Origin of the sequence: Parabacteroides caeci, from assembly GCF_023656795.1 — a bacterium.
In the GTDB taxonomy this organism is placed as follows: Bacteria; Bacteroidota; Bacteroidia; order Bacteroidales; family Tannerellaceae; genus Parabacteroides; species Parabacteroides segnis.
This window is the reverse complement of sequence record NZ_JAMOKT010000004.1, coordinates 57672-115342: the sequence shown is the minus strand read 5'-3', so window position 1 is coordinate 115342 and position 57671 is coordinate 57672. Positions and strand designations below refer to the sequence as shown.

Sequence of the window (57671 nt, the reverse complement as noted above, 5' to 3'; positions counted from 1 at the left end):
TATGCGCTCGACTATGATTTCCACCAGTACAGCAGCCTTTCATCGGGTGACAGCCGGGTAAAATTCAGGGATTCGCATAAGTTGCGGCTGGGGTTCGATTATTCGCCCAACGGTTATTCGTCTTCGAGTTTCTGGAAACGCAGTTCATATAAGGCCGGGGTAAACCTGTCGACTCCTTACTTGCAGATCAACGGGCAAAAAGGTTACACCTACCGCTTCAGTGCCGGAATGGGACTTCCGGTAACGAACGGACGGATCAACGTAGCCCTTTACTACGACAAGACTCAACTAAATAATGATGTATACGGACAGAGCACTTTCGGGATGACAGTTTCGTATACGCTGAGCGAGTTGTTTTATAAGTTGAAACTGTAATCGGGAGCCTTCTATTTCGAAGATGTCCCGCTCTCCAGAATGCTAACAATGGAGAATAAAGTAAAGCAGATGCTACCCAAGCCGGCTAAAACTCTGGCCGGAACAAAATAGTAAGCATGTGCGGAACCCAGTTCGAACAGGAAGGCGGACAGGAACAAACAAGTCAATGCCGTAAATATAGGTATCAACGGAATACGGTTTGATAATTTGAATTCGTGCCGCCATATTTTGGATAGCAGGATCACTTTGCTGGAAATGCTATAGCATACCAGTCCCAGTCCGATCATGATATAGCCTGTTGTACCGTTTGCCGGATTGATGGTAGCCAGGATCAGGATAATTCCCCATACAACACAAATACTACCCATGACCAATACCATAATAGGCCAGAATTCGCGTTCGGTAGGAGAAAATATATTCCTGATCTGCCGGGCAATAGTCGCTACCAAGGCAATCAGACTCGTACAGATACAGGCCAGGCCGATCATCACATGTCCGGCCACAAAATATTTCGAGCCTTGGTCACTATGGGCTAACAGGCAGAATGCCCATATCCAGGCGGTCAAGGCGATCAGTCCGGCAATAGCAATCAGGGTCAGTCCCTGGGCACGGGTAAAAGCCTCGGGCGGAATATCATGGCCTGTCTTTTTCGAGTTGACGGTAATCATGGTGAACCGGGTGGAAGAGGTAGCTGTTGTGGCTACACAAGCGGTAATCAGTCCCACTCCGCAGATTACATGACCGGCTACAAACGATGCCGTATCGGGCGACCGCATAATCCATATCCCTGCAACGACCGTCAGGATAGCCGACAAATATCCCAATGCCGGAAGCGCATACCGGCTGATCTCTCCGAAAGTATTAATGATCTGCCTGATAATGGTTGCCGCCGTTGAGAACAGGGCTATACAAATCATACCCAAAGAAAATACGACCGGGCCGGCCACAAAACGGCTCGGGTCGGTTCCATATTCATACACGAACCAGCCGTAACCGAAACAGAACAGGGCCATCAACAAGGGTATAGCCCTGAAAAGAACACTAATGCCGTAATTCATAGTCTATTTGTTTTTAATTTCCCTCCAAACAGACAGGATTACGGCATTGTTCCTCAAATTACATTTTTATAGAATCTTTTTAGTTATCAGGGACAGGGAGACCTATTCCTGCAAGGCCAACCGCCCCATAAGTGCCGGAAGGTAGGAGTCGCTGATCGGGATCAACTCGTCACCGATGCGGATACGTTTCCGTTCAATATAACTGATGTGGGAAAGAGATACGATATAAGAACGGTGCACACGGCAAAACAAACTGTCGGTGAGGTTTTCTTCAAACCGCTTCAGGCTGACCTGCGAAAGCAGCGGTTTGCCGTTCGTGCGATGAATCTTCACATAATCGCCATAGCCTTCCAGAAAAAGAATCTCTTCTTTACGAAGGCGAATGATCTTACTTCCTTCCCGAACAAAAACAGGTTGTTCAGTCTGTTCTTTGTGCAACACTTCATGCACATCAGCCAATGCTTTATCCAACTTCTCAAAATAGCCCATCAGAGCATTCAACGTAGAAGCATCTCCATCGAAAGTAATACATTTCAACATAGTCGCTTTTCTTTTAAGTTTACACTACAAATAAATAAGAATATTCGGTGAACAAAGGTTAAGAACCGATAAATGGTAGAATTGGGTCGGTGAATCGCCCGGAGGAAGAGGGTGAAAAAAATCACCTCGATGATGCAGTATTTCACCGGATCATTCTTCCATTAATATCCATTTCTTGAATACCGGGGTTTTCGTTTTACTGATAATGATACGTTCCGGAATAGGCAATGTGAGGTTGACCGACAGGCGGCTGCCGAACCAGAGGTCAATATCCTTAATGGCTTTCCGGGAGATAATGAACTGGCGGTTGGCACGAAAAAAATGCTTTTCATCCAGTTGGTCGCCCAGGGCATCCAGGGTGCGGTCTACCGGATGCAGCTTGCCGTCAGAAGTATAAGCAGTAACCTTTTCATTCATTGTATAAAAATACAGGATATCTTCTACCTGCAACGGGTAAAATTTGTCGGTGAGCATGATCAGAAGGCTCTTTATGACATGCCGTCCCTGTATGGTATCGTTCGTTCGCCGGATATGGGCCAACCGCTCTTCGGGGCTGAAGAGGCGCAATTTGCCTAACGCCCGTTCAAGGGAAGTCAGCGTGATCGGTTTCAGCAGATAATCGATACTGCTGACCTGAAAGGCTTGCAGGGCATACTCGTCATAGGCCGTCGTAAAAATGACCGGTGCAGCGATTTCCACCTGTTCGAATATTTTGAAGGCTGAGCCGTCAGCCAGGTGGATATCCATAAAGATAATATCCGGCTGGGGATAGTTATGGAAATAAGTAACGCTTTCCTCTATACTCTCCAGTTCGGCCACTACCTCGACAGGCATCATGGTGTTTTGCGAAAGAATTGCTTTCAGACTACCAACAGCAGCCGTTTCATCCTCGATAATTACAGCGTTCATACAGTTTAATCTTTTGTTATACCCGTCCGGTACCGTTCAGCAAAGGAAGGGTTACCTTAAAATAATCTTTCCGGTTGGAGATATGGATATCCTTTCCGGTAAGCATCCGGTAGCGTCCCCAGAGGTTCTTCAACCCGATGCCGCTCCCCGTGCTCTCTTCCACCTTCGGCTGTACCCTGTTGGATACGACCAGTTGGTTCTCTTTAGTAGTATAAACGTCGATTTGCAGCGGATACTGCTTGCTGATCACATTATGTTTAACCGCATTTTCGATCAGCGGCAGAATACTCAGGATGGGCAAATGCCATAATAAAAGTGCCGGAGCCGCTTGAATAGAGAAGAATAGCTTCCCTTCATAACGGACGCCAAGGAGATAAGTATATGCTTTCACAAACTGCAATTCTTCTGCCAGCGTAACCATTTCTTTCTTGTTGCTCTGCAAGATATAACGGAAAACATTCGACAACTCATCCAGATAAGTCAATGTCTGCTCCTTCTCCCCGCTCCTGATCAGGGAGTTCAGCCCATTCAGGGAATTGAAAAAGAAATGAGGGTTGATCTGTCCCATCAAAGCATTGTATGAAGTCTGGAGTTTTTCAGTCTTCAATTGTTCATATTCAAGCATCATCTGTTGTTTTCCATTCAGCAGGCGTATCAAAAGGACACTCAGCAAAACGGTTAACAGTATAAACAGATGCTCCGTCAGAAAGGGTTTCGGGAAATCTGTCGCCCGGCTGAGAACCATAGACACATGCGGATCAGGGGATGCAGGGGGTGCCGCTTTCTTTCTTGCTGCATCTTCCATTATAACAAAACTATCAGAACGGAACATTTGATCAACTTCCAAAAGGTCGATCATCACAAAACGGTGTATGACCGGATACATGAAAAAGAGCGCAATGCCACAAACGATTGTCACACCGGCAGACAACAGGATTGTTTTATATTCTTTATTACAAAACAGACGGTCGCCCAACTTATACATTTGAGAATCCAGTATAAACAGCAGAAAGGCATATACGAAAAACCAAAATAAGGAATAATAAAGAAATTCATCTCCGGACGGATGGTTCCCCGGGAAAGGGACTCCCAGCGACTGCATTTTATAAGTATGCATCAACATGGTAAAGTTGACGAATAGGCTTAACAGCACTGACACGATAAAACCAATCAGCAGATTGTTTTTCACGGAATGTTGCATAAGTGTTTTATTTATAGGTGACAAAGATAACCCTATTCCCCTGCCGGAAAAACACAAACCGACGAAACGGCTAAAAACATCGGCGAATCGCCTGCCCCTGCTTATAAAGCATTTATCCCTACCCAACAAAAAAGCCACCCGAAACGAATCGGATGGCTTTTTTGTATGGCAATTAAATCCCGAAGGATTAGAATCTTCTTTCTTTGATTCTTGCTTTCTTACCTGTAAGAGCACGCAGGTAATACAATTTAGCACGGCGTACTTTACCCAGTTTGTTTACAGTGATGCTTTCGATGAACGGTGATTCGATCGGGAAAATTCTTTCTACACCAATGTTCTCAGACATCTTACGAACAGTAAAACGTTTTTTGTCACCATGTCCTGAGATACGGATAACAACGCCTCTGTACTGCTGGATACGTTCTTTGTTACCTTCTTTAATACGGTAAGCTACTGTAATAGTGTCACCACTCTTGAATGAAGGATATTCCTTCTTTGTAGCAAACGCTTCTTCTGCAATCTTAATTAAATCCATTGTTTTATAGCTTTTTAATTGTAATTTTAAATGAAACGCAATTTAACGGGCTACTTCTCCCGACAGAGATTGCGCAAAGCGGATGCAAAGTAACGAAAGATTTATTTGATACGCAAATTGTTTACGGAATAATTCATTTGGTATCACTTAATTCTTTTCATCCAAATGATTATTTAATTTCGCTTTCGCCCGCTCTATTGAAAGTCTAAATTTCTTTTCCAGTAGTTTTCTATCCGGTAACTTTGTTAAATAATCAGCTACTCTTATATTACATTTATCCAGTTGCATCAATTCTATATGCTCTTCACTTTTGTTCCGGTTTCTGACTGATAGCAGTACGTTCATACAACATGGAATCAATGCGTTCACGGAGGGTACGGACGCTCCAACGTTCTATTTTACACATTTCAATATAGAACTCCCGCCTTAAATCATCTTCGATAAACATTATCATACGAAGATGTGACCAAGTCAATTGTCTACACAATGTGTATACAATTCGCTCTTCAGGAAATATCTGATAGAAGCGCATACAATGACGCAATTGCTTTTCGCCCCAGCCTTTGCCATATACTAATGTAAGTTCTTGCGACAAAGTAACAACGATCTGTTTGCCATATTCTGCACGTTCATTCTTCAGTACATCTTCACTGATCCGTTTACCAATAAAGCATACTTATTTCTGAATTTACAACGGAAGCAACACGAAGACGGCTTTGTTCGATTAATTGTCTGACATCTGTCAAAAGAGTGGAAGATTTGAATAAACGTTCTTTATTTCCCATTTAGATCTATTATTTCATAGTTAATAATATTATTTCTTTGATCAATCGAATACAAAGATAGGTAAAACATTACTCCACTCATACAAAACTTCAGCTTATTTTCTTATTTTTGGTGGATAATAATGATAACGTGAAGATGAGGAAGATACTTACAATGCTGTTATGTTCTGTGTGTTTACTAACGGCCAAAGCACAGACTATTCCCAATATGTACCGTAACGTCGATCAGGCAAAAATGAATCATTGGGTTGATTCTGTGTTTGATAAGATGAGTTACGATGAACGGATCGGGCAACTCTTTATGGTGATTTCCGAACCGAAATCGGATAACCGCACCATGCAGCGGCTTATGCGATACGTCAATGAAATAAAGGTCGGAGGAATCCTCTTTCATAAAGGGAACCCTGTTACCCAGGCTGAGGTAACCAACCGGTTGCAAAAAGCATCACGCGTCCCGATGTTCGTTTCGCTGGACGGAGAATGGGGCTTGTCCATGCGCCTTAGCGGAACGACCCGTTTCCCTAAAAACATGATGCTGGGAGCTATCGAAGATGATAAACTGATTACCGAATACGGGAAGGAAGTAGCCCGCCAATGCAAAGAGATGGGCATTCAAATTAACTTTGCCCCTGATATAGATGTAAATAGTAATACCGATAACCCGGTGATAGGCCTCCGTTCGTTCGGAGAGAATCCCCGTGCCGTCGCCGATAAAGGAATAGCCTATGCCCGCGGACTGGAAGCTGCCGGTATCATCTCTGTAGCCAAACATTTCCCGGGTCATGGCGACACTTCGGAAGATTCGCATAATACATTGCCTGCCGTCCATCATGACCGGGCACGCCTGGACAGCGTTGAATTGTATCCTTTCAAACGTTACATCTATGATGGTTATGCCGGAGTTATGACCGGACATCTTTATGTTCCGACACTGGATAAAACCCGCAATCTCCCTTCCTCCTTTTCCCGTCCGATTGTAACGGGACTGTTGCAGGAAGAACTTGGTTTCAGAGGCCTTTGCTTCACAGATGCACTGGCCATGAAAGGTGCTACGACTAAAAAATCGGATAACCCGTCAGTAAAAGCATTACTGGCAGGGAATGATATATTGCTGGCCCCCGCTGCCCCGATTAACGATTTCACAGCGGTGAAAGAGGCGATCGACGAAGGTATTTTATCCATAGAAGACATCGAAGCCAAATGTATCAAGATACTCCAGTATAAATACATTACCGGACTGGATAAATACCGACCGATTGAAACAAAAGAGTTAAGCAAACGGCTGAACTCACCGCATGCAGCCTGGCTAGCCGCCAAACTCAATGCAGAAGCAATTACATTATTAAAGAACGAATCCGACATGGTCCCGCTCAGACAACTGGATAAAAAGAAGATTGCCGCCTTGTCAATCGGTTCGCCTGCCGGAAATGAATTTCAGGAAATGTTGGGGCGTTACGACAGTATTGCCTGCTTCAGCATCAGCCGTAGTTCAACTGCTGCACAAATCCAACATGTTTACAGGCAGTTGGAGAAATACGATGTAATCATCTGCGGCATACACACAGTCCGCATCCCTGAAAGCCTGCAACTCCGTCAGCTGGCGACTAAGAAAGAGCTCGTTTATGCCTTCTTTACCCTGCCCTATTTCTGTAAGGAATATAAAAGTTCCATTATGAAAGCGAAGGCGGTAGTGATGGGATACGAAGGTACGCCTCTTGCCCAGGAATATGCCGCCCAGGTCATCTTCGGGGGGATTCCAGCTAAAGGCAAACTACCGGTTACCATCCCAGGCGTATTCCATGCCGGAGCCGGCATCTTCACGGAAAAAACACGGTTAGGTTATCACGAACCGGAGGAAGTCGGAGCCAATCCCATACGCCTCGATGTAATCGGATCCATTGCAGAAGAAGGGCTTGAAGAAAATGCCTATCCGGGTTGCCAGGTGCTGGTTGCCAAAGACGGCATGATTATTTACGACAAGGCCTTTGGTTACTTTGACTACGACCAAAGCCGGAAGGTACAGGAAAATTCCGTCTACGACCTGGCGTCTGCCTCCAAAGCGGCCGGGACTTTACTTGCCGTAATGAAAGCGTACGATGAAAAGAAATTCACCCTCAATAATAAAATAGCGGACTTTCTCCCCGAACTGAAAGGTTCCAACAAGAAAGACCTGAATATAAAAGAATTGCTTTACCATCAGTCGGGAGTTGTCTCCACAATCAATTTCTATCTGAATGCCATCGATAAGGACAGTTACAAAGGCAGTCTTTACAGCAGTGTAAAAAATGTGACCCATCCGGTACGCTTCGATGCCAAAACATACGTACGCAATGATTTCAACTATCTGCCCGACCTGGTTTCTACCGAGAAGAAACCGGGATTCACCACCGAGGTAGCCCGCAACTTCTACCTGCACGATTCCTTCAAAGACAGTATCATGCAGGAAATAAAAGACTCCCGCCTCGGAACACGCGGCAAATATGTGTATAGCTGCGTCAACTTCATCATGCTGAAAATGATGGTGGAAAACCAGATGAAGCAACCGATGGACCAGCTGTTGCATAACGACTTTTATAGCCGGCTGGGAGCCTGGCACACCACTTATAATCCGCTGAAAAGAATAGACAGTCTCCAGATTGTCCCGACCGAGAACGACCAGTTCGTGCGCCGCCAGTTACTTCGTGGCTATGTGCACGACGAAGCTGCCGCTTTCCAGGGGGGCGTCTCCGGCAATGCCGGCCTGTTTTCGAATGCCAATGACCTGGCGAAAGTATTACAGCTTTTCCTTAATCAAGGCACTTATGGCAACGAACAATACTTATCAACAGAAACCTGTCGTCTTTTCACCCAAAGTAAAAGCCCGACAAGCCGCCGCGGACTGGGTTTCGATAAGCCTGCCCCGGGAGCTCATAAAGGTTCTCCTTGCAGCAGCCTGACGCCACCTTCCGTCTATGGACACACCGGCTTCACCGGGACTTGTTTCTGGGTGGACCCGGACAACCAGTTGCTTTATATCTTCCTTTGTAACAGGGTCAATCCGTCGCGTGCCAATAATAAACTCAGCCAGTTGGATATCCGCAAACGAATACAGGATGCAATCTACAAGGCAATTGATAGGAAAAGCCAAAAAGATTAGTATTTTTGCACCACCTTTTAGAACAACATTAATTACATAAAACAAATAAAGTATGCTATTCGGACACGGTGATGACTTTTACAATTCGCAGAACGAAGTAAAGATTAACTTCAGTTCTAACGTATGGCACGGTGCTAACCTCGATAAACTCAAGGAACATCTTAATGAGCAGTTCAGTAAGCTGACACGTTATCCGGAACCGGATGCTGCTTCACTTAAAAGGTTGCTTGCCCGTCGATATGAGATAAAAGAAGAAAATGTAGTTGTAACCAATGGTTCGATTACCGCCTTCTATCTGTTGGCACAGGCTTGGAGAGGGGCTAAATCCACGATTGCCGTTCCTTCCTTCTCTGAGTATGAAGATGCCTGCCGACTACACGAACACGAAATCAATTTCTTCCCAACCTCCGACGACCTCTCGGAGCTTTCTCTGGAAGGACAGGATTTCTGCTGGATATGTAATCCTAACAATCCAGATGGCAAACTGATTCATCGTACGGAATTGCTCCGGTTGATTGCAGCCAACCGCAATACAAAATTCATCATCGACCAGGCTTATGTTGCCTTTACCACCGAAGACATGCTAAAGCCTTCAGACGTTAAGAATCACCCGAACCTGATTCTTATCCAGTCTATCTCTAAGGCCTACAACATTCCGGGATTACGTATCGGTTACCTGGTTGCTTCTCCTGAAATAACAGCCGAAGTAAATAAGTATATCATCCCCTGGTCGGTAAACGCTATTGCGCTTGAAGCCAGTAAATATATCCTGATTCATCCGGCCCAGTTTACTTTGCCTATCCGTAAGTGGCAGCGTGAAACAGCCGAATTGATTTATCAGTTAAGCAAATTCGATAACCTGGAAGTCATTCCTACTTCAACAACCTTCTTCCTTGTCCGCCTAAAGAAAGGCACAGCGGCAGAACTAAAGAAATACTTGTGGGAGAAGAATGGAATCCTGATTCGTGATGCCTCCAACTTCCGCGGACTGGATGAAACATACATCCGCCTGTCCACCCAAACAAGTGCTGAAAATCAGATATTGATTGATGCTATCCGTGAATGGTTCGCTCAATTATAACACTATTATAGAATAGCCGGAGCAAAGAGATTGTTTTTACTCCGGCTATTTCATCTCCTACATGCATTAATTCGAATAAAAACCATTCACCCTTCACCTTTAGCATATATCAGCCTAAACACCAATCACTTATACAGGTGAACGATTAATAAAACGAAGAAAATCAAACCCTTCACCTTTCACCTTTTATCTGCCTGCCAACTATCGCTCCCCCTACTGACTATTCCTGCATAGCATGCTGTCTTTTACTATAAAAGATATGACTCATTCTCTTTTCCATCGCCGTCGCAAAGCTTACCGACGGACGTCAGCAAGCTTATCCACCTCCGTCGATAAGCTTTGCGACGGTCGTGAAAAAGACAAGATATAATATGCTTTCGATTAGAAATAAATAACCTCCGGGGTAGTTGCTACTAGCCTTTCTGATAAAGGTAAGGGACATAAACACAAAAAGGCCGCCTCTTTAAGAAGCAGCCCTTCAGTCATTACATCTGATTCTGTAAGTGTCAGAATTATTTTTTGTACGTCTTATAGCCATAAACAGCCAGATCGCCCAATTCTTCCTCGATACGAAGCAACTGATTGTACTTAGCCATACGATCCGAACGGCTCAATGAACCGGTTTTGATCTGTCCTGAATTAGTAGCTACGGCGATATCGGCAATCGTTGCATCTTCCGTTTCGCCGGAACGGTGCGACGTCACTGAAGTATAGCCGTTACGGTGAGCCATTTCAATAGCATCCAGTGTTTCACTTAATGTTCCGATTTGATTTACTTTAATCAGGATAGAGTTGGCGCAGCCTTCTTCGATACCTTTCTTCAGGAATTCAACATTAGTTACAAACAAGTCGTCACCAACCAACTGAACACGGTCACCTAAAGCTTTAGTAAGATGCTTCCATCCTTCCCAGTCGTTTTCGTCCATACCGTCTTCGATAGAGTCGATCGGATATTTGTTAACCAAATCCAACAGGTAAGCAACCTGTTCGGCAGCAGTCCGTTTGGCACCGTGGGCACCTTCAAACTTCGAATAATCGTAGATACCCTTCTTATCGTAAAACTCGGAAGCGGCACAGTCCATAGCGATTGTCACATCTTTACCCGGTTCGTATCCGGCAGCTTTAATAGCGGCCATAATAGAACCCAAAGCATCTTCCGTACCATTGAGAGCCGGAGCAAAACCACCTTCGTCACCAACTGCCGTACTTAATCCGCGGTCGTGCAACACCTTCTTCAAGGCATGAAATACTTCTGCTCCCATACGCAAGCCTTCACGGAAACTCTTTGCACCTACCGGGCGAATCATAAATTCCTGAAATGCTATCGGGGCATCACTGTGAGAACCACCATTGATAATATTCATCATCGGAACAGGCAATACATAAGTATTGGTTCCGCCTATATAACGATATAACGGCAAATCGAGATAATTGGCAGCCGCTTTAGCTACGGCCAGCGAAACGCCTAACATGGCGTTGGCACCGAGTTTCGACTTTGTCTTTGTTCCGTCCAACTGAAGCAGTTTATGGTCGATTGCACGTTGGTTCAATGCACTCATTCCGATGATAGCCGGTGCAATTACATTGTTAACATTATCCACAGCTTTCAGTACACCTTTGCCTCCGTAGCGTTTTTTATCACCGTCACGCAGTTCTATTGCTTCATTTTCACCAGTAGAAGCACCGGATGGAACGGCCGCACGACCAAAAGCGCCGCATTCAAGAAGCACATCTACCTCTACTGTCGGGTTACCACGGGAATCAAGAATCTCTCTACCTATTACTTTTTCAATTTTCATAACCTAAATATTTAGTATTCTGTATTTTTTTCACTCAGTACAAATATAACAAACGGTTCACTAAGATTGTTGCCAAACCCTTATAAAGATTTTCAATGAATAAATAGAGGACTTCATTTCTCAATTCAATATTTTATCTATATTTACACCCCGAATTGATAGGTATTTTTTCTTAAAAAGTTTCAACCTTTTGCATTAACAATGTGTTTTAACATAAAAAGTTTATTGTTGAATCATGAAAAAAGTTCTGTCCATATTAACACTCCTTATCCTGATCTTTATAGGTCAGGAGGTTACGCTTAATATAGATAGTGAAGAGACGGTTCAACAATGTAACCAAAATGAGAAAGAAAAGAGCCTCTCCTACGATAATACTCTAAAGAAGTTTGAATTAGGGAAAATCCCTCTTGAGTCTCTTGATATAACTGCACGCACCAAACCGGCTTTCGATAATTACGAACGGCTATTCAAATTATCGAACAGCAATAAGAGTCTTCTTCTCTTGAAGTTGAAAGAGCAGGCCTCACAATATAAAATATCGGAGACATTATCTATTATCCATACAATAAATTACCTCTCGCTTCGCAAATGCGGAAATCAATGGATCTACGTTTTGCGAAAACTCATTATTTGATATTATTATAAGACATTTATAATTGTTGATTGTGCCTTCGAATACGGCATGATCCGGGTGTGCATTCCCTTTTTTGTACACTAAGACTATTATTTTCTGTTTTTTATCTCTTTAATAATATCAAAATTATGAAAACAAATCAATCTGTTATATCAAAAACATCTAATGGCGTTTCAGTCGGCATCGTCATTATCATTTGCTTTATCCTGGCAGTATGCTTCTTTCATTTCGTACTGGGCAATCCTTCCAACTTTATGGATAATAATCCGGATAATCATCCGCTTCCCGGCAATTATGCAGGAACAATTTATAAAGGCGGTTTCATTGTCCCCGTTGTTATCACTCTTTTACTTACTGTAATCACCTTGAGTGTAGAACGTTTTATTGCCATCAACCGGTCTAAAGGGAAAAAAGCCCTGCTAGGGTTTGTACGTACTATAAAGAAAGACCTTGAAGACGGAAATCTGGGCGCAGCTCAAAAGGCTTGTAAAGAACAGCAGGGTTCTGTGGCCAATGTCGTTAACGCCGCATTGACCCGTTACGCTGATGTAGAAAACAGGGCGGATCAGACCAAAGAACAAAAGATGGTCATCATACAGAAAGAGATCGAAGAGAGCACGGCACTGGAATTACCGTCTATGGAACAGAACCTGCCGGTTATTGCTACGATCTCGACATTGGGAACTCTGTTCGGGTTGCTTGGAACCGTACTGGGTATGATCCGTTCGTTTGCCGCCCTGGCCAATGCCGGAGCTCCCGACTCAGTAGCATTGTCGACCGGTATTTCCGAAGCTCTGGTCAATACGGCCTTAGGTATCGCCACCGGTGCCATGGCTATTATCTCGTACAACTATTTCACCAGTAAAATAGATAATATCACCTATGCCATCGATGAAATAGGTTTCTCTATCGTACAAACATTTGCGGCTAAACACTGAAACATATGCCTAAGATTATAGTAAAACGAAAAAGCACATTCATCGACATGACGGCGATGAGTGATGTAACGGTGTTACTGCTTACTTTCTTTATGCTGACATCTACCTTCATCCAGAAAGAACCGGTCGTGGTTACTACCCCGGCTTCCGTTTCCGAAATAAAAATACCGGAAACGAATATTCTTTCCATCCTGGTAGATCCGGAAGGGAAAGTGTTTATGAGCATGGACAAACAGGAGGATAAGGCAAACGTATTAAAGAAGCTGGGACAAGACTACGGTATTAACTTCAGCGACAAAGAAATATACGAATTCAGCCTTCTTCCTTCCTTCGGTGTTCCTATCCAGAATATGCAGGAATTTCTGAATCTACCGTCTTCCGAACAAGACCGTCTGACGCAGAATTACGGAATCCCCGCCGATAGCACGAACAACCAATTCAAAGCCTGGATACAACATGCCCGCGAAGTGAACCGCGACCTGGTGATCGCCATCAAAGCCGACCAACAGACGCCATATCCTAAAATCAAAAATATAATGAACACATTGCAGGACCTGAGAGAAAACAGATATAATCTCATAACAACTCTCAAGAATGTGCCCGACAATGTTTAAACAACAAGCAGTATGGCAGAAGTAAATACAGATAAAGGAAAAGGCGACGGCAAGAAAGGTAAACAAAAGAAAGTCAATATCCGTGTCGACTTTACGCCGATGGTGGATATGAATATGTTGCTGATCACGTTCTTCATGCTTTGTACTTCGCTGAGTAAGCCGCAGACCATGGAGATCAGTATGCCGTCGAAAGACCATGTCACGGAAGCCGAACAGACAAAAGTGAAAGCCTCTAAAGCCATCACCCTTATATTGGGTGAAGACAGCAAGGTGTACTACTATTTCGGTGAACCGGATTATGAACATGTAGAATCACTGAAAACAACCGATTTTTCTCCTACCGGATTACGTAATATCCTACTGGAACGCAATTCCGACGCTGTACAACAAATATCGGAGTTGAAAGTGAAAAAGCTAAACAAGGAAATTTCCGAAGATGAGTTTAAAAAGCAGGCTACAGAGATAAAAGGTGGCAAAGATGCCCCGGTCGTACTGATCAAGGCGACCGACGATGCTTCCTATAAAGACCTGGTAGATGCGCTCGACGAAATGCAGATATGCAATATTGGTAAATATGCAATCGTTGATATAACCGACGGAGATAAATTTCTGGTCGACAACCTGAAAAGTGGCGGAGAACTCGCTAAACAAATAGCAGAGGCTAATGCCGGCCCTAAAAGAAAATAATTCGTATCACCAATAAAAAAGAACGATCATGATTAATATGAACAATATAAATCTGAATTCACCGGAGTGGTGCGAATTGATCTTCAACGGGAAGAATAAAGACTACGGAGCATACGAGTTGCGTAAAAATTCTTCCGGCAGACATATCCGCGCATTGATCATTGTAGCTATCGGAGCTATTCTGGTCATGACAATCCCGGCTTTGATCAAATCGGTTATTCCCCAGCATACCAAAGAGCAGGTACTGGAAGTAACGACACTTTCCAACCTGCAAATGGAAACGAAGGTACCGGAAGAAAATCAAATCCGTAATTTAGAGGCTCCACCTCCTCCCGTACTGAAAAGTACAATCAAATTTACCCCTCCTGTTATTAAGGCGGATAAAGATGTAAGGGATGAAGAGGAAATCAAGACACAGGAAGAACTGACAACCTCAAAACTGGCTATCTCGGTGGCAGACGTAAAAGGTTCCGAAAGTGAAGATGCTATCGACATTGCAGACCTGAAAGACAACAAGGAAGTGATTGAGGAAGAAACCGAACCTTATGTTGCCGTTGAACAAATGCCGCAATTCCCTGGTGGAAACGAGGCTTTGCTAAAGTTCATCAGTACACATTTGAGATACCCGGTAATCGCTGCCGAAAATGGCATTCAGGGAACAGTTACCCTCCGCTTCGTTGTAAGCCCAACGGGAGAGATCACGAAAGTGGAAGTTCTAAGGCAATTGGATCCGGCTTGCGACAAAGAAGCATTACGCGTTATCAAGTCTCTGCCACAATGGGTTCCAGGGAAACAGAATGGTAAACCGGTACCGGTCTACTTTACAGTTCCGGTACGATTTAAATTGCAATAAGATGGAGGTAAAGTGTATAAATATGAAGTTTGTCTGGGGTATATTCATGGTCATGATATACCTCGGCATGACTTTCCTGTTGGTTTTCACAAACTTGTTTAATGAGAATATGTCATTCCCTATGCGAATAATAGTTGGTATTCTGTTCTTCTGTTACACTTTATTCAGAGGTTACAGGCTCATAAAAGACAGCAAACGATGAAAAGTTTATTCTATATAACAGTATGTATAGTTCTGTTGGTTTCTTGCGGAAACAAGAAAACAGAAACTCCGGATGATACACCGACCAGTGGTGTTATCGCTATTGCTTCCGATGGCTGCTTTACCCCTGTCGTAGAAGAAGAAATCGCCGTTTTCGAAAGTATTTATAAGGAAGCCGGGATTGTTCCTTACTTTTCCGGTGAAACAGAAACTATCAACAGTTTACTGCGTGATAGCATCCGGCTGGCCATTACTTCACGCCCGCTAACCAAAGAAGAGACGGAATTTATGAACACTAAAAAATTATTCCCCAGAAACATTCAAATAGCAACAGATGCCATTGCATTGATTGTGAATAAACAAAATACAGATTCTCTGATCGGTATCCCTGTTTTGAAAGATATACTGACCGGAAAAATAAAAGAATGGAAAGAACTCAGTTCCGATAACCAATCGGGAAAGATCGAAGTTGTATTCGATAATCCTAATTCCGGAACAGTACGTTACGCCATCGATTCAATCTGTAACGGAAAAACATTTTCCGGGGATTTACATGCAATGAAAGAAAACCGGCAAGTAATAAACTATGTATCCCAAAACCGTGGAGCGTTAGGTATTATCGGAGTAAACTGGATCAGTAATCCGTCCGATACAAGCAACATGAGTTTCTCTGAGAACATAAAAGTAATGGCAGTCAGTCCTTACAGACATGCCACTGCAACAAATAGTTTTAAACCGTATCAGGCCTACATCGCATTAAAAAAGTATCCGATGAGCAGACCTGTTTATCTGATATTATCAGAACCCCGCATGGGCCTGGCTTCCGGTTTTACAACTTTCATAGCTAGCGACCGGGGACAGCGGATCATTCTTAAATCAGGTATTCTTCCGGCTACACAACCTGTAAGGTTGGTTAATGTCAGAGATCAGTTATAAACCCTATAAATATTTACAGTCATGAAAAAGAATTTATATATAATCATTTTAAGTTTTATCGCTATTGCCGTTTACGCAGATAACCGGCAAGGCATTGACTTTTACAAAGCCGGAGAACCAACCATAGCAAGCCGGCTTTTTGAGAAACAACTGAGCAGTTCTCCTGCCGAGCAGGCTGAAGCCTTATATTATCTGGGAGAAATTGCCTTTGATGAGAATAAAACTTCCGAAGCTCTGGCTAATTACCAGAAAGGATGGACGACATTTCCTGATTATGCCTATAATAAAGTAGGTGAAGGTAAAGTGCTACTCAAAACAGATAAATCTACAGCGCAAAAAGCATTTGATGCAGCAATCAAAATCAATAAAAAAGATGCTTCTGTTTATGTCGCTATTGCTAAAGCCTATTCAATGAACGGAATGGAAGCAGAAGCCCAGGCGGCTCTCGATAATGCTAAGAAATATAATGCTAACGACCCCGCCATTTATTTGTATGAAGGCGATTTACTTATCAGCAAAGATAAACCAGGAGATGCCGCCGGAAGATATGAACAAGCTATCCACTTCGATCCGGCCTGCAAAGAAGCTTATATCAAATATGCAAACGTATATCAGGGAGTCACTCCAACATTATCAATAGAAATGCTTCAGAAAGTAATTTCAAACTATCCGGATTACTTACCGGCATACTGCTATTTGGGAAACATCTATTCATTACAAGGGAATTATCCTAAAGCTGTAGCAGCCTATAAAACCTACATGGCAGGAGGTCTTTACTCAACAGACAATCTGGTTCATTATGCCTCTGCATTGTTTTTCAATAAACAATACGCTGAATCCGGTAAAATAATCAGTGAAGGCCAAGCAATTGATCCTGATAACTTTTTATTGAAACGTCTGGCCATCTATAATGATTACGAAAGCAAAGCCTACGAAAAAGGACTGGAAGAAATAAAGACATTCTTCAATAATCCGGATGCTAAATATATCTGGCAAGACTATTTATATTACGGTCGCCTGCTGAACAAAGCAAAACAATATGATCAGGCAGCAGATGCATTACAGAAAGCTATAAAAGAAAATTCTTCGCATACAGAAATCTATAAGGACCTTGCTGAAGTTTATAGTAACAGCGAAAATAATGCTGAGGCCATCAAGGCTTATACACAGTATATAGAGGCTCTTGGAGAAGAATCGGAAGCTGCTGATTACTATCAATTAGGTAAATATTACTATACAGCAGCTGCAAAAGATAGTATTGCAGCCCAAAAGTACCTGTTCAAAGCTGATAGCCTATTTGCTATTGTAAAAGAACGTGTACCGGATAGCCACCTGGGTAGCCTATGGCAGGCACGTACACAATCTCAACTGGACCCCGAGACAGAACAGGGTTTAGCCAAACCCTATTACGAGTCTTGCATTCCCATTCTTGAAAAAAACAAAGAGAAATATAGCAATGAATTAACCGAATGTTACCGTTACCTGGGCTACTATTATTACTTGAAACAAGATATGGATAACTCCAAAATTTACTGGAACAAGATTTTATCAATCGATCCATCTAATACAACTGCGCAGGAAGCTCTGAAAAATATCAAGTAAGTAAACAAATAAATTGATTCGTTTATATACAAAAACAGCCGGCATAAAAATGTCGGCTGTTTTTGTATCGTATATAAGTTACAGAAATTATTCTGCAGCTTTTTCTTCTGTTGCTTCTGCTGCAGGAGCTTCAGCAACCGGAGCAGCTGTTTCAGCAGCTGTAGATTTCTTACGAGAACGTCTTGTTTTCGTAGTTTTCTTAGCTGTAGTATCCTTCAGCATGTTTTCGTTGTAATCAACTAATTCAATGAAGCACATAGCAGCGTTGTCACCTAAACGGTTACCAGTCTTAATAATTCTGGTATAACCACCCGGACGATCACCGATCTTCTGAGCTACTTCCTTGAAAAGTTCTGTTACAGCGTTCTTATCCTGTAAAGTACTAAATACCACACGTCTTGAGTGAGTTGTATCCTCTTTGCACTTTGTGATCAGAGGTTCAACAAACTTACGAAGCGCTTTAGCTTTTGCTGTTGTCGTAAAGATTCTCTTATGCTTGATCAAAGAAGAAGCCATATTAGACAGCATTGCTTCACGGTGAGTATTTGTACGACCTAAATGATTAAATTTCTTATTATGTCTCATCGCTTTACTTACTCTTTATCTAATTTATATTTCGTGATATCCATACCGAATGAAAGGTTCAGGCTTTCAAGCAGTTCATCAAGTTCAGTGAGCGACTTCTTACCGAAGTTACGGAATTTCAACAAATCATTCTTGTTGAATTTAACCAGTTCACCCAATGTTTCAACATCTGCAGCTTTCAAGCAATTCAAAGCACGAACGGAAAGGTCCATATCTGCTAGCTTGCTCTTAAGCAACTGGCGCATGTGAAGTACTTCTTCATCGAATTCTTCATTGCCGTCAGTATCTACTGTCTCGATCGCAATCTTTTCATCTGAGAACAACATGAAATGATGTATCAGAATCTTAGCAGCTTCTTTCAACGCTTCCTTCGGATGAATAGAACCATCTGTGGCTATTTCAAGAACCAACTTTTCGTAGTCCGTCTTTTGCTCAACACGGAAGTTCTCAATTGAATACTTAACATTACGTATAGGAGTATAAATAGAGTCAATGGCAATAACGTGAACGTCTGCATTCGGATCTCTATTTTCATCAGCGGGAACATATCCGCGTCCTTTATTTATTGTTAATTCAATCTGGAAACCAGCGTTCGGATCCAAACGGCAAATAACCAAGTCTGGATTCAATACTTCGAATCCGGTCAGCTGTTTACCTATATCACCGGCTTTGAACACTTCCGAACCCGAAACAGTAATACTTACTTTCTCATTCTCTATGTCGTCTACAATATGCTTGAACCGTACCTGTTTCAGGTTCAAGATAATGTTTGTTACATCTTCAATAACACCGGGAATTGTACCAAATTCATGGTCAACACCTTCGATCTTAATGGATGTAATAGCAAAACCTTCAAGCGACGACAGGAGAATACGGCGCAGAGCATTACCTATAGTAATACCATAGCCGGGTTCCAACGGACGAAATTCAAACTTTCCGAAGAAATTGTCCGCTTCCAACATTAATACTTTATCGGGTTTTTGAAATGCTAATATCGCCATGGAAATCAATTATTATTTAGAATACAATTCTACGATCAACTGCTCTTTAATGTTTTCAGGAATGTCAGTTCTTTCCGGCAGATGCAGTAATTTTCCGCTTAAAGAAGACTGATCCCACTCAATCCAAGGATATTTGCTGTGGTTGAATCCTGATAATGCATCAGCAATCACTTCCAAAGACTTGGATTTCTCTCTAACACCAACGATCTGACCGGCTTTCAAAGAGTAAGAAGGAATGTTTACAACCTTACCATCAACCGTAATGTGACGGTGAGAAACCAACTGACGAGCAGCAGCTCTTGTAGGAGCTATACCCAAACGATAAACTACATTGTCCAAACGACCTTCCAGTAACTGAAGCAGAACTTCACCGGTAATACCTTTTGAACGCTGCGCTTTGTCGAACAGGTTTCTAAATTGTTTTTCCAATACACCATAAGTGTATTTAGCTTTTTGCTTCTCGCGAAGCTGAATTCCGTATTCAGAAGTTTTTCTTTTTCTGGCGTTACCATGTTGTCCGGGAGGATAATTCTTTTTAGAAAGAACTTTATCCGGTCCGAATATAGCCTCACCAAACTTACGGGCAATTCTTGTTTTTGGTCCAGTATATCTTGCCATTTTTTTATTGTTTTAATTTTTCTGTCTGAATCTGGAACCGTGCAGCCGCGATTACAGAGAGGATAAGGTCTTTATGCAATCTATTCACAATTCCGGATTCAATGTTCAAGAAACTATAGTTAATTATACTCTTCTCTTTTTCGGAGGACGACAACCATTGTGAGGCAGCGGAGTAACGTCTACGATTTCAGTTACTTCGATTCCGGCACCGTGGATAGTTCTGATAGCAGACTCACGTCCGTTACCCGGTCCTTTTACGAATACTTTTACTTTTCTCAAACCAAGATCATAAGCTACCTTTGCACAATCTTGTGCTGCCATCTGAGCGGCATACGGAGTGTTCTTTTTAGAACTTCTGAATCCCATCTTACCTGCAGAAGACCAACTGATTACCTGACCTTCACTGTTGGCAAGAGACACAATAATGTTATTGAAAGAAGAATGAATATGAGCTTGACCGTAAGCGTCAACTTTTACGTTTCTCTTCTTTGCTGCGACTGTTTTTTTTGCCATATCAACTCTTATTATTTAGTAGCTTTTTTCTTATTTGCAACAGTTTTCTTCTTACCCTTACGAGTACGAGCATTGTTTTTAGTGCTCTGGCCTCTCAAAGGCAAACCAATACGGTGACGAACACCTCTGTAACATCCGATATCCATCAGACGCTTAATGTTAAGTTGAACTTCAGAACGAAGATCACCCTCTACCTTGTACTCAGCGCCAATGACTTCACGTACTTTTGCAGCTTGATCATCTGTCCAGTCTTTTACTTTGATATCACGATCAACGCCTGCTTTCTCTAAAATAGATTTTGAAGCACTCCGACCGATACCGTAGATATAAGTCAAAGCGATTTCTCCTCTTTTATTTTGTGGCAAGTCTACACCAACTATTCTTATAGCCATATTACTTACTTAATTATTTTGCAAAAATAATAAATTATCCCTGACGTTGTTTATACTTAGGGTTTTTCTTGTTAATTACGTATAAGCGACCCTTTCTTCTTACAATCTTACATTCAGGTGTACGCTTCTTTAAAGATGCTCTTACTTTCATATCTAGTTATTTTTATTTATATCTAAAAGCAATTCTACCTTTTGATAAATCATACGGAGACATTTCTACTCTGACCTTATCACCAGGAAGAATTTTAATATAATGCATACGCATCTTTCCTGATATGTGGGCAGTAATTTCATGTCCGTTCTCTAATTCTACACGAAACATTGCATTAGACAATGCTTCCACTATAACTCCATCTTGTTCAATAGCTGCTTGTTTAGCCATATAAATCAAATTAAATTGCGTTACTTCCTAGAACTTCTTCTACAAATTCAAATGAAGATAAAATCTGAGGACCATCGGGTCGTATCGCTATACAATGCTCAAAGTGAGCTGAACATTTTCTGTCCTTTGTACGCACTGTCCAACCGTCCTTTTCAAAAACGACATTTTTGCTTCCCATATTGATCATAGGTTCAATGCAGATGCACATGCCACTACGCAATAAAGGTCCGCAACCATATCTTCCATAATTGGGTACTTCAGGTTCCTCATGCATCTTGCGTCCGATACCATGTCCCACCAGTTCCCTTACAACAGAGTAACCTTTCGATTCACAGTATGTCTGCACCGCATGACTAACATCTCCTACTCGTTTTCCTTCTACAGCTTGTTGAATACCTTGATAAAGAGATTCCTTTGTCGTCTTCAACAAATTCTTCACTTCCGGTGCCACTTCACCTACACAAAAAGTATAGGCTGAATCACCAACAAAACCATTCAATATTGTACCACAGTCAACAGATATGACATCGCCTTCTTTTAAAACTGCTTTTGAGGAAGGAATACCATGTACTACCTGCTCATTTACAGAAGCACATATTGAATTGGGAAAACCACCATACCCTAAAAAAGCTGGAACTGCTCCATTATCCCTAATGAATTCTTCAGCAATCTTGTCGAGTTGAAGAGTTGTAACCCCGGGAGCAATATGCTTTGCCAATTCTCCCAGTGTCCGACCTACCAATTGATTGGCCGAACGCATCAACTCGATTTCTTCATCTGTTTTTAAATAGATCATCCTATTAATAAGCGGCAACTGAGCCTGTACGGCCTTTAATTCTTCCTGACTTCAACAAACCGTCATAATGACGCATCAACAAATGACTTTCAACTTGCTGCAATGTATCCAACACTACACCAACCAAAATCAACAAAGATGTTCCTCCAAAGAACTGAGAGAACTCCATACTCACACCAGCGATTCTTGCAAAAGCAGGCATAATAGCTACCAATGCCAAGAAGAATGCACCCGGAAGAGTAATGCGGTCCATGATTGTATCCAGATAGTCTTTGGTACTTTTTCCCGGTTTAACACCCGGAATAAATCCATTGTTTCTCTTCAAATCATCAGCCATCTGGGTCGGATTGATCGTGATAGCTGTATAGAAATAAGTAAAGAGGATAATCAATACTGCAAAGACAAAATTATACCAGAAACCAGTATTATCCATAAATGCAGCCCAAAAACCACTCTGATCACCAGTACTAGAAAATCCTACAATAGAAATAGGAATAAACATAATTGCCTGGGCAAAGATGATAGGCATTACGTTAGCAGCATTCACTTTTAAAGGAATATACTGACGAGCGCCACCATATTGTTTGTTACCTATAATTCTCTTAGCGTACTGTACGGGTACTTTACGAGTTCCCTGAACCAATAAAATAGCACCGGCAATAACAAGTAAAAGAAACAGCATTTCAAACAAGAACATAACCAGACCACCAGTTTTTTCACTTGTTCTTGAAATAAATTCCTGGAACAATGAATGCGGCAGACGGGCTATGATACCAATCAAAATGATAAATGAAATACCATTTCCAACACCTTTATCTGTAATTCTTTCACCTAGCCATAAGATAAACATACTTCCTGCAGCCAGAATAATAGTAGAAGATACAGTAAACAGAATACCCGGAGGTAAAGCTGCACCAGCGGCCTTCAACTGAACACTTAAGTTCACCAGATATGTCGGTCCCTGGAATAACAGGATAGCTACTGTAAGGTAGCGAGTCCATTGATTGATCTTTCTACGACCACTCTCCCCTTCTCTCTGCAATTTCTGGAAAGAAGGAACTGCAATGGCTAACAACTGCATAACAATTGAAGCGGAAATATAAGGCATAATACCCAATGCAAAAATAGAAGCATTAGAGAATGCACCACCTGAAAACATATCCAACAGTGCAAGCAATCCGCCTCTTGTCTGCGCCTGTAAAGCGGTTAACGCTTGAGGATCAATACCAGGAAGTACTACATACGTTCCGAAGCGATATATAGCCACCAATAAAAGAGTGGTGAGGATCCGATTTCTCAGATCCTCAATCTTCCAGATATTTTTTATTGTTTCAACTGCTCTCATGACTTAGAGTTTAACAACAGTTCCACCTACGGCCTGGATAGCTGCTTCTGCACTTTTAGAGAAAGCGTGAGCTTCAACTTCTAATTTAACAGTCAGGCTACCATTACCAAGAATCTTAACCATTTGAGATGATGAAATAAAACCAGCTTCGATCAATTCGTTAACACCGATTTTAGTTAAGTTCTGAGATTCAGCCATTAACTGTAATGTAGCGATATTGATAGCTTTATATTCTACACGATTAATATTCTTGAAACCAAATTTAGGCAAACGTCTCTGAATAGGCATCTGACCACCTTCAAATCCGATCTTTTTTGAATAACCAGATCTTGACTTTGCTCCTTTATGACCTCTTGTTGAAGTTCCTCCTAATCCTGAACCCGGACCACGGCCGATTCTTTTTCTGGTCTTAGTAGATCCTTCAGCAGGTTTTAAATTTGATAAGTTCATATCTTATAATTTATTTTTTCAACCAATTATTACTTTTCTACTGAAACCAAATGTTTCACTTTCTCAACCATGCCTAAGATAGCCGGAGTAGCTTCATGCTCTACTACACGGTTCAACTTTGTCAGGCCCAGTGCATCAAGTGTTCTTTTTTGGTCTTTCGGGCACTTAATTCTACTCTTAACTTGTTTAATTTTAATAGTCGCCATAATTTTTCCTCCCTAATTAACCTCTAAACACTTTTTCTACAGATACACCTCTGTTCTGAGCTACAATAAACGGACTTCTCAATTCACCCAGCGCAGCAATAGTAGCTTTTACCAAGTTGTGAGGGTTTGATGATCCTTTTGATTTAGCTAAAACGTCAGTAATACCAACACTCTCCAATACAGCACGCATAGCACCACCTGCTTTTACACCAGTACCATGAGATGCCGGTTTGATCAGCACCTGTGCACCACCGAATTTAGCAAGCTGTTCGTGAGGGATAGTACCTTTATGAACAGGAACCTTGATCAAATTCTTTTTAGCAGCTTCTACACCTTTAGCGATAGCTGTCGTTACTTCACCAGCTTTACCTAAGCCCCAACCGATGATACCGTCTTCGTTTCCTACTACGACAATAGCAGCAAAACTAAAAGTACGTCCACCTTTCGTTACTTTAGTTACGCGGTTGATTGCAACTAATCTGTCCTTCAACTCTAAGTCGTTGGTCGATTTAACTCTATTATTAACTCCTGCCATCTTCATTAAAATTTAAGGCCGCCGTTACGTGCAGCATCTGCTAATTCTTTAATTCTTCCGTGATACAGGTAACCATTACGGTCGAAAACAACAGCCTGAATACCTGCTTCCTGAGCGCCTTTAGCGATCAATTCACCAACTTTGGCAGCGATTTCCTTCTTTGGAGCCTTTACATCTAATTTCAAAGATGAAGCAGCAGCCAATGTCTTACCTGTAGTATCATCTATAACCTGTGCATAGATCTGCTTATTGCTTCTAAACACAGTAAGGCGCGGACGTTCAGGTGTTCCTGCAACTTTTCCACGTATTCCTCGTTTTATTTTTAATCTTCTTTCTTCCTTCGTTGTCATGATAATTTCAGTTTACGTAGATTACTTACCTGCTGATTTACCAGACTTTCTGCGAATTTCCTCACCCACAAACTTAATACCTTTACCTTTATACGGCTCCGGCATTCTGAATGAACGAATCTTAGCACAAATCTGACCTAATAATTGTTTATCAGCTGATTCAAGGATAATAAGAGGATTCTTATTTCTCTCAGTCTTCGTTTCAACCTTCACCTCTTTAGGTAACTGCAAATAGATATTGTGAGTATAACCTAAAGAAAGATCCAACAGCTGTCCTGTGTTAGCTACACGGTAACCAACACCGACCAGTTCCAGTTCTTTTTTGTATCCTTCAGATACACCGATCACCATATTGTTGATCAGAGAACGATACAAACCATGTAATGCACGATGGTTCTTATCATCTGTCGGTCTTGTTAAATGAATAACTCCATCTTCCAGAGTTACATTAATATCAGGATTAACAGCCTGAGTCATTTCGCCCTTAGGACCTTTTACAGTCACCACGCTATCCTTAATCGTAACCGTTACACCGGCCGGCACATGAATTGGTAATTTTCCTATTCTTGACATTCTTCTTTCCTCCTAATTAATAAACATAACATAATACTTCACCACCGATCTTCAGATCGCGGGCTTCTTTGTCTGTCATCACACCCTTAGAAGTCGAAAGAACGGCAATACCTAAACCATTCAATACTCTCGGCATTTCTTTGTAACCAGTGTACTTACGCAAACCTGGAGTAGAAACTCTCTCAAGTTTCTTGATTGCATTCACTTTGTTTACCAGGTCATACTTCAAGGCAATCTTAATTGTTCCCTGAGGACCTTCTTCTACAAACTTAAAATTAAGAATGTAGCCCTTTTCGAAAAGGATCTTAGTGATCTCTTTCTTTAAATTTGACGCCGGCACTTCAACAACTCTGTGCTTCGCTTTAATTGCATTACGCAATCTTGTCAAATAATCTGCAATAGGATCTGTCATATATTAATGAATTAAATTGATCCGGCCACCCGGACAATATTTAAATAAAAAAACTTACCAACTTGCTTTCTTTACACCCGGGATTAAACCATTGGATGCCATTTCACGGAATTGAATACGTGAAATGCCGAACTGGCGTACATACCCTTTCGGACGACCTGTAATTTTGCAACGGTTGTGCAAACGTACAGGAGAAGCATTTTTAGGTAAAGCCTGCAAAGCTTCGTAGTCACCAGCAGCTTTCAGTTCAGCTCTTTTAGCGGCGTATTTAGCTACTAGTTTTGCTCTTTTAACCTCGCGGGCTTTCATTGATTCCTTAGCCATAACTTAGTCTTTTTTTGCATTTTTAAAAGGCAACCCAAATTCTCTCAACAGAGCATACCCTTCTTCATCTGTTTTCGCAGAGGTCACAAAGGTAATATTCATTCCTAATATTTTAGTAATATTATCGATATTTATTTCAGGAAAAATAATTTGTTCCTGAATACCCAAGGTATAATTACCTCTACCATCTAACTTACTTTCAATACCTTTAAAGTCACGAATACGCGGAAGAGCGATACGAACTAATCTTTCCAAAAATTCGTACATCTGCTCACGACGCAATGTTACCATCACGCCGATAGGCATTTTTTTACGCAACTTAAAGTTTGAGATATCCTTTTTAGATACTGTCGCAACGGCCTTTTGACCAGTAATTGTAGACAATTCGCTGATTGCGATATCGATGATCTTCTTGTCGGCAGCAGCCATACCCAAACCTTGATTGATTACAATCTTCTTTAATACGGGTACCTGCATTACTGATTTATATCCGAACTCTTTTGTCAAAGCAGGAACAATTCTGTCCTGATATTCTTTTTTAAGACTGGCAGTATTGCTCATTACTTAATTTCCTCCCCAGATTTTTTAGAATAACGAACTAAAGCTCCTTCAGCATTTTCTTTACGTCCGATACGTGTCGGTTTACCTGATTTCGGGTCAACCACGTTCAGGTTTGAAATATGAATAGGAGCTTCCTTCTTTTCAATTCCTCCTTGCGGATTCTTTGCATTAGGCTTGGTATGCTTTGATACCATATTAACGCCTTCAACAATAGCACGGTTCTCGTCTACGAGCACCTGTAAAACACGACCTGTTTTACCTTTGTCTTCGCCGGCATTAACAAAAACTATATCGCCTTTTTTGATATGTAATTTACTCATTACCTTAAATTTTACGAATTAAAGTACTTCAGGTGCAAGTGAAACAATTTTCATATTTGTTGCACGAAGTTCTCTGGCAACCGGACCGAAGATACGGCTTCCACGAATATCACCACCGGCATTCAACAATACGCAAGCGTTATCATCGAAACGGATGTATGAACCATCCGGGCGACGGATTTCCTTTTTAGTGCGAACAATGATAGCCTTAGAAACAGCACCCTTCTTCACATCACTTGACGGGATTACACTCTTAATTGCTACTACAATTACATCCCCAACAGAAGCGTAACGTTTTCTGGTTCCGCCTAATACACGGATACATAAACATTCTTTTGCGCCACTGTTATCTGCTACTACTAGTCTTGATTCTTGTTGTATCATGTTACTTAGCTCTTTCGATTATTTGAACTAATCTCCATCTCTTTGTTTTGCTCAAAGGACGAGTTTCCATAATTTTTACGGTATCACCGATATTGCACTCATTCTTTTCGTCGTGAGCATGATATTTCTTCGTTTTGTTAACGAACTTACCATAAATGGGGTGTTTTTCTTTCCATTTAATAGCAACAGTGATGCTTTTATCCATCTTGTTGCTAGTAACCACGCCCGTTCTTTCTTTTCTTAAATTTCTAGTTTCCATCAGGCTCAATTATTTGTTGTTAAGTTCTCTCTGGCGCAATTCTGTTCTCATGCGCGCAATCATCCTGCGTTGTTGTTTAATCTGTGCAGGGTTGTCTGTCGGAGAGATAGTGTGGTTAATAACCTTCTGATCGTAGGCAGCAACCTCAGCATCTACTCTTTCAAGCAATTCTTTTGTGCTTAATTCTCTAATTTCTGCAATCTTCATAACAATTACGCATTTTGATTAGCCATATCATAATCACGTCTCACAACAAATTTCGTTGTTACCGGAAGCTTCTGTGCTGCTAAGCGCAAAGCTTCTTTCGCAATATCAAAGGGAACACCTTCAATTTCGAAAATCAGACGACCTGGAGTAACAGGCGCAACAAAGCCTTCCGGGTTACCTTTACCTTTACCCATACGTACTTCGGCCGGTTTCTTTGTAATAGGTTTATCCGGGAAAATCCGAACCCAAACCTGACCCTGACGTTGCATATAACGAGTTACCGCGATACGGGCAGCTTCAATCTGGCGACCGGTAATCCATTTATTCTCTAACGCTTTTATACCGAACGAACCGAATGCCAGCTGGTTGCCACGTTGAGCTTCACCCTTCATGCGACCTTTCTGCTGTCTTCTGAACTTGGTTTTCTTTGGTTGTAACATCTCTTCTTAATTCTAACGTTTAACGATTAGCTTTTTTTCTCTTGAAGTTCTTATCTCCTCTGTTGCCACCGGCATTGTCATTTCTGCGGCCTGAATCTTTAGAGGCAGTGAATGAAGGAGCAAGATCTCTCTTACCATAAACTTCACCACGGCAGATCCATACCTTGATACCCAGCAAGCCAACTTTCGTCAACGCTTCAGCCAAAGCGTAATCGATATCTGCTCTCAGAGTGTGTAACGGAGTTCTTCCTTCTTTGTACATTTCAGAACGAGCCATTTCAGCACCGTTCAAACGACCAGATACTTGCACTTTAATACCTTCTGCACCCATTCTCATGGTAGAGGCGATAGCCATCTTAATAGCACGACGGTAAGCAATTTTTCCTTCAAGTTGACGAGCAATATTGTTTGCAACAATGACTGCGTCTAATTCGGGTCTTTTTACCTCAAAGATGTTGATCTGAACTTCTTTGTCGGTAATTTTTTTCAACTCTTCTTTCAATTTATCAACTTCCTGACCACCTTTACCGATGATGATGCCCGGACGTGATGTGCAAACTGTTATTGTGATCAACTTAAGCGTACGTTCAATAACGATACGAGATACACTAGCTTTAGCAAGACGAGCATTCAAGTATTTACGGATTTTGCTATCTTCCAGCAAAGTATCTCCGTAATTTTTGCCGCCATACCAATTGGAATCCCAACCACGGATGATTCCTAAACGATTACTAACCGGATTAACTTTTTGTCCCATCTACAATTAATTTTGACTATCGTTTTTACTAAGTGTATCAACAAACAAGGTTACATGGTTCGAACGTTTACGAACTCTGTATCCTCTACCCTGGGGAGCCGGACGCATTCTCTTCAATGTTGTAGCGCAATCTACGCTGATTGAAGAAACAAACAACTCACCAGTTTCTGCTTTACGTTCATTTTTCTGCTCCCAATTAGCAATTGCTGAACGAAGCAATTTTTCTACTCTTGCTGCAGCTTCCTTGTTAGAAAACTTCAAAACACCAAGTGCACGGAATACTTCCATACCACGGATCATGTCTACAACGAGACGCATCTTACGCGGAGAAGTAGGTACGTTACGCAACTTTGCGAAGTACATGGTCTTTTGGGCTTCTTTTCTTGCTTCAGCTGATATTCTTTTTCTAGCACCCATTTTTATTGATTCTTTTTATTTTCAGATTCCTGAATTCCTGTTACTACCGATAATTATTTTTTCTTGTTACCGGCGTGACCACGGAACGTACGAGTTGGTGAAAATTCTCCCAACTTGTGACCTACCATATTTTCGGTTACAAAAACAGGAATAAATTTATTTCCATTATGAACTGCAATAGTATGGCCTACAAAGTCAGGCGAAATCATTGAAGCTCTTGCCCATGTCTTAACTACGGCTTTCTTTCCTGACTCATTCATAGCCAAGACTTTCTTTTCCAGCTTTACGTTAATATACGGGCCTTTTTTTAGTGAACGACTCATAGTTTACTTAATTAATCAGATTATTTCTTTCTTCTTTCAATAATATACTTTGAAGAATGCTTCTTCGGAGCTCTTGTCTTCAAGCCCTTAGCATACAAGCCTGTACGAGATCTTGGATGACCTCCGGAAGCACGACCTTCACCACCACCCATTGGGTGATCAACCGGGTTCATAACAACACCACGGTTGTGAGGACGACGACCTAACCATCTAGAGCGACCGGCTTTACCTGATTTTTCAAGACCATGGTCTGAATTACCTACACTACCAATTGTAGCCTTACATGCAGCAAGAATCTTTCTGGTTTCGCCAGAAGGCATCTTAATAATTGCATAAGCACCTTCTTTAGAAGTCAACTGAGCAAAAGCACCAGCAGAACGTACCATTTTGGCACCCTGTCCGGGACGAAGCTCAATATTATGAATAATAGTACCAACGGGAATATTTGCCATAGGCAAAGTATTACCTACCTCAGGAGCGGCATCGCTACCTGAAACCACTGTCTGGCCAACTTCCAAGCCGTTCGGAGCGATAATATAGCTCTTTGCTCCGTCAGCATAATACAATAAAGCGATACGAGAAGTACGGTTTGGATCGTACTCGATAGACTTTACTGTTGCAGGAATGCCATCTTTATTTCTCTTGAAATCGATAATTCTGTACTTTTGTTTGTGACCGCCACCAAGATAACGCATTGTCATCTTACCTGTGTTGTTACGACCACCAGTACTGCTCTTACCTACCACAAGAGACTTCTCTGGTGTACTTGCAGTGATTTTATCAAATGCACCAATAACTTTGTGTCTCTGCCCCGGTGTTGTGGGCTTTAATTTACGTATTCCCATTTCTTTTTTTAGATATTACTAAAGAAATCAATTGTTTCTCCTTCTTTCAACGTTACGATTGCCTTCTTAAAAGCTGCCTGTTTACCATTGATAATACCTGATTTTGTATAACGGCTTTTCCGCTTGCCGGAGTAGTTGATGGTGTTAACATCAACTACAGTTACATTATACATATCCTGTACAGCTTTTTTGATCTCCAACTTGTTGGCATCAGGAGAAACACGAAAACCATAGCGATTAGCCATTTTTTCAGTAATCGCTGTTTGCTTCTCTGTTACTATAGGTTTAATAATAATTCCCATTTCCTTACTCCTTATGCATTAAAAAGTTTTTCTATAACAGCAACAGAACTTTCAGTCAAAACCAAATTAGCTGCATCAAGCACTTTGTATGTGTTTAATTCAGAGGCTGTTATAACATTTGTCTTTTCTAAATTACGAGCCGACAAATATACAAAATTATTTTTCTCCGGTAAAACCATAAGTAACTTTTTATCAGCCACTTTCAGGTTTTTAGCAATTGTTACAAATTCTTTAGTTTTCGGAGCTTCCAGAGCGAAATCTTCTACAACTACAATTGCATTGTTTTTAGCTTTATAAGTCAATGCAGACTTACGAGCCAGACCCTTTACCTTCTTGTTCAATTTGAACTCATAATCTCTCGGTTTCGGACCGAAAACGCGAGCACCACCAACCAATACAGGAGAGTTGATATCACCACGACGAGCTCCACCACCACCTTTCTGACGGATCAGTTTGCGTGTACTACCAGAGATCTCACTTCTTTCTTTCGATTTATGAGTACCCTGACGCTGGTTTGCCAAATACTGCTTTACATCCAGGTAAATGGCATGATCATTGGGTTCAATGCCGAAGATAGCATCGTTTAAAGTTACCTTTCTTCCGGTATCTTCACCTTTAATATTAAATACGCTCAGTTCCATTACTTTTCAATTAATACGATTGAACCTTTTGCTCCTGGAACAGATCCTTTAACCAATAAAAGATTATGTTCCGGCATTACCTTGATCACTTCCAGGTTCTGAACTGTTACACGTTCATTACCCATCTGTCCGGCCATACGCATGCCCTTGAATACCTTTGCAGGGTATGAACAAGCACCGATACCACCGGGAGCACGCAAACGGTTATGCTGACCGTGAGTAGTCTGACCTACACCACCGAAACCATGACGTTTTACTACACCCTGGAAACCTTTACCCTTTGATGTACCAACTACATCAACGAAACCTGCATTTTCCAGATAATCCACAGTGATCACATCACCCAGATTGTATGCAGTTTCAAAATTCTTGAACTCGGCCAAGTATCTCTTGGGAGTTACACCGGCTTTCTTGAAGTGGCCCATTTCTGGCTGAGTTGTATGTTTCTCTTTTTTGTCTTCGAAACCCAACTGTACAGCTTCATAGCCATCTTTTTCCAAAGTCTTAATCTGTGTAACAACACAAGGACCCACTTCGATAACAGTGCATGGAAGATTTTTTCCCTCGGCACTGAAAACGGATGTCATTCCGATTTTTTTTCCTAATAATCCTGGCATTTCACTTAATTTTTAAATAACTCACACTTTAATTTCTACTTCAACACCACTGGGTAATTCCAGCTTCATCAAGGCGTCAACTGTTTTTGCAGTTGAGCTGTAAATGTCTATCAATCTTTTGTAAGATGACAGTTCGAACTGCTCACGAGATTTCTTATTAACGAAAGTAGAGCGGTTCACAGTAAAGATACGCTTGTGTGTAGGCAGAGGAATCGGTCCGCTAACAACAGCACCTGTAGCCTTTACCGTCTTCACGATCTTCTCGGCAGACTTGTCCACCAGAGAATAATCGTAAGACTTTAATTTAATTCTGATCTTTTGGCTCATATTGTTATATATGTTTCTAAATTATTTGATCAAATCAGCACGACCCTGTACTTCTGTCAGTACCTGCTTAGCAATAGAAGAGGATACCTGAGCATAGTGAGAGAACTGCATTGAAGATGTTGCACGACCTGAAGTGATAGTACGCAGTGCAGTAACATAACCGAATGTTTCTGCCAAAGGCACTTTAGCTTTTACAACACGTGCACCAGTACGGCTTGTTTCCATACCTTCTACCTGTCCACGACGTTTGTTCAAGTCACCGATAACATCACCCATGCTTTCTTCAGGAGTAACAACTTCCATCTGCATGATCGGTTCCATCAAAGCAGGACCTGCCTTTTCTGATGCACTCTTGAATGCCTGGATAGCACAGATTTCGAATGACAACTGGTCAGAGTCAACCGGGTGGAATGAACCATCGATCAATGTAACCTTCAGCTTATCTAACGGATAACCGGCAAGGATACCATTTTTCATAGCCTTTTCGAAACCTTTCTGTACTGAAGGGATAAATTCCTTAGGAATGTTACCACCCTTTACTTCATCAATGAACTGAAGTGTTCCTTCAAAGCTTTCGTCAGCCGGTTCAATACGAACGATGATATCAGCAAACTTACCACGACCACCAGACTGTTTCTTATAAACTTCACGAAGTTCAACTGATTTAGTGATAGCTTCTTTATAAGTAACCTGAGGTTTACCCTGATTACATTCTACCTTGAATTCACGACGCAAACGGTCAACAATGATATCCAAGTGAAGCTCACCCATACCGCTAATTACAGTCTGACCTGTTTCTTCGTTAGTCTGAACACGGAATGTAGGATCTTCTTCAGCCAGCTTAGCCAATCCCATACCCAGTTTATCCAGGTCTTTCTGAGTTTTAGGCTCTACTGCGATACCGATAACCGGATCCGGGAATTCCATAGATTCCAGTGTAATCGGATGTGCTTCGTCACAAAGAGTATCACCAGTACGGATATCTTTGAAACCAACACCAGCACCGATATCACCACAACCGATAGCTTCCATCGGGTTCTGCTTGTTTGAATGCATCTGGAACAGACGAGAAATACGTTCTTTCTTACCTGAACGAGTATTGTATACATAAGAACCAGCCAATAAAGAACCTGAATATACACGGAAGAAACACAAGCGGCCTACATACGGGTCGGTTGCAATCTTAAATGCCAATGCAGTCAACGGCTCTTCGAACAACGGTTTACGTACAACTACAGTATCAGGATCACGTGGGTCTGTACCTTCGATAGCTTCTGCATCTGCAGGGCTAGGCAGGTAAGCACAAACAGCGTTCAATAAAGTTTGAACCCCTTTGTTCTTGAAAGAAGAACCACAGATCATCGGATTGATCTGCATAGCGATAGTACCTTTACGGATAGCTACTCTGATTTCATCTTCTGTAATAGTTGCAGGATCATCAAAGTATTTTTCCATCAAAGCATCGTCGCACTCAGCCAGAACTTCCAACATTTTATCTCTCCATTCTTCAGCTTCATCCTTCAGGTCTGCCGGAATTTCTTCAACAGAATATTCTGCCCCCATAGTTTCGTCGTGCCAAAAGATAGCCTTCATTGTTACCAGGTCGACTACACCTTTGAAAGTTTCTTCTGCACCGATAGGTATCTGAATAGGACAAGGATTAGCACCCAATACATCCTTCACCTGACGAACTACTTCAAAGAAGTTTGCGCCGGAACGGTCCATTTTATTTACATAACCAATTCTGGGTACATTATATTTGTCAGCCTGACGCCAAACTGTTTCTGACTGGGGTTCAACACCACCAACCGCACAGAATGCAGCAACGGCACCATCCAGAATACGCAGTGAACGCTCTACTTCAACAGTAAAGTCCACGTGCCCCGGGGTGTCAATCAAGTTGATTTTATATTTGTCATTAGCGTAATTCCAGAAAGTAGTAGTCGCAGCAGAAGTGATAGTAATACCACGTTCCTGTTCCTGCTCCATCCAGTCCATTGTTGCAGCACCATCGTGAACCTCACCAATTTTGTGAGTCAGACCTGTGTAGAAAAGAATACGCTCAGAAGTCGTAGTCTTTCCCGCATCGATGTGCGCCATGATACCGATGTTTCTGGTATATTTTAATTGTTCGTCAGCTTTTGTTGCCATCTTTCTTTTATTCTCCTAAATTTGCTAAATTAAAATCTGAAGTGTGCGAATGCACGGTTAGCTTCAGCCATACGGTGCATATCTTCTTTTCTTTTGAATGCGCCACCCTGGTTGTTGTAAGCATCTACAATCTCTGCAGACAACTTATCAGACATAGTCTTACCACCTCTCTTGCGTGAGAAGATAATAAGGTTCTTCATAGAAATTGATTCTTTACGATCGGGGCGAATTTCAGTAGGTACCTGGAAAGTAGCACCACCAACACGGCGTGACTTCACTTCGACTTGAGGGGTAATATTATCGAGTGCAGCTTTCCAAATTTCGAGAGCAGACTTTTCTTCGTTAGGCAATTTAGCCTTAACGTTTTCCAGAGCGGAATAGAAAATTTCGAAGGCAGTATTTTTCTTGCCATCATACATTAAATGGTTTACGAATCTCGTAACCTTTACATCACCGAAAACAGGATCCGGGAGGATCTGTCTTTTCTTTGGTTTTGCTTTTCTCATTTTGTTTTCAAAAATTTCGTTTTTGTCTTTGGTTGCCTTTTAATTTTGTCTTCAACGGTTCCGCTGAACCATTTACTCAACCTTGTAGCCTATCCAAATAACTCAAACCAGCTTTAATACTTAAATTTAAATTCTCAGTTTGAAAGGGTGATTTTTACTTCTTTCCTTTTGCTGGAGCAGCACCCGCTTTTGGACGTTTTGCACCGTATTTAGAACGACGCTGAGTACGACCATTAACGCCAGCTGTATCCAAGGTACCACGTACAATGTGATAACGTACACCAGGAAGGTCCTTCACACGACCACCACGTACTAATACGATTGAGTGCTCCTGCAAGTTGTGTCCTTCTCCCGGAATGTAAGAGTTTACTTCTTTACCATTTGTCAAACGAACTCTCGCTACTTTACGCATTGCAGAGTTAGGCTTTTTCGGGGTTGTAGTATAAACACGTACACAAACGCCACGTCTCTGAGGACAAGCATCCAATGCAGGTGATTTACCTTTTACCACCAAAGTTTCCCTTCCTTTTCTAACTAATTGCTGAATTGTAGGCATTTCTTTTCTTTTTTAAACTTTGAATGTGTTATAATTTTATTTATCTCTTTTTTTCTATTTCAGGCTGCAAAGATACGCATTATTTCCGTATAACCAACGAGTTACATCTGTTTTTCTGCATAATCTGCGCTAAAAACGGTGCAAAGTTACATAATAGTTCCCGTTTGTTTCTGTTCTACAACATGTGAATTCAAACTATTTATTATTATTTAACACGAAGCCCCGCCGGCTTAAAACCAACGGGGCTTGTCTTGTGTCTGTTTTCTCCCCTCACAGGGATACTAACAGAAGAACTTTATTTTATTACTTTAGTATTAAAACTACTCTTTCTTCCTCACGGAATACTTATTCAAGGATAGATACAACATAGCTACCTATCCTAAACGCGTAGTTTAAATTATTTTGATTATAAATTCTTATTAAGATAGAGAAGAACAGACATGCTGCCCTTCTCTATTTTATTTTACCACGTTATTATTTAACGATTGCTTTAACTGCAGCTTCACCGTCAACAGCGACAACCACAAGACCTGCCGGTATGTTAATCTTTGCATCATCAGATGTTGCCACTGTACTAGCTATAGTCTGACCTAATACATTAGATACTGTTACAGTCTTACCTGCAGCATTCAGAACTCTGATTGCACCGTTTTCTGCAATTACAGAAATTGTAGCCGGAGCATCAATACCTTCGTTACCTGTAGCTACTTCATCAAGACCTTCTTCAATATTGAAGATCTGAGCGTTGTTGATCAATTCTTCGATTGTACCAGCTTCATCAGCATGATCAGAACCTGTTGTGGTGAACTTAGCCAATACTGGACAAGAATTCTGTACCTTTACCCAAGCACCTTTGAAAGAACCGATTGCTGAGCCTTCACCCTTAGATTCGATTAAGAAATCTTTTTCAGGATCTTCGTTGATCAAACGCAGAGAGAATGCATAATTAGCGTGTTTGCCATCCAATTTTTTCTTATCGAATACAGTTGCATCAGCAAATGTTTCCGGAGCAACTACACCATATTCTGCCTGTAAGCCTTTCAGTGTATTACCACCTTTCAGGATATACAAATATTCGGTTCCGTTTTCTACACGATAGATAGCTTCAACAAAGCCAAGACGGTCATAACCTGCATATTTGAATTTATCAGCATTATTCAACATTCCGGTATTACCTTCGATAGAGTCTGTCAAATTAACCATGAATCTACCAGCCAAATAACCAATATAATCTACAGTATGATCACTATGAGCATCACCTTCTTTAACATATCCGTGTTCGCCGGTTGCACACCATTTTGCATCTGCTACTGTAGCAGTATCAACAGCAAACAAATACTGAGGCATAATATCGTTAGATGCTTTTACATATTGAGCATACATAGCAGTTGTAGTAGCTTCACCTTCCGGTATGATACCTTCTGCTGTCAGACCCAGATAACCGAAGTCTTTTACAAAAGCAGGAGCATTTACCTTATTATTTCCATCTTCATACAGATATTCTTTAGCAGTACCTCTCTGACGGAAGATCTTAGCTGTCTTAGCTTCAGCGATAGTGCGATATAATACTACATCAGCATCATCTAAAGTAAAAGCAGAAGCTCTCTCTGTTGCGATATTATCCAGATTCATGTAGCTTAATGCTCCAACTTCATCTTCACAATGAGCCTGAACATAACCATTACCTGTTTCGTTTGTTGTTCCGTTATAGATGTCAATCAATACATAACATTCTTCGTTAGCAGCACCTCTTATCTGATCAGACTTCAAGTAGAAATGAGCTTCTTTAGCGCTAGAACCTGCAGGTAAAGCTGCAATCTGCTTGCTAGTCATAGCTTTATAATAAGGATTCTTTCCTTTTTCAGAAATTAAGTAAACATATACTTTGTCATTATCTACCAGATTAGCATCCTTTACTTTCAGTTTATAAGCAGTTCTCTTCAACTGAGGCAAACCAGCAACACCAGCACCTGTACCGAAATTAAATTCAGTCTTAGTTGCATCTACTACTTCTTCCAGTTCATAATAAGTAGACTGATCTTTTGAAGGAGCAAAGTTCTTATCACCTGTTACATTCAGATACAGATCCTGATCAGCGAACAGGTTATATCCCAGATAGAATTTCTTGATAGTCAACAAATCAGAAGAAATGTGTTTGTAACCATGATACAAACTAGTTTTTGCTACTTCATTCTCAACCGGAGTAAATGCCAGATAGTCTGCATAGTTGAACTTGTTAGCCATTGTTGCACTATTCTGATTGTCATCAATGAAATAGATACCATTTTCTGCATCTACATACAACTGACCTTCAAATACATCACTTGCTTTAGCATATTCACGATTTGTAATAGCTACAGTAGAACAACCAGTGCTACGAACTACCCACATTGTAGCCGGCATATTGTTATAATCCTGAGTTTTAACAAGATCACCACTTTCAACATCATACATCATTGTACCGCTGAAATTGCAAACAACATACTTTCCGGTAGCATCTTTCTTAATAAAATACAGACCTTCAGCCGGAGTATAACGAGTCAGGTAAGTTCCATCAAATTCACGATCTGCAAAATTGATTTTTGTGAAGATTGTACCGTCTGTTCCGTATTTATCACCTTCAACATATGCTTTACCAGCAGTAAATTCAGTATGAGTCGGAGTCAGATAAACCAGTTTCAATACAGCATCTTGTGTATCAGCATCACCTGGAACTAAAGCAGCGGCATCAGCCCAAGTAGTACCTGCATTCTTTTCTGCATCAGTTATTTTATAGGCTCCACCTTCCAGCACTGCAAAGTTCAAGCTGTCAACTGAAGGATAATAAGTTACCTGGAACTGATAACGTTTAGATAAATCAGTTGCAGTCAAATTAGATGCTGTTCCATCACTTTTTGTTACAGTAGCAAATTTCTTCACTGCTATTTTCAACGGAGTCAAAGAAGGCAAACCTTCATTATGGAACACTGTATCAACCATTAGAAGTCCTGCTACTTTGTTTTCTAACACAACATAATTTGCTGTACCGCCAGTAAAACCATTTACTGTATATTGATCAGCATCAATCGCTTTAAAGTTGTATTTTGTCAATACTTCTGAAAGAGCTGTTGTTCCATTTTTAGGACCCGGATTCATAGAGAAACGAGCAGAGTCACCATACTGGAAGTCTACCAAATTATTCAGATCGTTTGCTTTTAAAGTAATAGCACCGGCTAAAACGGGTCTAAATGGAACAAGCGTATTTGTCAGTGTCGCATTGTTCAAGTCAGTCTTTTTGGCTTTTACAGCAACAAACTCACCACTCTTATCAGCCCAAACAACTACAGAGTCTGATGTAAAATAAGAATAAGTAGCCTGATTAGCAAAGTCGGTATCACCGTTGTCGTCCGTATTATACCAAGTCCAGTTACTTACACAACCTTCCAAGGTTGAAGCAGGAGCAGCGGCCAGATCAGCAACATAAGTAGCAGCATCAAACGCCAATGCCTTTTTAGCATCATAAGAAATAGGGAAACCCGTTTCCAGGTTTGTGTACGTGAAACTGTAACCGCTTATTTTATCACCGGTCACATCAATCTTCCACAAAGAAGCATTGATAGGAGCGTCAGCCGCATCTACAAACTTCAAACTTAACTTACCTGTTGTGTAATCACGAGACTGGATCAAAACCTGACCGCCATCATTTGCCAACTGATAATACTGTGCACCTTTGAAGTTAGCGACATCAGCACCTACCGCAGCAGAAGCTGTAGCTGTAGGACGAAGTTTGATGTCATTACCTACAGTATTGGGATTGGTGTGCACCGTAGTCTGTGCAAAAGCCCCAACACTTGAAGTCAGCAGAGCGCCAACAAGTAAAGTAGAAAACTTTTTGTTCATAATTCTAAATTTAATATTAATACTAATGTTCGTAATGTTCTATATTCCTTCGGACGCTCAAATGTTAATGACTAGATTAAACGTCCCTTTTTTCTCGTCAACAAAAGTAATAATTCCTTTTGAACCTACAATCCTTTTTGAGCAAAAATTATCTTTTCTATCTTCTTTCTTATCAACTAGATACTAAGATTAGTACAAAAATGCGTCTTCTCATTACGAAGTTATCTACCCTCCTAAATAATGACGAGAAAAAAGGGACCTTTAATTTAGTCACTGTTTTTTTTAAAAATCATCAGACAAACTTCCTATATATCAATATATTATAGTTGCAATTTCTAAAACAATTCCAAATGTTAATTCAGCATTTAATAATATATTAATGTACGTGTACATATATAATACAACAAATCACCTTTCAGGTTTCATCCGATATATCACACTGACTATCAAGCCAAAACAATGAAAGATGATTTATCAAGAATCTTTCTCTTATCCAACTTCATTTTCCCCATTTTTCAGAGTCAAATGTTAATTGGTCCTTTTTCCACCTTAAAAGACCATTCTAAGCCAGTGCTACCACCCTATAAAAATTACCGGATTCGGTATGTTTCCGTTCAATCCCCAGTGAAGAAAGGAACTTTCCGAAATTACCTGCCGACACCGAGCGCATAGCTGCCGGATTATACTTTTTCAACCGCAGGAAAATCTCCGCAGCAGAAAGCATCAATGCCTTCTCACCATATCCGGCCGGACGAAAACAACTCCTAAACACATCTTCTTCGACAGGATGCTTGTAATACGATTCGTTGGCCGCCATGATCTCCGCTTCCTCTTCAGAAGTAAACCAATACCGTTCGCCCGCCAGTAATTCGGCTTTCAGTTGAGCATAAAGCTGACGATAATCAAGCGGAGAACAGTCTATTTTATTTTCTATTTCAACACACAGGAACCGACGACTTCCGGTTGGATCGGTCAGCAACTCTTTCTGATTCGACGTTGCGATGAAAGATGCGACACGGGGTAACGGACGGTAATTTTTCTGGTGTGCTTTGCGAACACATGGATTGACAACCTGCATCAGGTTCTTCAACAATGCCATCTTGCGAGGAGTAAACTTATCAAATTCATCCATATTGATCAAGCCGAATTCCGTTAGCTTACATTCTGCCGCTGATTGGGCGGACAGATCGTAGCTGTCCGTATAATACCTCTGCAACTCACGGGGAAGCAATAATTTACAAAACGTAGACTTCTGTTTTCCCTGTGTACGACTGACTAACACCGGCGATACACTGTTTGCATGCAGACGGTCTGTCTCCAACCATTGCGCCGCCATCCCCAACAACCAGCGATGAAAACATTTTACCCACAACGGAACAGAAGAAACCCTGCGTGCCAGACTATCGATCCGGTCAGTCCTATCCCAGTCCGGTAACTCATCCATATATAGGCGGAACGGATGATATTCAGGAATGCTATCAGAAAACACATAACGCGACACATCCCTGTCCCAACAATCTATCCCTTGCTTTCGTGCTTCTATACAGAAACTGTTCAACTCGCGCTGCCCCACAGGCTGGAAGCAGGTTCCGGAAAGATTCCGTTTCCTGAATTCCGTCTCCGACGTCAGCTTGTTGAAACGGAGATCGTACTGTTCACCCAGAAATTGCTCCATCGCCATCATCGTCCGGGTCGTTTTTTGCAAAGAGGTATCCGTTGCTGCAAGGGGCACAACATTACCTGCATTATTCACAACCGGCACTTCCGGTATCATTGCCGGTTGTTTTTCCGGTAGCTCTTTTGTTGCCACTACCGGCATCACCTCCGATACTGCATTTGCTATCACTTCCGTTTCATCCGAAAACCGTCCGTGCATCACCAGGTCACACAGCTTTTCAATAAGATTTTTAATCGCATTCATATTCGTTTTTTTTAGTTATTTTCAGCGAATATAATACCGTATATCAAGGTTTTACAAATTAACAGACTACTATTTTCCAACAATCTCATCTACCGGAAAAGTAGGCAAAAAGTATTGCTTAAGTCATATACAACTGTTACCTTTGTAGTCATTCAATAATCACTCCACAGTTGTAGGGCGTAAGAACCACATCTGTTAAGCAATAGCCTTACACTTGTAAGTCTTACGCCCTACAATTGTCAAGCGATGAATAGGCAAGCATTTAAACAGGAGTTATTCATTAAACAAGCAAGAATATGTCAGCAGAATACGACTTCTATAAAAACCCCATACCGAAAGGGAGTAACCGCAAACCACGCCTGCATGCCCGGATTGTGCCGCGAGGAGTTATCACTACCGAAATGCTCTCAGAAGAGATACACGATGCCAGCAGCCTGACAACCGGTGATGTAGAAGCAACTATAACCATGTTAAGCAAAGCGATCATCCGCAATCTGAAACAAGGGAAAAGAATACATATCAAAGGACTGGGTTATCTGGAAATGACACTGCAATGTCCGCCTATAAAAGATCCGAAAGAGATACGGGCCGAATCCATCCAGTTCAAGTCGGTGGCGTTCCGTCCGGAAAAAGCGTTAAAAAAGGAATTGAGTACCACCCGGTTTGTCAGGGCAGTACATAAAAATCATTCGAAAAGTCGCTCGGAAACAGAAATTGACAACTTATTAACCATCTATTTCTCAACCCATGAATATATCACCCGCCTGGAGTTCCAGCAAGTTTGCAGATTTACGAAAGGGACAGCCAATCGTCGTCTGACAGAAATGGTAAAAGCCGGGAAATTAAAGAAAGAAGGATTGGATAGATTCCCGATTTATGTACCTGTGCCCGGGAACTACAGAAAATAAGGCTAATCAGCCACCCTTCAGCCAAACAGGTTGTTTTACAAGGCTGAAAGGTGGCTGAAAGCTGAAATAATCGTTTTATAAATATACGGTAATCACTAAACGACTACATTAAAAACTACGGCATAGGAAGAAAGCCCTCCGTTTTGACTACCCAGCTTCCATCGCAAGGAAATCCCGGAGTTTCACCTGTCGAGCCGTCCCAACCAGCCGCCATCATGGCTACTGCGGTCAGCAAAGCTCCGTTGGAGGGAAGGTAAGGAAATGGACCGCCTGTTGCCAGTCCATGTTCATCAAATTGAAATCCTCCGGCCGGATGAAGCAGAAAGTCAACAGCCTGCTCCGGTTTGCCACAGCGGGCAGCCGCCATTGCCAGCATAGGGAAATCCCATCCCCATGTACGGTCAAAATTCCAGGTTGAAGTTATTTTATCCAAAGTCCGGGCAAGTATTTCCGCATTCACACCATCACCCGGCAACATTCCGTAAGTACCGATCAACGCCGGATGCTCAAATGCAAAATCCGACCACATATTCCGGATACCTTCATGGGTAACGTATAGTCCGTCTTCCACGGGTAATGATGCCAGTTTTGCCAAAACATCCTCCCACTTCGCATCGACCGGAAGCGACAAACGCTTACGCCATTCGGCAGCCATACGCAATCCGTAACGCCAGTATCCCAGTTCAAATGCAGGATTTATTGTTGTCTCGGGAACCGTATTCTCAGAAACAATGAAGACGGGAGGTCCGAGCACATAACGGTCCTGCGCCTCGTCATAATAAGCATAATCCGCCATAAAATCTGCCGTAGCAGTTATAATCGGTTCCCATTTTTCCAATGTTTCACGGGTTGGATGCAACCGGTAATCAAGATCGGCAAAATAAATTGGATGCGGTTGCTGCCAAATCAAAGTTGCATGTATTATATGAGGCCATTCCCGGTCAAAATCGGCGGTACATTTAGGCCAACGGGCACCTTTATACCCCTGACGCCCGGCACGTTCCCGTGATGTCGACAGATAGTTCTGATAAACAGTCAAACTTTTCTCCAGTAATGGCCACCGATTCCACAATGCATAATGCACGCCATGCCACCATATCATCTCAAAATGGAAACGACCATACCATCCGTTATTCACCAACCCGCTTTCCTGCGGAGGCAACGACCCGGCTTCATTCACTTTCATCAGATACTGCGACAAAACGATCCTGCGCTCCAACTCTATCCAACGCGGATCTTTACTGCCGGACAAATCGATGACCGCTCCCGACTGCCAGAAACTTTGCCATTCGCGGGCACTTTCATCAAAAACATCAGCGACAACAGGAATATCATCCGCTTTCTTACGGGAGAAAAGACAAGTAAAAGACAGCTTTTCCGTATTTTCCGGACGTAGTTCAAAACGATGGGATGAATCCGCTCCTGATTTTATAAAAGAGGCAGGAGTATCCCAATGCAGGGATGTATAATAAGAGACATCATCCATCTCCCTGGCAATCGATACCGTTTTATCTTTTTGCTCTTTAATGACCGACCTGTGAGCCTCCGGCCTGTCATAAGTTCCCACATAATCTTTCATCTGCCCGTCTTCTGCATAAGGGAAATCCAGAAAAACGGTAAGTTTTCCTTCCCGGACCAACTGACTCTCAACAGTGACACCAACCGCGTCCAAAGAAGGATGACAGGCAGTTTTAACAGATACGGGTATTCCGTCCAGTATAAAAAAACTGTGAATGATACCTGTCCACATATCTACCTCCTGGCGCGTATCAGACAAATCTTCCGCGACAGCTTCCGAACCGTCCGGACGAAGTAATCTAAAACCAATACGTCCCAGATTAAAACGATGGGGATTAGCTGCCAGCCAATTTGATAATTCAGGTTGCCGGGGATTAGGAATATCGTAAGGCACCGGCTTTCCATAAGTATCGATAACTGGCTTTTCAAAATCTTCAACGTGCTTACCTTCAGGCAACGGAAAACTATGCCAACTCCATTGTGCCATTGTATTGAATGGGACAAAGGTCTGTAAACCTGTGATATCCACACCGAACGCAAACTCCCCGTTCCCGACCTGGGCCGGACTAACCGGGTTCGTCTTAGCCGTTACGATACGATGCCGGTCTACCAAGACTTTCCGGTCGATATGCGACTGATTACATGCAGCAAACAGTAAAAGAATTCCCACAAGGGAAAAAAGATGATACATTGGTCTCCACATTGTATTTCAATTTAAGTAAGGAAACACAAATATAGAAATAAAAATGATATGCTCTTCTTATCTGAACCGTTTCTCCAGTTCTTCGTCAGTCAGCATGGAAATGATCGTCTTTCCGTCGGGGGTCAGGTTGGAATCCGGACAGGAGAACAAGGTTGCGATCAGGTGATCCATCTCGTCGGCAGACAATGTTTTACCCGGACGGATGGCTGAAGCTTTTGCCAGAGACAAAGCGATTGCTTCACAAATCTCTTCATGTACTTCACATCCTGTCTCGATAGCACGGTTGACAATATCCTTTATCAGAACCAACTGGTCTACATTCTCAAGTCCGGCAGGCAGACCGTTGATCGCATAACTGTTATTTCCCAGATTCGACAAGTCGAAACCGATAAAACGCATATCTTCCAGCAGAACAGGCAAGACAGCGGCTTCTGCTGCCGTGAACTCGATGATCTCGGGGAAAAGAACCTGCTGCGATGCACCTTTCTGCTGTCGCATATTATTCAGATACTGGTCGAACAAGATACGCACATGCGCCCTGTACTGGTCGATCAGGGCCAGGCCGGACTTCAGTGAAGTAACGATATAACGACCTTTGTACTGATAGCATGGAGTAGTCGTTTCGGCAAACAGGGCTTCGCCTCCAACAACAGAAGCTACCGGTTCCGGCTTCTCATCAACATCCGTCTCAATCACCTCTCCCATCATTTCCAAATCTTTACGCACGGCATCACGGTCGCTTTCAAACCCCTGATAGAGTTGCGACCAGTCGAACTCCGACTTCCCGGAAGACGAAGGGGATGGCGAAGACGGAGAATTAGAAGACGGGGCAGAAGATGCCTTGAAGGGATTATAACCCGAATCAAGCTGCACAGTCGGTGCTCTAAATCCGTCCGGTTCTTTGACCGGATTGTAAACCGGGATGTCTATCGCATCTTCCACATCAAAATCAATAGTAGGGATAGCACTCGACTTTGCCAGCGCCTCACGGGTTGCCGCCATCAGTATCTGCCAGATAGGCTGCTCGTTCTCAAACTTGATCTCGGTCTTAGTCGGGTGGATATTTACATCGATCGTAGAAGGATCAAGCGTGAAATAGATAAAATAATTGGGTTGTTCACCGGGAGGGATCAACTGTTCATAAGCCTGCATAACGGCCTTATGGAAATAGGGATGCTTCATGAAACGTCCGTTCACGAAGAAATATTGCAGTGCACCACGCTTTTTGGCAGAGTCCGGGCGACCTACAAAACCGGAAATAGTGACCAGCGAGCTTTGTGCATCCATTGAAAGCAACTTCTGGTTCAGGTTCTTGCCATATACATTTATAATACGTTGGCGGAGACCTGACTCCGGTAAATTAAATATCTCGGTATCATTGTGGTTCAACACCAGGGCTACCTGCGGGTTGACCAAGGCGATACGTTCAAATTCATTGATTATATTACGGAACTCCGTTTCATTCGATTTCAGGAATTTACGTCGCGCGGGTACGTTAAAGAATAGGTTCTTGATCGAAAAAATACTTCCCTCTGTACAAGCATCGGGGCTAATATCTTCCAATGTGGAACCGGCGATGGATAGCTTCGTACCCAACTCAGTACCTCTCAAACGGGTACGCAGTTCCACATGGGCAACCGCAGCGATAGAAGCCAGCGCCTCTCCGCGAAATCCCATCGTATGGAGGGAAAACAGATCTTCGGCCGAAGAGATCTTGGAAGTAGCATGCCGTTCAAATGCCATGCGGGCATCTGTCTCAGACATACCTTTCCCGTCATCGACCACCTGGATCAATGTACGCCCGGCATCCTTAATGTTCACCTGGATATGTGCGGCTCCGGCATCGATCGCATTTTCAACCAGTTCCTTTACAACGGAAGCAGGCCGTTGAATGACTTCACCGGCCGCTATCTGATTGGCTATACTATCGGGTAATAAATGAATTATATCGCTCATGACCAAAACAAAAACCAGAGTAAAGCACCCAGGACTGCGATCCCCACGATCAGTTTTGCACTCTTATATTTACGGCTACGCACATCGTCGCCTCTGTCAAGGCTTTTCTTCAGATGCGAAGTACCCTCAATAAAAGTTCCTTTGATCTGCGGCTTGTAATCTTCCAACGATTCTTCCATGCCCATCTCGCGTTTCATTTTACGCACACGTTCTTCCAACGCCTCTTTATGGGGATCCCAATAAATAGGTTTATGATTGAACTGCCGGGGTTTACGTACATTATAAAATGAGAAAAGTGCCATAACTCAACAAATTTAATAATAAATGCTATTGCTCGTGCTTAAACTTATTGCTTCGAACCGGTGCGTCTTCGACTCTCCTCTTCACTACCTGATAAATATCATCTTTATTTTTCGGACGCAAGTAATCAAACCAATAAAAATCTTTCAGTGTTTTCTGTTCCGGCTTCAGATCGGGTATGGGGGTAAGACTTCCCTGCGGACTGGGCCATATCTTCAGCCGTTCCAACGCATTGTCTTTCACCCAAATTGTCAGGAATCCGCTCTTGGTTTCATTCAAACCGATCATCGCACCGTTATCCAACGGATAGAAGATGGATTCCGCATTCCCTTCGACATCGATCTGCCGGACAGCCTGACCTTCAAAATATGCTTTCAGGTCATTCCCTTTCAATTGATTATAATAAGTCGAATCGAGATGCTGCACTGCAAATGCATATTGTATCACATGTGCATAATCGATCGTACTGTCATTCATATAGATAACTATCGTATCACCGGATATCTGGTACTGCTCATTCCACAGAATCGGATCCCTATACATATATAATATGGAATCACGCGTATTAAACTGCATGGAATCGCAAACACCCTGCATATCGGTGCGATAGAAACGCACACCATAAAATGCCTTTATTTCGCGGGCCGTCGAATCGATCGACATCATTTCCAGCGTATCGGCATGCAGATATAACGTGTCGCCCTGCGAATATTCAAGGAAACGGGCACTGTCGGTTGCAAACGCATATTCCGTCCGCTCGTTATAAAAACCGTACTGTCCCTCCAGCATTACTTTCTGAGCCGTATCCTGCAAACACATATTCCCGAAGGCTTCACCGAAACCGGCATCCTGGTCATATGATATAGAATCACCGATCAGGACCCTGTTGCCCGAATAAACTTCGGAACGGTCGAGCAACAGCGAAGTGTTAGCTTCCGTATTGTACCATCCGCGGGAAGAGTGTATCGTTCCGCTGTCTGAAACAATGATGGAAGGCCCCAGTATTGTTGCAATCTTCGATTCGGTATCGTAATGAAGCGTATCCGAATAGAGTGTAAAATTCGGATTCTCCAGACGCACACTATCATTAAATATAGCCAGTTTCGTACCCGGAGAATATTGACCGTAGAAAGAGGACAACTGATTCAGCGAGTCAACGATCAAACCACCGTCAAAATAATAACCGATATCGGGAATACGCTCATAGTTCAAACTATCGGTAAAAAGCGTTACCTGCCCGTTCTCCATCCGGACATTTTCACGCAGATAAGCAATCTGGGTATCCCCGTCATAAAACAGGTAATTGCCGTATACAAACAAAGTATCTCCTTGTTCCATACGGACATTACTGAAAGCTTCCAGCGAATTAGTCGCCTCAAAAAAGTATGCACTGTCGCAATACATATACGAACTATCGTGCCGGAAACTGACATTTCCCTCCAGAAACTGTGCATCAGCCTTCATCACTTCCTTATCATAGGATACAGTATCGGCATGCAGCAGATAAACCAGTGTCTTTTTAGTCGTGACCGTATCGGCTGTAAGAGTCTCTCCCTGCTTGACGGATATGGAATCCTGCGTTTGTGCAAAAACACAAACAGCCAGCAGACAAAGCAGTCCTGTAAGAAAAAACTTTTTTACAATCTTCATTCTTTAACCCAACCCGGATATTTGAAATCGCAGTTACGCCATCCTTCGGCAATACGGACATACGTAGTTTTTTGCTTTTTCTTAATCCACTCATCCAACAATTCTTCTCTTTTCTGTTGTTCCACCATATTCTTCATTGCCTGGAAGTCATCAGAAAGATTCGCCTTATGTTGATCTGTACGGGATTTCAATTTAACAATGGCAACCACTTCCTTCTGTTTGTTGGAAATCATAGTAAACGGTTTGGAGATCTCACCCACCTGCATGTTGTAAACCACTTTACCGACTTCCTGAGGAAGTTCCTGCATTTCAAACTTCGGAGTACCGAAATTGTTTCCTTCATGATTCTGGTTAACCATCAACCCTTTGTTGTTACGGGTATCCTTATCATATGAAACGAATGTTGCAGCTTCCTCAAACGAGAATTTGTTTGCCTGCAAGTCAGCATATAATGAGTCCATGCGGGCAGTCGCTTCCGTCAATTCCTTTTCTGACACTTTCGGTCTTAACAGGATATGACGGCAGTTGATACGGTTACCGCGTTTCTCGATCAGCTGGATGATATGATATCCATATTCAGTCTGCACAACCTGTGATACACGTTTCGGATCAGACAGGTTGAATGCCACATTGGCAAACTCCGGCACAAGGTCAGTCTTACTCATAAATCCCATCTCACCGCCACGGGCAGCTGAAGCAGGATCTTCGGAATACAGACGGGCCAACGTAGAGAACTCCATCTTACCGCTGTTGATCTGTTCCGTAAAATCACGCAGTCGTGCTTTGATAGCATCCGTCACATCAAACGGGATCTTCGGCTCGATCGTTATGATCTGAACTTCCACTGTTGTCGGGATAGTCGGCAGACTGTCTTTCGACAACTGATTATAAAATTTACGTATTTCAGAAGGAGTCATCTTGATCTCCCCGATCAGTTTGCGCTGCATTTCTGAAACGATCTGCTGTTCACGGAACTTTTCCTTCTGTTCATCCCTGATCTGTGAGATTTTCTTTCCGAAATATTCCTCTACTTTTTCCCTTGATCCGATCTGGTTGATTGCCCAGGTTATCCACTGGTCAGCTTGCTGTATCACCTGGCTTTCGCTGGCCTCGATACTGTCTATCTTCGCCTGGTTCAGGTACAGTTTCTGTATCGCTATCCGTTCCGGAATCACACAATAAGGATCACCATCCAGACGTTCGCCTTCGTTTTGCATATACAAACGCTGCGTTTCTACGTCCGAACGTAAAATAGCATCATCTCCTACCACCCACACAATCTCATCAATCACATTATCCTGTGCCATTGCCGCACAAGATAAGCAGGCAAGAAAGAATACAGTTAAAATCTTTTTCATCATTTCTACTTTATAAGTTACAAATTACGGTTCAGTAAAAAACTTTACATCACCTCCTCTGATTCCATCTTTATATAATTCTTCTTCAAACGTCTTCAAAAAATCTACTTTCCGCTGATTGATCAGCATCTCCGTGATTTGCGAACTCGCATAATCATAGGGAGCCACGCTTCCTTCCGGCAGATACTCTTTGATATTCAGCAGATAACAGTAACTACTATCAGCCACTTCCACAAACTTATTCGCCTTCAGATAAGCGTTTGGGTTGGATACATGAACAGGTATATTATCCATCACCTCGTCAAAGTCCACCCATTTGTCGTAAAAGTAGTCATAAATAGTGGCATTTTGCACACTATACTTCTCAATTTTTTCTAAAGAGGCTTCAGAAGTCGATTTGTACCACCCTTTTACCTCCGACAAACCGGGGGCATCCACCGGTATTTTCAGGAAAAGTCCCTTGATCAGGGCTTTATCGAGTGTAAACTTTTTCTGATTCTCCTCATAATAGTTCAGCTTATCGCTTTCGCGGATATCAGCCGACAATTTCTCTTTGATCAGGCGCTCCTGATAACGATAACGAATCAGCGAGTGGCGGTATTCTTCTACCAGCTTGTCGACCTCTTCTTTTTCGTCCCCCAGGTTTCGCTGGGCAACTTCGTAAACAAGGGCATCTTTCACCCATTTCTTTACAAAGCTTTCGGCTAACAACAAACTATCCGCAGAGGACGTCCCCCGCGGAATCAGACTAACCACTTCCGAACGTTTCAACGTCCGGTCCTTCACTCTTACCAGCACATCCGCATCGTCGGTTTGCTGGGTTCGCTTACAAGAACACAGCAAAGATACGAATGCTATAAAAATGAAGCAATACTTCATAACCTTCTCTTTCTTATTTCTTTAGTTTTTTCAACAATTTCCAGTTAATCGTAACAGGATATTCCTTATTCAGCTCCTGCAACCAGGCTTTTTCCAACTCCGGCTGTTCAGCAGCTGGCTTGCTCCACACTTTCTGATTACTGATATTGAACAACAGGATACCATCCCGATATTCCTGCATCAGATGTGTAAATTCAGGATGCTTAGTTTCCAGATTCTTGCGCTCGGTTGTCGTTACAATATCACGAATGAACAGATCGAACACTTCCTGCATAAAATCACCGGCATACGTTTTTGTCGAGAACGGACAACGCTGGATATAATAAGCGAATTCGCTCTGTGGGAAATCCGTATCCACCAGATGGATCAATGTCTTATTCATATCCTTGGCCTTTTCGTAGAAGTCCTTGTCGGAAGGGAAATGGTCATTACACAAAGCGACCAGTTCAGCATAAGCCTCCGGATAGAACACATAACCATACTCTTTTTTCATACGTTCATCGAACGCCTTATAATATTCGAAATTACGTTCACCCTGTGCCATCACACGAGACCATGATTTCTTCTTTTCTTCAAAAGATGGGATGCCTCCCTTGTCGAGTAATTTGATAATATGATAACCGAACCGTGTTTTAACGGGTTCAGACACTTCACCCGGAGTATTTAAAGCAAACGCGCCTTTTTCAAAAGGTTCCACCATTTCTCCGACACCAAACCAGGGAAGTTCTCCCCCTTTGCGCGCAGAAGCGGCATCCGAAGAGTTTTCTTCTGCTAACTGTCCGAAGTCTGCTCCATCCTGTATCTTCTGATAAACCTCTTCAGCCAAAGCCAACGTTTCACTATCACTACGGGTTACCGAATCTTTCTGGAAAGGGATCAGAATATGGGCAACACGGCGCATCCCCGGATTGGGTTTGCGGCTATGTAGTTTAATAATATGATATCCCAGCGTAGTACGTACCGGCATGGATAATTCACCCGGTTTCATAGAATAAGCATAATTCTCGAACGCTTTTATCGTCTGCATAGGCAACAGGCAACGTGCATATTCATATCCGGTCTGTTTGGTAGAATCCTGCTTTGCCAGCTCCTGACCAACAGTTGCCATGTCTTCCCCATTTTTTATACGATCATAGACCTTCATCGCCTTTTCATAAACAGCGAGCGTATCCCTTGAAAGAGTCTTCCCCGGCAGACGGAATAAAATATGACTCAATTCCAGTACTTCGCCCAGACGGTCATATTCCACACGGAGAGCTGCTTCTTCCCCGTCTCTGTCAGATAAGTAACTTGATGTCAGCTGAGCGCGGTATCCTTCCAGTTCATTGGTAAAATCTTTTGTCTTGTCAAGACCGGCGGTTTCTGCATCGACAACTTTCAACTTAAAGTTTTTATACAGTTCCACATAATTTTCCAATGATTTGCGATCAGATAAATTAACTTCACCATTCTTTCTGGCCATAAAAACAAATTCATCCAGAGATACCTGTTTTCCGGCCACAGTCATCACTACAGAATCAGCCTTATTAGCGGCTTCTCCGGTAAAACAAGCGAATACTAAAGATAATACAAGCAACTTTTTCATCAAAATTCCGTTTATCATACTACGTACACATTACAAAAATAACACTAATCTAACGGATAGCATCCCCAAAAAGTATGCTATCCAATTAAATTAGTGTTTTTTATATAACGGGATTTATGCACATTTATTATTCGCCACGGCTATAATTGGGTGCTTCCTGTGTAATTGCCACGTCATGCGGATGACTTTCCTGTACACCGGCATTGGTAATGCGGGTGAATTTAGCCTGATGCAGTTCTTCAATATTATGCGCTCCGCAATATCCCATACCGGCACGCAACCCGCCAACCATCTGGTAGATCACCTCGAATAAAGAACCTTTATAAGGAACACGCGCGGCAATACCTTCCGGCACAAGTTTCTTCACATCATCTTCCACATCCTGGAAATAACGATCTTTCGATCCTTTCTGCATCGCTTCCAGCGATCCCATACCACGATAGGATTTAAACTTGCGTCCGTTGAAAATAATCGTTTCACCCGGTGATTCTTCCACTCCGGCCAGCAAGGAACCCATCATCACGGATGATCCGCCGGCAGCAATCGCCTTCACGATATCACCGGAATAACGCAATCCGCCGTCGGCTATCAGAGGAATACCTGTACCCTTCAATGCTTTTGCAACATCATAGATTGCAGACAACTGGGGGACACCGACTCCGGCAATAACACGGGTCGTACAGATAGAACCCGGTCCGATTCCTACCTTAACGGCATCTGCTCCGGCATCCGCCAGATATCTGGCAGCATCGCCCGTAGCAATATTACCAACCACGCAATCGATACCCGGATACTGTGCCTTAATTTGTTTCAACACATCGACCACACCTTTGGAATGTCCGTGAGCCGTGTCGATAACCAAGGCATCGGCACCTGCCTCTACCAATGCAGCCACACGTTCAAATGTATTGAATGTCACACCCACACCGGCTGCCACACGCAAACGGCCTTTGGCATCTTTGCAGGCAGAAGGTTTATCTTTTGCTTTAGTGATGTCTTTATAGGTAACAAGCCCGATCAACTTATTATGGCTGTCCACCACCGGCAGCTTTTCAATCTTGTGTTGCTGAAGGATCTGGGCTGCCGCTTCCAGGTCTGTAGACTGATCCGTTACGACCAGGTTTTCCTTCGTCATCACCTCGTCGATCGAACGGTTCATGTCTCTTTCAAAACGAAGGTCACGGTTGGTAACGATTCCGACCAGATAACCGCCTTCATCCACAACAGGTATACCGCCGATCTTATATTCTGCCATCATAGCCAACGCATCGGCCACACGTTTTCCCTTCGTGATTGTTACGGGATCATAGATCATTCCGTTTTCAGCACGCTTAACGCTTTGAACCTGCTTAGCCTGTTCTGCGATCGTCATGTTCTTATGAATAACACCGATACCACCTTCGCGGGCAATAGCAATTGCCATCTTTGCCTCGGTAACCGTATCCATAGCGGCCGATACCATCGGGATATTCAATGTAATGTTTCGTGAAAACTTTGTCGTAAGGTCGACATTTCGGGGAAGAACTTCTGAGTAAGCGGGGATCAACAATACATCATCGAATGTTAATCCGTCCATAACTAACCTGTCTGCAATAAATGACATAAAACGTATGCTTTAAAAATTATTGCGCGCAAATATACGAATAATATGCCAATAAAACAATATGCCAATGTGCCAATAAAAAAACAACGATATATTATCTCTATTGGCATATTGGCATATTAACCTTATCGGCATATTATTAATTTGCCATTTCCGATAAGAATTTTATACGTACCAGACGGATCTCTTCTTCCGTATAATCACCGCCCAACTCTTCGATCGCATCTTCCAGATCATCCGTTTCGGAATCTTTGAAATATTCATAGATATCTTCCACATGATCTTCATCCATCACATCGTTTACAAAGTAATCGATATTGATACGTGTTCCTGAATAAACGATCGCTTCGATCTCATCCAGCAGTTCGTTGAATTCAAGACCGTTTGTCAACGCTATCTCATCCAGGGCGACTTTGCGGTCGATACGCTGGATAATGGAGACTTTCAGTTTCGACTTGTTTGCAACCGTACGAACACGCAAGTCTTCCGGACGTTCGATCTCATTTTCTTCTACGTGTTTTTTGATCAATGTAATGAATTCCTGTCCGTAACGTTTTGCCTTACCGGCACCGACACCGGGAATATTCTGCAACTCATCCAGAGTCACCGGATAAGTGGTAGCCATCGCCTCAAGCGACGGGTCCTGGAAAATCACAAAAGGAGGAACTTCCAATCGCTTGGACAGCTTCTTACGCAAATCCTTCATCATAGAATAAAGAACCGGGTCAACCGCACAGGTTGCTCCGCCACGTACCGGCACTTCAGATTCTTCCTCTTCCTCAAACTCGTTATCCTTCGTTATTTTGAAAGACACCGGCTTCTTCATGAAATCTTTTCCCTTCGGAGAGATTTTCAGCAGGCCATAGTTCTCGATATCCTTTGTCAGATAACCAGCAATCAGCGCCTGACGGATCACTGCGTTCCAGGTCTTGTCGTCTTCATCCGTTCCCGAACCGAAGACTTCCAGTTCATTGTGTTTGTAAGATTGAATTTCGGAGGTCTCATTACCGACCAACATGTTGACAATATAATCTGCCTTAAATTTTTCTTTCAAAGTACTTATCACTTCAAGTACCGCACTCAATAATTCTTTCGCTTCCACTTGCTTTTTGGGGTTCAAACAATTATCACAATTTCCACAATTTTCTTCCAGGTATTCCTCACCGAAATAATGCAACAAGACTTTGCGCCGGCATACGGAAGTTTCGGCATAAGCTGCTGTTTCAAGCAACAGTTGCTTACCGATTTCCTGTTCCGCTACAGGCTTACCCTGCATGAATTTCTCCAGCTTCTGCAAATCTTTGTATGCATAAAAGGCAATACACTGGCCTTCGCCACCATCACGGCCGGCACGACCTGTTTCCTGGTAATAACCTTCGAGGCTCTTCGGGATATCATAATGAATGACATAACGTACGTCCGGCTTATCGATACCCATACCGAATGCGATAGTAGCCACGATAACGTCGGCTTTTTCCAACAGGAACGCATCCTGATTGGCCGACCGTTGCCCTGAATCCATTCCGGCATGATACGCAAGCGCTTTGATTCCGTTCGCTTTCAGAATATCGGCAAACTCTTCCACCTTCTTGCGGCTCAGACAATAGACAATACCCGATTTACCTTCGTTGGCCTTAATATATTTAATGATCTCGCGGTCTACATTTTCATCCTTCGGACGAACTTCGTAATATAAATTAGAACGGTTAAAGGAGGATTTGAAAACTGAGGCATCAATCATACCCAGGTTTTTCTGGATATCGTGCTGAACTTTCGGAGTGGCTGTTGCTGTCAGCGCAATCAGCGGACGCTTACCTATTTCATTGATGATAGGACGTATCCGGCGATATTCCGGACGGAAATCATGTCCCCATTCTGAAATACAATGCGCCTCATCTACTGCATAAAACGAAATATTCACATTGCGCAAAAATTCGACATTCTCCTCTTTTGTCAGCGACTCAGGAGCAACATACAATAATTTCGTGCGGCCAGCCATTATATCAGCCTTCACCTGGTCGATCGCCGACTTATTCAGTGAAGAGTTAATAAAATGAGCGACTCCGTCTTCTTCACTAAAATTACGCATGGCATCCACCTGGTTCTTCATCAAAGCAATCAGGGGAGATATAACGATCGCAGTACCTTCCATCATAATAGAAGGCAACTGGTAACAGAGGGACTTCCCTCCGCCGGTGGGCATCAACACAAAGGTGTCATTCCCGGCCAGCACATTTTCAATGATTGCTTTCTGATTCCCTTTAAAGGTATCAAAACCAAAATGAGTCTTTAAATGTTCAGTTAAATTATCCTTCTTCGCCATACTTATTATATTTTACAAACCGCAGGCATTACGCTATCTGCAAACGGTTTACATCTGATTTTTCAAACTTCTCCTTCGCATACTCCAAAGTAACATGGAGTTTCTTTTTCTTGTCAGACGGCATGCTGAACATAGCATCCATCATGATAGCCTCTACGATCGAACGCAGGCCACGGGCTCCCAGCTTAAATTCCAAAGCTTTATCTACAATATATTCGTAAACATCTTCATCAAACGTCAGTTTAATGGAATCCATCTCAAACAATTTGATATACTGCTTGATGATCGAATTCTTCGGCTCTGTCAGAATGCTGCGAAGCGTGCTCCGGTCAAGCGGGTTCAGATAAGTCAGAATAGGCAGACGGCCGATGATCTCCGGAATCAGCCCGAACGACTTCAGGTCGGTTGGCGTAATGTATTTCAGGAAGTTATTCCTGTCCACCTGAGCAGTATCCTTGCTGGCAGAATATCCCACAACACGAGTGTTCAGACGTTGTGCAATTTTCTTCTCGATACCGTCAAACGCTCCGCCACAGACAAAAAGAATATTTTTAGTATCTACCGCTATCATTTTCTGTTCCGGATGCTTTCTTCCGCCCTGGGGAGGTACGTTTACGATCGAACCTTCCAACAGCTTCAGCAAACCCTGCTGTACTCCTTCTCCACTTACATCACGGGTTATAGACGGATTGTCACTTTTACGCGCGATCTTATCTATCTCATCAATAAATACAATTCCCCGCTGAGCTGCATCCACGTCGTAATCGGCAGCCTGCAACAGACGGGTCAGAATACTTTCAATATCTTCTCCCACATAACCGGCTTCGGTCAGTACCGTAGCATCCACGATAGCAAACGGCACATGCAGTAATTTTGCGATCGTACGAGCCAGCAGGGTTTTTCCCGTACCGGTTGCGCCGACCATAATAATATTAGATTTCTCGATCTCCACGTCATCCGAAGTGACTTTCTGGAGTAATCGTTTGTAATGGTTATACACCGAAACAGAAAGGTAACGCTTGGCGTCATCCTGTCCGATCACATATTGATCCAGAAAGTTTTTTATATCCTCCGGTTTCGGCAGTTCCGCCTGGTCAAGTCCCAGAGAA

At 42.4% G+C, this 57671-nt stretch carries 63 protein-coding genes (2 of these 63 cut by a window edge); 11 read left to right on the top strand and 52 right to left on the bottom strand.

What is annotated here, in order from left to right; genetic code table 11:
• Positions 1-375 carry the 3' portion of a BamG family beta-barrel-assembly machinery protein gene (gene bamG, locus NBH15_RS03355; RefSeq protein WP_186959389.1) on the top strand. The gene continues 828 nt to the left of window position 1, outside the view, so the window shows 375 of its 1203 coding nt (coding positions 829-1203); its start codon lies beyond the left edge, outside the window; it ends in the stop codon at positions 373-375.
• Positions 376-386: 11 nt separating this feature from the next.
• On the opposite strand, the gene NBH15_RS03350 is transcribed toward bamG, so the two are convergent.
• The 6 genes from NBH15_RS03350 to NBH15_RS03325 all read right to left on the bottom strand — a co-directional run bounded on the left by NBH15_RS03350 (position 387) and on the right by NBH15_RS03325 (position 5225).
• Positions 387-1433, bottom strand: coding sequence for a DUF2776 domain-containing protein (locus NBH15_RS03350; protein WP_250821969.1), 1047 nt, complete (start codon positions 1431-1433; stop codon positions 387-389).
• Positions 1434-1535: 102 nt separating this feature from the next.
• Entirely contained in the window at positions 1536-1973 is a 438-nt protein-coding gene (locus tag NBH15_RS03345) for a LytR/AlgR family response regulator transcription factor (RefSeq protein ID WP_010800543.1), read from the bottom strand.
• 150 nt (positions 1974-2123) lie between these two features.
• The gene (locus tag NBH15_RS03340; protein ID WP_009859506.1) at positions 2124-2882 is read right to left on the bottom strand and encodes a LytR/AlgR family response regulator transcription factor; all 759 of its coding nucleotides are present in this window, start codon (positions 2880-2882) and stop codon (positions 2124-2126) included.
• Between the two features lie 16 nt (positions 2883-2898).
• A complete protein-coding gene (locus NBH15_RS03335) occupies positions 2899-4083 on the bottom strand; it encodes a sensor histidine kinase (RefSeq protein WP_250821968.1) in 1185 nt (394 codons plus the stop codon).
• A gap of 187 nt (positions 4084-4270) precedes the next feature.
• Positions 4271-4618, bottom strand: coding sequence for a 50S ribosomal protein L19 (rplS, locus tag NBH15_RS03330; RefSeq protein WP_009859510.1), 348 nt, complete (start codon positions 4616-4618; stop codon positions 4271-4273).
• A gap of 304 nt (positions 4619-4922) precedes the next feature.
• A complete protein-coding gene (locus tag NBH15_RS03325; protein ID WP_233566811.1) occupies positions 4923-5225 on the bottom strand; it encodes a DUF1016 N-terminal domain-containing protein in 303 nt (100 codons plus the stop codon).
• 314 nt (positions 5226-5539) lie between these two features.
• On the opposite strand from NBH15_RS03325, the gene NBH15_RS03320 reads away from it, so the two are divergent.
• Together NBH15_RS03320 and NBH15_RS03315 are read left to right on the top strand one after the other, a co-directional pair.
• Positions 5540-8539, top strand: coding sequence for a serine hydrolase domain-containing protein (locus NBH15_RS03320; protein WP_244050695.1), 3000 nt, complete (start codon positions 5540-5542; stop codon positions 8537-8539).
• A 52-nt stretch (positions 8540-8591) separates the two neighbouring features.
• On the top strand, positions 8592-9620 hold the full coding sequence (locus tag NBH15_RS03315; RefSeq protein ID WP_128133238.1) for an aminotransferase class I/II-fold pyridoxal phosphate-dependent enzyme: 1029 nt from the start codon (positions 8592-8594) through the stop codon (positions 9618-9620).
• Between the two features lie 512 nt (positions 9621-10132).
• Here the strand turns inward: NBH15_RS03315 and eno are convergent.
• Positions 10133-11419, bottom strand: a complete 1287-nt coding sequence (gene eno, locus NBH15_RS03310; protein ID WP_128133239.1) for a phosphopyruvate hydratase — start codon at positions 11417-11419, stop codon at positions 10133-10135.
• Between the two features lie 235 nt (positions 11420-11654).
• Between eno and NBH15_RS03305 the strand changes: the two genes are divergently transcribed.
• From NBH15_RS03305 to NBH15_RS03275, 7 genes are all read left to right on the top strand, one after another.
• On the top strand, positions 11655-12053 hold the full coding sequence (locus NBH15_RS03305) for a hypothetical protein (protein WP_128133240.1): 399 nt from the start codon (positions 11655-11657) through the stop codon (positions 12051-12053).
• Between the two features lie 128 nt (positions 12054-12181).
• The gene (locus NBH15_RS03300) at positions 12182-12991 is read left to right on the top strand and encodes a MotA/TolQ/ExbB proton channel family protein (RefSeq protein ID WP_250821967.1); all 810 of its coding nucleotides are present in this window, start codon (positions 12182-12184) and stop codon (positions 12989-12991) included.
• Positions 12992-12996: 5 nt separating this feature from the next.
• On the top strand, positions 12997-13605 hold the full coding sequence (locus NBH15_RS03295; RefSeq protein WP_128133242.1) for an ExbD/TolR family protein: 609 nt from the start codon (positions 12997-12999) through the stop codon (positions 13603-13605).
• Positions 13606-13617: 12 nt separating this feature from the next.
• Complete coding sequence (locus NBH15_RS03290; RefSeq protein ID WP_009859519.1) at positions 13618-14292, top strand: ExbD/TolR family protein; 675 nt, start codon at positions 13618-13620, stop codon at positions 14290-14292.
• Positions 14293-14329: 37 nt separating this feature from the next.
• Complete coding sequence (locus NBH15_RS03285; RefSeq protein ID WP_244050746.1) at positions 14330-15145, top strand: energy transducer TonB; 816 nt, start codon at positions 14330-14332, stop codon at positions 15143-15145.
• Positions 15146-15343: 198 nt separating this feature from the next.
• A complete protein-coding gene (locus NBH15_RS03280) occupies positions 15344-16282 on the top strand; it encodes a PstS family phosphate ABC transporter substrate-binding protein (protein WP_128133244.1) in 939 nt (312 codons plus the stop codon).
• A gap of 21 nt (positions 16283-16303) precedes the next feature.
• Positions 16304-17884 carry a tetratricopeptide repeat protein gene (locus tag NBH15_RS03275; RefSeq protein ID WP_244050694.1) on the top strand — a complete coding sequence of 527 codons (1581 nt, stop codon included), beginning with the start codon at positions 16304-16306 and terminating at the stop codon, positions 17882-17884.
• A gap of 87 nt (positions 17885-17971) precedes the next feature.
• Here the strand turns inward: NBH15_RS03275 and rplQ are convergent, their stop codons facing one another.
• From rplQ to NBH15_RS03100, 35 genes are all read right to left on the bottom strand, one after another.
• Positions 17972-18469: a 50S ribosomal protein L17 gene (gene rplQ, locus NBH15_RS03270; protein ID WP_010800551.1), complete on the bottom strand. Its 498-nt coding sequence runs from the start codon at positions 18467-18469 to the stop codon at positions 17972-17974.
• A gap of 8 nt (positions 18470-18477) precedes the next feature.
• The gene (locus NBH15_RS03265; protein ID WP_009859525.1) at positions 18478-19470 is read right to left on the bottom strand and encodes a DNA-directed RNA polymerase subunit alpha; all 993 of its coding nucleotides are present in this window, start codon (positions 19468-19470) and stop codon (positions 18478-18480) included.
• A 12-nt stretch (positions 19471-19482) separates the two neighbouring features.
• Positions 19483-20088 (bottom strand): 30S ribosomal protein S4, encoded by a 606-nt coding sequence (gene rpsD / locus NBH15_RS03260; protein ID WP_009859526.1) that lies wholly within the window; start codon positions 20086-20088, stop codon positions 19483-19485.
• 123 nt (positions 20089-20211) lie between these two features.
• Complete coding sequence (rpsK, locus tag NBH15_RS03255; protein WP_005634781.1) at positions 20212-20601, bottom strand: 30S ribosomal protein S11; 390 nt, start codon at positions 20599-20601, stop codon at positions 20212-20214.
• An 11-nt stretch (positions 20602-20612) separates the two neighbouring features.
• Positions 20613-20993, bottom strand: coding sequence for a 30S ribosomal protein S13 (gene rpsM, locus NBH15_RS03250; protein ID WP_009859527.1), 381 nt, complete (start codon positions 20991-20993; stop codon positions 20613-20615).
• 34 nt (positions 20994-21027) lie between these two features.
• Positions 21028-21144, bottom strand: a complete 117-nt coding sequence (gene ykgO / locus NBH15_RS03245) for a type B 50S ribosomal protein L36 (RefSeq protein ID WP_005645768.1) — start codon at positions 21142-21144, stop codon at positions 21028-21030.
• 12 nt (positions 21145-21156) lie between these two features.
• Entirely contained in the window at positions 21157-21375 is a 219-nt protein-coding gene (gene infA / locus NBH15_RS03240; RefSeq protein WP_009318521.1) for a translation initiation factor IF-1, read from the bottom strand.
• Between the two features lie 10 nt (positions 21376-21385).
• Positions 21386-22171, bottom strand: coding sequence for a type I methionyl aminopeptidase (map, locus tag NBH15_RS03235; protein WP_128133245.1), 786 nt, complete (start codon positions 22169-22171; stop codon positions 21386-21388).
• A 4-nt stretch (positions 22172-22175) separates the two neighbouring features.
• On the bottom strand, positions 22176-23516 hold the full coding sequence (secY, locus tag NBH15_RS03230) for a preprotein translocase subunit SecY (protein WP_122357143.1): 1341 nt from the start codon (positions 23514-23516) through the stop codon (positions 22176-22178).
• A gap of 3 nt (positions 23517-23519) precedes the next feature.
• Positions 23520-23966 (bottom strand): 50S ribosomal protein L15, encoded by a 447-nt coding sequence (gene rplO / locus NBH15_RS03225; protein WP_128133246.1) that lies wholly within the window; start codon positions 23964-23966, stop codon positions 23520-23522.
• 29 nt (positions 23967-23995) lie between these two features.
• On the bottom strand, positions 23996-24172 hold the full coding sequence (gene rpmD, locus NBH15_RS03220) for a 50S ribosomal protein L30 (RefSeq protein ID WP_009859531.1): 177 nt from the start codon (positions 24170-24172) through the stop codon (positions 23996-23998).
• A 16-nt stretch (positions 24173-24188) separates the two neighbouring features.
• Complete coding sequence (rpsE, locus tag NBH15_RS03215; protein WP_128133247.1) at positions 24189-24707, bottom strand: 30S ribosomal protein S5; 519 nt, start codon at positions 24705-24707, stop codon at positions 24189-24191.
• 5 nt (positions 24708-24712) lie between these two features.
• Complete coding sequence (rplR, locus tag NBH15_RS03210) at positions 24713-25057, bottom strand: 50S ribosomal protein L18 (RefSeq protein WP_009859533.1); 345 nt, start codon at positions 25055-25057, stop codon at positions 24713-24715.
• Positions 25058-25078: 21 nt separating this feature from the next.
• Positions 25079-25630 carry a 50S ribosomal protein L6 gene (rplF, locus tag NBH15_RS03205; RefSeq protein WP_128133248.1) on the bottom strand — a complete coding sequence of 184 codons (552 nt, stop codon included), beginning with the start codon at positions 25628-25630 and terminating at the stop codon, positions 25079-25081.
• A gap of 16 nt (positions 25631-25646) precedes the next feature.
• Positions 25647-26042 carry a 30S ribosomal protein S8 gene (gene rpsH / locus NBH15_RS03200; protein ID WP_009859535.1) on the bottom strand — a complete coding sequence of 132 codons (396 nt, stop codon included), beginning with the start codon at positions 26040-26042 and terminating at the stop codon, positions 25647-25649.
• 54 nt (positions 26043-26096) lie between these two features.
• A complete protein-coding gene (rpsN, locus tag NBH15_RS03195; RefSeq protein ID WP_009859536.1) occupies positions 26097-26366 on the bottom strand; it encodes a 30S ribosomal protein S14 in 270 nt (89 codons plus the stop codon).
• Between the two features lie 3 nt (positions 26367-26369).
• A complete protein-coding gene (gene rplE / locus NBH15_RS03190) occupies positions 26370-26927 on the bottom strand; it encodes a 50S ribosomal protein L5 (RefSeq protein WP_046146312.1) in 558 nt (185 codons plus the stop codon).
• Positions 26927-27247 (bottom strand): 50S ribosomal protein L24, encoded by a 321-nt coding sequence (gene rplX / locus NBH15_RS03185; RefSeq protein WP_009859538.1) that lies wholly within the window; start codon positions 27245-27247, stop codon positions 26927-26929. Before rplX ends, rplE begins: the two co-directional genes overlap by 1 nt.
• 18 nt (positions 27248-27265) lie before the next feature.
• Complete coding sequence (rplN, locus tag NBH15_RS03180; protein WP_010800553.1) at positions 27266-27631, bottom strand: 50S ribosomal protein L14; 366 nt, start codon at positions 27629-27631, stop codon at positions 27266-27268.
• Position 27632: 1 nt separating this feature from the next.
• Positions 27633-27890: a 30S ribosomal protein S17 gene (rpsQ, locus tag NBH15_RS03175; RefSeq protein WP_009859539.1), complete on the bottom strand. Its 258-nt coding sequence runs from the start codon at positions 27888-27890 to the stop codon at positions 27633-27635.
• A 9-nt stretch (positions 27891-27899) separates the two neighbouring features.
• On the bottom strand, positions 27900-28097 hold the full coding sequence (gene rpmC, locus NBH15_RS03170; protein ID WP_009859540.1) for a 50S ribosomal protein L29: 198 nt from the start codon (positions 28095-28097) through the stop codon (positions 27900-27902).
• A 5-nt stretch (positions 28098-28102) separates the two neighbouring features.
• Positions 28103-28537, bottom strand: coding sequence for a 50S ribosomal protein L16 (gene rplP, locus NBH15_RS03165; RefSeq protein ID WP_005634742.1), 435 nt, complete (start codon positions 28535-28537; stop codon positions 28103-28105).
• A gap of 19 nt (positions 28538-28556) precedes the next feature.
• On the bottom strand, positions 28557-29294 hold the full coding sequence (rpsC, locus tag NBH15_RS03160; RefSeq protein ID WP_009859541.1) for a 30S ribosomal protein S3: 738 nt from the start codon (positions 29292-29294) through the stop codon (positions 28557-28559).
• Between the two features lie 6 nt (positions 29295-29300).
• Entirely contained in the window at positions 29301-29711 is a 411-nt protein-coding gene (rplV, locus tag NBH15_RS03155; RefSeq protein WP_046146310.1) for a 50S ribosomal protein L22, read from the bottom strand.
• 53 nt (positions 29712-29764) lie between these two features.
• Positions 29765-30034, bottom strand: a complete 270-nt coding sequence (gene rpsS, locus NBH15_RS03150; protein ID WP_005634738.1) for a 30S ribosomal protein S19 — start codon at positions 30032-30034, stop codon at positions 29765-29767.
• 20 nt (positions 30035-30054) lie between these two features.
• Positions 30055-30879 (bottom strand): 50S ribosomal protein L2, encoded by an 825-nt coding sequence (gene rplB, locus NBH15_RS03145; protein ID WP_009859543.1) that lies wholly within the window; start codon positions 30877-30879, stop codon positions 30055-30057.
• An 8-nt stretch (positions 30880-30887) separates the two neighbouring features.
• Positions 30888-31181, bottom strand: a complete 294-nt coding sequence (gene rplW / locus NBH15_RS03140; protein WP_128133249.1) for a 50S ribosomal protein L23 — start codon at positions 31179-31181, stop codon at positions 30888-30890.
• Between the two features lie 11 nt (positions 31182-31192).
• Entirely contained in the window at positions 31193-31822 is a 630-nt protein-coding gene (rplD, locus tag NBH15_RS03135; protein ID WP_128133250.1) for a 50S ribosomal protein L4, read from the bottom strand.
• Positions 31822-32439 carry a 50S ribosomal protein L3 gene (gene rplC / locus NBH15_RS03130; RefSeq protein ID WP_009859546.1) on the bottom strand — a complete coding sequence of 206 codons (618 nt, stop codon included), beginning with the start codon at positions 32437-32439 and terminating at the stop codon, positions 31822-31824. Before rplC ends, rplD begins: the two co-directional genes overlap by 1 nt.
• 21 nt (positions 32440-32460) lie before the next feature.
• Positions 32461-32766 carry a 30S ribosomal protein S10 gene (gene rpsJ, locus NBH15_RS03125; protein WP_005634728.1) on the bottom strand — a complete coding sequence of 102 codons (306 nt, stop codon included), beginning with the start codon at positions 32764-32766 and terminating at the stop codon, positions 32461-32463.
• Between the two features lie 21 nt (positions 32767-32787).
• Entirely contained in the window at positions 32788-34917 is a 2130-nt protein-coding gene (gene fusA, locus NBH15_RS03120; protein WP_128133251.1) for an elongation factor G, read from the bottom strand.
• A gap of 29 nt (positions 34918-34946) precedes the next feature.
• Positions 34947-35423, bottom strand: a complete 477-nt coding sequence (rpsG, locus tag NBH15_RS03115) for a 30S ribosomal protein S7 (RefSeq protein WP_009859548.1) — start codon at positions 35421-35423, stop codon at positions 34947-34949.
• 154 nt (positions 35424-35577) lie between these two features.
• Positions 35578-35979, bottom strand: a complete 402-nt coding sequence (gene rpsL / locus NBH15_RS03110; protein ID WP_009859549.1) for a 30S ribosomal protein S12 — start codon at positions 35977-35979, stop codon at positions 35578-35580.
• Between the two features lie 474 nt (positions 35980-36453).
• Positions 36454-39858 carry a DUF6383 domain-containing protein gene (locus NBH15_RS03105; protein ID WP_250821966.1) on the bottom strand — a complete coding sequence of 1135 codons (3405 nt, stop codon included), beginning with the start codon at positions 39856-39858 and terminating at the stop codon, positions 36454-36456.
• A gap of 562 nt (positions 39859-40420) precedes the next feature.
• Positions 40421-41779 (bottom strand): VapE domain-containing protein, encoded by a 1359-nt coding sequence (locus NBH15_RS03100; protein ID WP_128133253.1) that lies wholly within the window; start codon positions 41777-41779, stop codon positions 40421-40423.
• 296 nt (positions 41780-42075) lie between these two features.
• Here NBH15_RS03100 and NBH15_RS03095 point away from each other — a divergent pair, with 296 nt between their 5' ends.
• Complete coding sequence (locus NBH15_RS03095) at positions 42076-42687, top strand: HU family DNA-binding protein (RefSeq protein ID WP_128133254.1); 612 nt, start codon at positions 42076-42078, stop codon at positions 42685-42687.
• A 115-nt stretch (positions 42688-42802) separates the two neighbouring features.
• Here the strand turns inward: NBH15_RS03095 and NBH15_RS03090 are convergent, their stop codons facing one another.
• The 10 genes from NBH15_RS03090 to clpX all read right to left on the bottom strand — a co-directional run.
• Positions 42803-44908, bottom strand: coding sequence for a glycoside hydrolase family 65 protein (locus NBH15_RS03090; protein WP_250821965.1), 2106 nt, complete (start codon positions 44906-44908; stop codon positions 42803-42805).
• A gap of 57 nt (positions 44909-44965) precedes the next feature.
• Positions 44966-46864, bottom strand: a complete 1899-nt coding sequence (mutL, locus tag NBH15_RS03085) for a DNA mismatch repair endonuclease MutL (protein ID WP_244050691.1) — start codon at positions 46862-46864, stop codon at positions 44966-44968.
• Positions 46861-47166, bottom strand: a complete 306-nt coding sequence (locus NBH15_RS03080) for a hypothetical protein (RefSeq protein WP_128133255.1) — start codon at positions 47164-47166, stop codon at positions 46861-46863. Before NBH15_RS03080 ends, mutL begins: the two co-directional genes overlap by 4 nt.
• Positions 47167-47191: 25 nt before the next feature.
• Positions 47192-48814 carry an OstA-like protein gene (locus tag NBH15_RS03075; protein WP_128133256.1) on the bottom strand — a complete coding sequence of 541 codons (1623 nt, stop codon included), beginning with the start codon at positions 48812-48814 and terminating at the stop codon, positions 47192-47194.
• Positions 48811-50175: a peptidylprolyl isomerase gene (locus NBH15_RS03070; RefSeq protein ID WP_250821964.1), complete on the bottom strand. Its 1365-nt coding sequence runs from the start codon at positions 50173-50175 to the stop codon at positions 48811-48813. Before NBH15_RS03070 ends, NBH15_RS03075 begins: the two co-directional genes overlap by 4 nt.
• Positions 50176-50196: 21 nt before the next feature.
• Entirely contained in the window at positions 50197-51051 is an 855-nt protein-coding gene (locus tag NBH15_RS03065) for a peptidyl-prolyl cis-trans isomerase (protein ID WP_128133258.1), read from the bottom strand.
• Positions 51052-51064: 13 nt separating this feature from the next.
• Positions 51065-52654 (bottom strand): peptidylprolyl isomerase, encoded by a 1590-nt coding sequence (locus NBH15_RS03060; protein ID WP_350472261.1) that lies wholly within the window; start codon positions 52652-52654, stop codon positions 51065-51067.
• Positions 52655-52763: 109 nt separating this feature from the next.
• Positions 52764-54239: an IMP dehydrogenase gene (guaB, locus tag NBH15_RS03055; RefSeq protein WP_009859574.1), complete on the bottom strand. Its 1476-nt coding sequence runs from the start codon at positions 54237-54239 to the stop codon at positions 52764-52766.
• Between the two features lie 139 nt (positions 54240-54378).
• Entirely contained in the window at positions 54379-56562 is a 2184-nt protein-coding gene (gene recQ / locus NBH15_RS03050; RefSeq protein ID WP_186959411.1) for a DNA helicase RecQ, read from the bottom strand.
• A gap of 28 nt (positions 56563-56590) precedes the next feature.
• Positions 56591-57671, bottom strand: partial view of an ATP-dependent Clp protease ATP-binding subunit ClpX gene (clpX, locus tag NBH15_RS03045; RefSeq protein ID WP_186959412.1) — the 3' portion only. 149 nt of this gene lie beyond the right edge of the window; only the last 1081 of its 1230 coding nucleotides appear in the window; its start codon lies beyond the right edge, outside the window; the stop codon is at positions 56591-56593.

Coding starts and splice junctions, on each gene's coding strand:
- NBH15_RS03350 (WP_250821969.1), bottom strand. CDS start 1,433: ATGAATTACGGCATTAGTGTTCTTTTCAGGGCTATACCCTTGTTGATG.
- NBH15_RS03345 (WP_010800543.1), bottom strand. CDS start 1,973: ATGTTGAAATGTATTACTTTCGATGGAGATGCTTCTACGTTGAATGCT.
- NBH15_RS03340 (WP_009859506.1), bottom strand. CDS start 2,882: ATGAACGCTGTAATTATCGAGGATGAAACGGCTGCTGTTGGTAGTCTG.
- NBH15_RS03335 (WP_250821968.1), bottom strand. CDS start 4,083: ATGCAACATTCCGTGAAAAACAATCTGCTGATTGGTTTTATCGTGTCA.
- rplS (WP_009859510.1), bottom strand. CDS start 4,618: ATGGATTTAATTAAGATTGCAGAAGAAGCGTTTGCTACAAAGAAGGAA.
- NBH15_RS03320 (WP_244050695.1), top strand. CDS start 5,540: ATGAGGAAGATACTTACAATGCTGTTATGTTCTGTGTGTTTACTAACG.
- NBH15_RS03315 (WP_128133238.1), top strand. CDS start 8,592: ATGCTATTCGGACACGGTGATGACTTTTACAATTCGCAGAACGAAGTA.
- eno (WP_128133239.1), bottom strand. CDS start 11,419: ATGAAAATTGAAAAAGTAATAGGTAGAGAGATTCTTGATTCCCGTGGT.
- NBH15_RS03305 (WP_128133240.1), top strand. CDS start 11,655: ATGAAAAAAGTTCTGTCCATATTAACACTCCTTATCCTGATCTTTATA.
- NBH15_RS03300 (WP_250821967.1), top strand. CDS start 12,182: ATGAAAACAAATCAATCTGTTATATCAAAAACATCTAATGGCGTTTCA.
- NBH15_RS03295 (WP_128133242.1), top strand. CDS start 12,997: ATGCCTAAGATTATAGTAAAACGAAAAAGCACATTCATCGACATGACG.
- NBH15_RS03290 (WP_009859519.1), top strand. CDS start 13,618: ATGGCAGAAGTAAATACAGATAAAGGAAAAGGCGACGGCAAGAAAGGT.
- NBH15_RS03285 (WP_244050746.1), top strand. CDS start 14,330: ATGAACAATATAAATCTGAATTCACCGGAGTGGTGCGAATTGATCTTC.
- NBH15_RS03280 (WP_128133244.1), top strand. CDS start 15,344: ATGAAAAGTTTATTCTATATAACAGTATGTATAGTTCTGTTGGTTTCT.
- NBH15_RS03275 (WP_244050694.1), top strand. CDS start 16,304: ATGAAAAAGAATTTATATATAATCATTTTAAGTTTTATCGCTATTGCC.
- rplQ (WP_010800551.1), bottom strand. CDS start 18,469: ATGAGACATAATAAGAAATTTAATCATTTAGGTCGTACAAATACTCAC.
- NBH15_RS03265 (WP_009859525.1), bottom strand. CDS start 19,470: ATGGCGATATTAGCATTTCAAAAACCCGATAAAGTATTAATGTTGGAA.
- rpsD (WP_009859526.1), bottom strand. CDS start 20,088: ATGGCAAGATATACTGGACCAAAAACAAGAATTGCCCGTAAGTTTGGT.
- rpsK (WP_005634781.1), bottom strand. CDS start 20,601: ATGGCAAAAAAAACAGTCGCAGCAAAGAAGAGAAACGTAAAAGTTGAC.
- rpsM (WP_009859527.1), bottom strand. CDS start 20,993: ATGGCTATAAGAATAGTTGGTGTAGACTTGCCACAAAATAAAAGAGGA.
- ykgO (WP_005645768.1), bottom strand. CDS start 21,144: ATGAAAGTAAGAGCATCTTTAAAGAAGCGTACACCTGAATGTAAGATT.
- infA (WP_009318521.1), bottom strand. CDS start 21,375: ATGGCTAAACAAGCAGCTATTGAACAAGATGGAGTTATAGTGGAAGCA.
- map (WP_128133245.1), bottom strand. CDS start 22,171: ATGATCTATTTAAAAACAGATGAAGAAATCGAGTTGATGCGTTCGGCC.
- secY (WP_122357143.1), bottom strand. CDS start 23,516: ATGAGAGCAGTTGAAACAATAAAAAATATCTGGAAGATTGAGGATCTG.
- rplO (WP_128133246.1), bottom strand. CDS start 23,966: ATGAACTTATCAAATTTAAAACCTGCTGAAGGATCTACTAAGACCAGA.
- rpmD (WP_009859531.1), bottom strand. CDS start 24,172: ATGGCGACTATTAAAATTAAACAAGTTAAGAGTAGAATTAAGTGCCCG.
- rpsE (WP_128133247.1), bottom strand. CDS start 24,707: ATGGCAGGAGTTAATAATAGAGTTAAATCGACCAACGACTTAGAGTTG.
- rplR (WP_009859533.1), bottom strand. CDS start 25,057: ATGACAACGAAGGAAGAAAGAAGATTAAAAATAAAACGAGGAATACGT.
- rplF (WP_128133248.1), bottom strand. CDS start 25,630: ATGTCAAGAATAGGAAAATTACCAATTCATGTGCCGGCCGGTGTAACG.
- rpsH (WP_009859535.1), bottom strand. CDS start 26,042: ATGACAGATCCTATTGCAGATTATTTGACAAGATTGCGTAATGCAATT.
- rpsN (WP_009859536.1), bottom strand. CDS start 26,366: ATGGCTAAGGAATCAATGAAAGCCCGCGAGGTTAAAAGAGCAAAACTA.
- rplE (WP_046146312.1), bottom strand. CDS start 26,927: ATGAGCAATACTGCCAGTCTTAAAAAAGAATATCAGGACAGAATTGTT.
- rplX (WP_009859538.1), bottom strand. CDS start 27,247: ATGAGTAAATTACATATCAAAAAAGGCGATATAGTTTTTGTTAATGCC.
- rplN (WP_010800553.1), bottom strand. CDS start 27,631: ATGATACAACAAGAATCAAGACTAGTAGTAGCAGATAACAGTGGCGCA.
- rpsQ (WP_009859539.1), bottom strand. CDS start 27,890: ATGGAAACTAGAAATTTAAGAAAAGAAAGAACGGGCGTGGTTACTAGC.
- rpmC (WP_009859540.1), bottom strand. CDS start 28,097: ATGAAGATTGCAGAAATTAGAGAATTAAGCACAAAAGAATTGCTTGAA.
- rplP (WP_005634742.1), bottom strand. CDS start 28,537: ATGTTACAACCAAAGAAAACCAAGTTCAGAAGACAGCAGAAAGGTCGC.
- rpsC (WP_009859541.1), bottom strand. CDS start 29,294: ATGGGACAAAAAGTTAATCCGGTTAGTAATCGTTTAGGAATCATCCGT.
- rplV (WP_046146310.1), bottom strand. CDS start 29,711: ATGGGTGCTAGAAAAAGAATATCAGCTGAAGCAAGAAAAGAAGCCCAA.
- rpsS (WP_005634738.1), bottom strand. CDS start 30,034: ATGAGTCGTTCACTAAAAAAAGGCCCGTATATTAACGTAAAGCTGGAA.
- rplB (WP_009859543.1), bottom strand. CDS start 30,879: ATGGGAATACGTAAATTAAAGCCCACAACACCGGGGCAGAGACACAAA.
- rplW (WP_128133249.1), bottom strand. CDS start 31,181: ATGGGAATTATTATTAAACCTATAGTAACAGAGAAGCAAACAGCGATT.
- rplD (WP_128133250.1), bottom strand. CDS start 31,822: ATGGAACTGAGCGTATTTAATATTAAAGGTGAAGATACCGGAAGAAAG.
- rplC (WP_009859546.1), bottom strand. CDS start 32,439: ATGCCAGGATTATTAGGAAAAAAAATCGGAATGACATCCGTTTTCAGT.
- rpsJ (WP_005634728.1), bottom strand. CDS start 32,766: ATGAGCCAAAAGATCAGAATTAAATTAAAGTCTTACGATTATTCTCTG.
- fusA (WP_128133251.1), bottom strand. CDS start 34,917: ATGGCAACAAAAGCTGACGAACAATTAAAATATACCAGAAACATCGGT.
- rpsG (WP_009859548.1), bottom strand. CDS start 35,423: ATGAGAAAAGCAAAACCAAAGAAAAGACAGATCCTCCCGGATCCTGTT.
- rpsL (WP_009859549.1), bottom strand. CDS start 35,979: ATGCCTACAATTCAGCAATTAGTTAGAAAAGGAAGGGAAACTTTGGTG.
- NBH15_RS03105 (WP_250821966.1), bottom strand. CDS start 39,858: ATGAACAAAAAGTTTTCTACTTTACTTGTTGGCGCTCTGCTGACTTCA.
- NBH15_RS03100 (WP_128133253.1), bottom strand. CDS start 41,779: ATGAATGCGATTAAAAATCTTATTGAAAAGCTGTGTGACCTGGTGATG.
- NBH15_RS03095 (WP_128133254.1), top strand. CDS start 42,076: ATGTCAGCAGAATACGACTTCTATAAAAACCCCATACCGAAAGGGAGT.
- NBH15_RS03090 (WP_250821965.1), bottom strand. CDS start 44,908: ATGTGGAGACCAATGTATCATCTTTTTTCCCTTGTGGGAATTCTTTTA.
- mutL (WP_244050691.1), bottom strand. CDS start 46,864: ATGAGCGATATAATTCATTTATTACCCGATAGTATAGCCAATCAGATA.
- NBH15_RS03080 (WP_128133255.1), bottom strand. CDS start 47,166: ATGGCACTTTTCTCATTTTATAATGTACGTAAACCCCGGCAGTTCAAT.
- NBH15_RS03075 (WP_128133256.1), bottom strand. CDS start 48,814: ATGAAGATTGTAAAAAAGTTTTTTCTTACAGGACTGCTTTGTCTGCTG.
- NBH15_RS03070 (WP_250821964.1), bottom strand. CDS start 50,175: ATGATGAAAAAGATTTTAACTGTATTCTTTCTTGCCTGCTTATCTTGT.
- NBH15_RS03065 (WP_128133258.1), bottom strand. CDS start 51,051: ATGAAGTATTGCTTCATTTTTATAGCATTCGTATCTTTGCTGTGTTCT.
- NBH15_RS03060 (WP_350472261.1), bottom strand. CDS start 52,654: ATGATAAACGGAATTTTGATGAAAAAGTTGCTTGTATTATCTTTAGTA.
- guaB (WP_009859574.1), bottom strand. CDS start 54,239: ATGTCATTTATTGCAGACAGGTTAGTTATGGACGGATTAACATTCGAT.
- recQ (WP_186959411.1), bottom strand. CDS start 56,562: ATGGCGAAGAAGGATAATTTAACTGAACATTTAAAGACTCATTTTGGT.